Here is a 57,671-nt window from a genome sequence, read left to right as displayed (position 1 = left end):
CGAGGGTCAGACCCATGCCTACCCGCTGAGCGGCTGGGGATACCAGGAGGTCGGCGAGGTGGTGGAGGCGGCGCCCGATGTCGCCGATCCCCCTGTCGGCGCTCTCGTGTGGGGCATCTGGGGCCACCGTGCCGAGGCCGTCGTGCCGGCGGAGAAGCTGGTCGGCCACGTGCTGCCGCCCGGCGCCGACCCGCTGACCGGCGTCTTCGCCCGCGTGGGCGCCATCGCGCTCAACGCGGTGCACGCCGCCGACGTGCACCTGGGTGACCAGATCGCGATCTTCGGCCAGGGCGTCATCGGGCTGCTCGCCACTCGCCTGGCCGTGCTCAGCGGCGCCAGGGTGGTCGCCGCCGACGCCATTCCCGACCGGCTCGAGCTGGCCAGGACGTTCGGCGCGGCCGAGACGTTCGACATCGCCTCGGGCTCGGTCGCCGAGTTCATGCGCAAACGGGTCGATGGCGCCGACACCGTCATCGAGCTGAGCGGCAGCCACCTCGGGCTGCACGAGGCCATCAGGACCGTGCGCAAGGGCGGACGGGTGGTGGCCGCCGGGTTCTACCAGGGCGACGGCATCGGGCTGCGGCTCGGCGAGGAGTTCCACCACAACCAGGTCCAGCTCGTCGCCTCCCAGATCGGCGGGGTCGCCTCGTGGCTGGCGCACCGGTGGGACGTCGAGCGCCTGCAGCTCACGTTCATGGAGCTCGTGCACCGGGGCGAGGTCGACGTCACCGAGCTCATCAGCCACGTCGTGCCCGTCGATCGGGCCGCCGAGGCTTTCGACCTGATCGACAAGCATCAGTCCGAAGTGCTCCAGCTCGTCTTCCAATTCGAGGAGTGAACAGTGAAGCTCGCCGTACAGGAGCAGCTTCTGCCCGGCCGCACGCTGCAGGAGAAGTTCGCGTTCGCGGTTGACGCCGGGTTCGACGCCATCGAGCTGCGCGGTAAGGGGGATTTCCACTTCGCGGGCCGGCTCACCGAGCTCAAGCGGGCCCTGGCCGACGGCGTCGTCATGCCGACGGTCTGCGTGGACATGCCGCACTTCATCGGCGACTTCGACCCGGCCAAGCGCAAGGATGCCATCCAGCAGCTCCGCTCCCAGCTCACGGTGATCGCTGAGCTCGGCGGCATCGGCGTCATGACGCCGGCCTCGTGGGGGCAGTTCTCCCTGCGGCTGCCGCCGTTCGTGCCGCCGCGCAGTCCCGAGGAGGACCGCGAGGTGCTGGCCGAGGCGCTGGGCATCCTGGGCGAGCACGCACAGCGCAACGGCGTGCTGATCATGCTGGAGCCGCTCAACCGGTACGAGAACCACATGGTCAACACGCTGGCCGACGCGGTCTCCTACTGCGCCATGGACTCGATCAGGGTCGTCGGCGACACCTACCACATGAACATCGAGGAGGACGACCCCTGCCGCGCGCTGGCCGAGGCCGCCCCCTACCTCGCGCACATGCAGATCAGCGAGTCCAACAGGAACCAGCCGGGCACCGGTCACCTCGACTGGGGCGCGCAGCTGGCCACGCTCGACGCCTTCGGCTACGACGGCTACCTGGCGCTCGAATGCCGCCTGCGCGGCGAGCCGGAGATCGTCCTGCCGGAGACCGCGGCCTTCGTCAGGAAGTTCCTCTGATGCTGCGCGAGGCGATACGTGTCCTGGTGGCGAACTGGGACGGCAGCTACTCGGTTCCCTCCCGCCGGCTCTACCCCCATCAGTGGAGCTGGGACTCGGCCTTCATCGCGATCGGCCATGCCCACTGGGCCCCGAGAAGGGCCAGGTCGGAGCTACTGAGCCTGTTCGGCGCCCAGTGGCGTGACGGGCGGGTGCCGCACATCGTGTTCAACCCGAAGGTGCCCGACGGGGCCTACTTCCCGGGCCCCGACTTCTGGCAGACCCGCGCGCCGTCAGGGACCGCGACCTCCGGCATCATTCAGCCGCCGGTCCACGCGCTGGCCGCGTGGAAGACGCACCTGGCCGAGCCGGACCCGGCCTTCCTGCGCCGGATCTACCCGCGGCTGGTGGCCCAGCAGGACTTCCTCCGGGCGGCCAGGCGCTCGCCCGAGGGCCTGATCTCGATCGTGCATCCCTGGGAGTCGGGCATGGACAACAGCCCGGCCTGGGACCTGCCGCTCCAGGGTGTGCAGGACCGCCCCACCGGGTTCGTCCGCAGGGACATCGACACCGTCAGCGCCGAGGAGCGGCCGACCGACCGCGACTACGAGCGCTATGTCGCCCTCGCCAAGGCCTACCGCGACTCCGGCTACCGCCGGCCTGGTGCGTTCCACATCGAGGACCCGCTGTTCAACACCGCGTACGGCGTGGCCGAGCAGACGCTCGCCAAGATCGCCGAGGTGTGCGGCCTGGACCCCGAGCCGCACGAGCGCGAGGCGGAGGCCATCACCGCGGCCATGGTCGAGCACCTCTACGACGGCGAGCTCTTCCAGCCCCGCGACGTGAACGCCGGACACCTCATCCACTCGGCCAGCGCCGCCGGGCTGACGCCGCTCATGCTGTCCGGACTGCCGGGCGAGATCGCCGACACGCTGATCGCGACCGCGCTGGACCGGTTCGCCTTGAAGGACGGAGTGCTGCCCAGCTTCTCGCCGTCGGCGCCGGAGTTCGACTCGGTCCGCTACTGGCGGGGCCCGAGCTGGATCAACCTCTGCTGGCTGGTCTGGCAGGGGCTCAAGGACCGCCGTCCCGACCTGGCCGGCCCGCTCGCCGACGGCATGATCACCATGGTGGCGCGCTCCGGCTTCCGCGAGTACTTCGACCCGTTCACCCTGCGCGGCCACGGCTGCCACGACTTCAGCTGGTCAGCCGCCCTCCTCCTCGACGTCGTCGCAGAGCACGGCCTGGACGGTGTGGCGGCGGCCGGCGGCGAGATCGGTGAGGAACTGGGGAGCCTCGGGAAAGCCGACCACGTCAGTGATCAGGTGCCGGCGTAGCACTCCGCCGTGCCGCCTGAGCAGGTTGATCGTCTCGTGTGAGAGCCGCTCCCTGTCCCACGCGTGCGCTAGCCCGCGCGGCACCCTGCCGATCTGGGCGCAGCGCACCGTCAGCCCGTTGTGGTGGAACTCCTCGCCGAGCCGCACCTCCTGCGCGCCCTGCGTGTAGAAGGCCAGGTCGATCAGCGTGCCCTGCGGCCGCAGCAGCCGCAGGGCGAGCGCGAGGGCCCGGGGCTGGCCGCGGCACTGGAACACCACGTCGGCGCCCCGGTCGCCCGGACCGTGCCGCCAGCGGCGCTTCAGCGCCACAGCCGGGTCGTCGTCGGCGGCCATCACGTGCGAGCCGAGCGCCTCGGCGACCGCCAGCCTGGCCGGGGTCTCGTCCACGACCACGACCTCGGCCGCGTCGCAGGCCCTGGCGAAGCAGGCGGTCAGCAGGCCGACCACGCCCGCGCCCACGACCACCACCCGGCGGCCCCGTACGCCGTCGCCCAGGTGCCGCACGGCGGGGCCGTGCAGGTCGTGTGCCGCGTGCAGCAGGCCGTTGGCGCAGATCGGGCCCATGTGGGCGACGTAGATGCCGAGCAGCGGGTCGAGGTCGTCGGGCAGCTCGACGAACCTGTCCTCCATCGGATCCGCCACATAGTCCGTGCGGTGCCCGTAGCACATCGCCACCAGCGCGCCCTCGCTCACGGCCCGCGTACGGGTCTCCACCACCAGGCCGACCTGCATGTAACCGATGCCGCGCACCGGATACGCGACCGAGGGCGTGCCCTCCGTGAACAACCCGAGCGCGTGGTCCCAGGTGGAGGTCAGGGAGGGGTTCGTGCCCTTGACGAAGGTCAGCTCGGTCCCGGCCGACACGCCGCTGTGCGTGGTCGCCACCCTGAACCCGCCCTCGTGGATGCCGGACAGCTTCTCCTCGACCAGCGCCACCTCCCCGGGCGCCTCAATGCTGAGCACCTTACTCATCGAGCATCACCGGCCTCCGTTCCGCGGCGGACCGGGCGAGCGCCAGCGCCAGGCGATGGGTCCGCAGAGCCTCACGGTACGGCACGCGCACGTCCGCGTCCTTGCCCTGGACGGCGTCGATGAACTCCCTGTCCACCCGGGTTTTGGCCTGCCCGTCGTCCTCGATGACGCGCTGCCCGTCGACCAGCAGCCGCGTCTCGCTCAGCTCCAGCGCGATGCCGTCCGCGCAGACCTCCAGCCCCACCCGGTGCTTCTGGGTGAGCAGGCAGGAGGTGGCCAGCAGGCCGGCCGCGCCGCCGGCGAAGCGCATCACCGCGGCCGTGGCCCGGTCCACCTCGCCGTCATGGGTGTTGTCCTCGGGGACGGCATGCACCATCGCGACCTCGCCCACCAGAACTCGGGCCAGGTCCAGCACGTGGACGGCCTGCTCGATGATCTGGCCGCCGGACATGCTGCGGTTGAGCCACCAGGCGACCGGGGGGATCTTGTCGAGCCAGTGGCCGAGCGCGAGGCGTACGGGGCGGCCGTCCAGCAGGTCGTGGGCCTGTTCGACGATGCCGAGGTAGCGCCAGTGGTGGCCGACCGCGGACGGCAGGGATTTCCGCGCTATTTCGGACGCGATAAATTCTGCGGTTTCTAGATCTAGTGATAGCGGTTTTTCTACAAAGAGAGGGAGATCACACGACAAGACATCGCGTTCCGGGTTACCGTGCGCGAAAGGAGGAACACAGACATAGACCGCATCCAGACCGCCGGCACTGAGCAGGTCTGCATGGCCGCCATAGGCGGGGGAACCATGCTTGGAGGCCAGAGCCTCGGCCCTGTGGGGATCCGTGTCGGCGACTCCAGCGATCGTGACATCGGGGAATCCGGACAGGACGTCTGCATGGCGAGCGGCGACATTTCCGGCACCTATGATGCCGACGCGGGTCATTGGGGACACAACCTCGCATATGCCACATCTGGTCGCGACCAAACAAACATGTTCAAGGACGTATAGATCGGGCAGAGGTCGTGACCGCATGAGAACGGGGCTGACTGCATGGAAACAGATGTGCGAGCCTTGTCCAGGGTCCAGGAGTGGTACGGCCCCCACTCGAGCACCGCAGCCGAGTGGCCCGTAGACGCCTTAATGCTGGCCAAGGGAACCACCACGGTGAGCGTCGTCCTGCCTGCTCGCGACGAGGAGAGCACGGTCGGCGACATCGTCACTGTCATCCGCCGCGACCTCGTCGAGCGCACGCCGCTCGTGGACGAGATCCTCGTGGTCGACTCGAACTCCACGGACGCGACCGCCGAACGGGCCCGCGAGGCGGGCGCACGCGTGGTCGCGCAGAACGAGGTGCTCCCGCAGCTGCCCCGGCTGACGGGCAAGGGCGAAGCGCTGTGGAAAGGACTGGCCGAATCGAGCGGCGACCTCGTCGTGTTCGTGGACGCCGACCTGCGCAGCTTCGGCGCGCACTACATATCCGGCCTGGTGGGACCGCTGTTGGTGGACGCCGACACCCACTTCGTCAAGGCCACCTACGAGCGGCCGTACACCGGCGCGGACGGCATCGTCCAGCGGGGCGGCGGTGGCCGCGTCACCGAGCTGGTGGCCAGGCCGCTGATCAACATGTTCTGGCCGGAGCTCGCGGGATTCGGCCAGCCGCTCGGCGGAGAGTACGCCGCCCGGCGCGCGGTGCTCGAACAGGTGCCGTTCGTCACCGAGTACGGCGTGGAGCTGGGGCTCCTCGTCGACCTGCACGAGCTCATCGGGCTGGACGCGATGGCGCAGGTGGACCTGGGCCACCGTACGCACACCCACCAGTCGATGGCCGCGCTCGGCCGGATGGCCGGGCAGATCCTGCTCACCGCCTGGTCCCGGCTGGAACGTCAGGGCCGCGTGATGGCGTCGGAGCCCCCGGCGCACACGTTGCTGCAGTTCGGGCTCGACGGTGACGCCGACCTGGTGGACATGGCCGTGGCGGAGCGACCTCCGCTCGCCTCCCTCGTCCTGGAGGAGGATGTGGCATGAAAGTCCTGATCAACGCGGGGCCATGGCTCACGGTCCCGCCCCCTGGCTACGGCGGGATCGAGAACGTGGTGGCGACGCTGGTGCCCGCGCTGCGCGAGCGGGGCGTCCAGGTGGTGCTGGCCTCCGTGGGGACGAGCACGCTGGACGTGGACGAGCTGATCAGCGTCTACGACCAGGGGCAGTTCACGGAGCTGCAGAAGCCGTACAACCAGGTCATGGGCATTGCGCACGCGCACCAGGCGCGGCTGGTCGCCGAGCTGCGCGCCCGCGACGACATTGACCTCGTCCACGACCACCTGGAGGTGGTCGGGCCGGCGATCCTGGCCGCCCTGGGCGGGCCTCCCGTCCTCCACACCCTCCACTGGGACCTGCGTAAACATCCGGACTTCTACGGCGCGTTCCCGTCGTCGATCGCCGTCAACGGCGTCTCGGAGTCACAACTCGCCCGCGCCCCCGACGCCCTGCGCGCCGCCTCGCTCGGCGCGATCCACCTGGCCACCCCGCTCACCGACCGTGACGTACCGGCGGCGCGCGGGGAGCATTTCGTGGTGATGGGCCGGATCTGCCAGCTCAAGGGCCAGCATGTGGCGGCCAGGCTCTGCCAGAAGCTGGGTCTGCCGCTGGTGCTGGCCGGACCCGTCAGCGGCCGCAACACCCCGGCCGAGCTGGACGTCGTGGCGCAGAACCCGTACCACCCGCTGTACGGCCACCCGGACGTGCGCTACCACCTCGACCAGGTGTCCCGCTACCTCGACGAGGAGCTGGTCAGGTGGGTCGGCGCGGTGGGCGGCCCGGCCAGGGACTACCTGTACGCCTCGGCCCGTGCCGCGCTCTTCCCCATCCAGTGGGACGAGCCCGGCGGCACCGCCGTCGTCGAGGCGCTGGCCCTCGGGGTGCCGCCCATCGGGCTGCGCCGCGGCTGCCTTCCCGAGATCATCGACCACGGCCGCACCGGCTTCCTGGCCGACAGCGAGGAGGAGCTGGCCGAGTGGGTGCTGCGGGTGGACGAGCTGGATCCCGAGGAGTGCCGCGCCGAGGCCCGCCGCCGCTTCTCCCCGTCGGTCATGGCCGACCGTTACCTGGAGCTGTACGAGAGGGTCGTACGACCGTAATCTTCGGCATCGGTCCCCGCCGGATGAGATCGCGGGGACCGGGGCGAGACCAGCTCACGGAGGCCGGGCAGGCAGCGGCGGCTTACGGGAAGCTCCGGGGCAGGACGGTGACGGGGCAGGACGACGCCCGCAACATCTTCATGGCCAGCTCGCCGAGAAACACCCGGTGCGGCTGCGCGTCTTCGCTCGCCGCACAGACCAGCAACTCGCCGGGCACCCACTCGACGTCGGCCATCGCGGCGGCCACGTCGTGTCCCTCGGCCACCTCCGACTCCGCCTCGATCCCCGTGCTCTCCCAGGCCAGCCGCACGGCCAACGCGAGATCATCCCTGAGCTTGCCCTGATCCTCGGTACGCAGGTCGAAGGTGATCAGCCGGAGCGGCACGCCCAGCCGCAGCGCCGCCTGCGCCATCCGCTCGACCGCCGCGTCACACTGCGGCCGGTGCACGTAGGCCAGCGTGAGGCGGCTGGGCACGTCGGACGGCACGTACTGGTCGGGCGCCAGCATGACCGCCTCCGACGACCGGTGGAGCAGGTGGTCGGAGGTGGCGCCGATGGCGATGCGGCCGTGCTGCCCGCCGTCCGTCGAGCCGACCACGATCAGGTCGGCCCTGATCCGGCTGGCCAGCACGGACAGCCCGCGTCCGGTGCCTCTGCTCTCGTACGTGATGTACTCGGCCGGCGTCGGACCCAGCTCCTCGGCCGCGTGCGCCAGGTTGGCCTGCGCCTCGACCGCCAGCCCCGGGCTGCCCGGCGGGTAGATCGTCGCGACCGTGAGCTCGCCGCCCGTGACCCGCGCGATCGCGGCGCCAAGGGCCAGAGCCTCCCGTCCTCCCGCGTCGCTGGTATAGCCGACGATCACGTGCTCACCGATCACGACTGCCCTCTTACCCGCTCTGACCTGGGAATACGCCGTCTCGATCCGAACGTTGTAAACCATCGGAGGCGCAAAACAGTGAAGATCACTCTTGACATCCACTTCAACGGGGCCTTGGGCCCGATCACCCTTCGTGAAGCGGTTCAGCAGCTGCGTGAGCACGATCTGGCCTGCACGGTGGCTGCGGACGTCGTCGACAAGAAGGTCACCATTTTCGCCGACTGCGTGGCGCGCGGCTTCACGCCGCTCCGCAGCGAGATCATGGCGGCGTACTACGTGGCCGAGCGCGATGCCACTACAGAGGCGTTCGACCGCGGGCTCATCACCCAGACCGAGCTTGAGACTCAGCACGCCGCCCTGGCATACCAACTGCTCGCCTGACCTTCGTCACGCCGGGGGATCGGCCGCCTGCCGCCGTACGCCATGCGCGTGGACCCCTGCGAAGCGGTCCGTCGTCGCGATCAGCCGGTCCAGGATGCCTGGCTCGATGTAGGCGTGCCCGGCGTCGTGCACCACGTGGAACTCCGCTTCCGGCCACGCCTTCTGCAGATCCCACGCGGTCGCCATCGGCGTGCACGCGTCGTAACGGCCCTGCACGATCACGGCGGGAATGTGCCGGATCTTGTCGACCTCTCTGATGAGCTGATCGGGCGTGAACCAGCCGCCGTGGTGGAAGTAATGGTTTTCGATCCGGGCGAAGCAGACGGCCATCTTGTCCTCCCCGAACTCGGCGACCAGCTCTGGATCCGGCAGCAACGTGATCGTGCCCGCCTCCCACTGCGCCCACGCCTTGGCCGCCGCCAGCCTCGCGTCCGCGTCCTCCCCTTCCAGCCGCTTGCGGAACGCCGCCATCAGATCGCCCCGCTCGGCCTCCGGGATCGGCGCGACATAGTGCTCCCACAGGTCTGGGAACAGATGGCAGGCCCCCTCCTGGTAGAACCAGTGGAGCTCCTGCGGCCGCAAGGTGAAGATTCCCCGCAACACGAGCTCGGTCGTCCGGTCGGGATGTGCCTGCGCGTACGCCAGCGCCAGCGCGCTGCCCCACGACCCCCCGAACACCTGCCATCGCTCTATGCCCAGGTGCTCGCGCAGCCGCTCCATGTCCGCCACCAGGTGCCACGTGGTGTTGGCCGTGAGGTCGGTGGCCGGGTCACTGGCGTGTGGCAGACTCCGCCCACAGTTGCGCTGGTCGAACAGCACGATGCGGTAGAGCTCCGGATTCCACTGGCGACGGTGATTGGCGGTGCACCCGCCGCCCGGCCCTCCGTGGAGCATGACGGCGGGCTTGCCGTCGGGGTTGCCGCAGACCTCCCAGTAGATCTGGTTGCCATCGCCTACATCGAGCAGGCCGGAGTCGTACGGGTCGATGGGCGGATACAAGGTTTTCATGCCTCCCGATCCTGCCTCATGTGCGTGGGTGGCTCGCGATGCCTGAGGCCGTGGCAGCTGAGCTCTTCTATGCCGCCAGGACCTGTGCCGGGTCCGGGGAGTGGCAGTCGACGGAGGTCAGGGTGGCGTGGTGGGTGGCCTGGGTGGCGCAGAGCCAGTCGTTGAGCGAGCCGGTGAACCCGGACGGTGGGCCGACCTTGAGGCAGGTGATCTGGCCCGTGCCGGGGGCGGGGCCGACCTTCAGGCGGCGGATGCTGCCGGTGCGCCCCAGCTCGCCCGTGTCGGCGTCGTAGGGAGTCAGGTGCACGCCGAAGGGCAGGCCGGTCCCGTCTGGCTGGTCCGATGGCTGGATGCGGAGGAAATCGTCGAGGTGACGCTCGGTGGCGTGCGGGTGGGTGGTGACGTAGGCCAGGTGGTCCGTGACCAGGCGGTGGGCGACCGTGCGGAGGAGGTTGGTCGCGCACAGGTTGTGGGCGCAGGCCGCGCCGTCGAGGGTGATCTCGGGCAGGGCGAAGCGGCGCAGGCCTCGCGAGGTGACGCGCAGGCAGCCGCACACGGCCGTGTCGGCCGGGTCCCAGGGCGGGCACGTGGCGTCGTCGTGGACCTGGACGTCCCAGGCGAGCCAGTCGTCGCCGAGGTCGAACTCGGCCGGCTCGGTGGCGCATCTGCCGCAGGTGAGAAGGGTGGAGCCGAGCAAAGGGTCGATCAGGATGCCGTCGCATTCGCGGGCCAGGGACCGGGCGACTGCTCGTGCCGCCTGCACCTGGACGGGAAGCTTGTGTGGCGGCGCTGTAGCCGACACGACGATGTGCTGCTTCGTGCGGCGGAGGCGGCGTCTGTCGTCGTCGGTGAGTGCGGCTCCGGATGGTTTCCACGGGGTCGCATGGTGGGTCACGGTCAGGGATCGGCTGCCCATCGCGCTGACCACGGCCTTCTTATGCGGTCCTCCGACGCGCCAGGGCACGAACGAGCCGAGATCGAACGGCAGATGCTCCATGGCGATGACGAACAGGGATGTCAACGTGCGAGGCAACGGGAGAATGATCTTCATGAGTGGCCTCCGTGATCGTGATGGGATCCCGTCGGGTTGGTGAGGCACTCAGGATCGGAGATGGCGGCTGGGCCGGTGGGAGCGAATCGGATTCTGTGGACAACGGTGACAAGAAGTGCCGGCGCTGTGGAAAACTCGCCGTCCCGGTTGAAGGTGCTCACATGTGAGAGGTGCGCCCTCTTGGAGGTGTCCTGGTTTGAAGGTGCCCCGACCTGACGCATGAGGACCTTGTGACACTTCCTCCGGTGCCCCGCCTCGACGTCCACCAGTACCTGCCTGACCTCCCCGTACCTCTTGCCTACGACGGGCCTTGCCCTGGCGGCCAGGTAGGCGCGGCCTACGTGCGCTGGCCTGACGGCCACCGATCGGTGCTGACGCACGGTCCCGATGTGAGCCACCTGTTGACAGTGGCGCGGGCCACGGGCATCCCCGCGCCGAGGTACGAACTGGTCCAGCCTCCGGTGGTCGTCCAGGAGCTGCTCCCCGGCTCCCCGGCGTTCACCCCTACAGCGGCGATCGTGCAGTCCATGATTGAGATCAATCGGCGGTGCCGCGGCATCCTGGCCGGGCGTTCCGACATCCCAGGACTCCGGCTCCATCTACGCGAGGACGGGCCGGGCTTCTGTTTGCACGAATCGCTCCGCACCTACGACAGCCGGACACGACACCTGCTCGATCAAGTGGAGGAGATCGGCCGGGCCTTTCCTGACACTCTTGAGGGTGACGACCTCGTCCACACCGACTTCCACCCGGAGAACGTGCTGGTGGACGCGGCAGGAGCGGTCACGGGCGTGATCGACTGGGATGGCGCCACCCGCGGTCACGGGGACTTCGACCTATTCACGCTCCGCTTCGACCTGGCCCAACGCGCCCCTGACCTGCACGTGGACGTGCCCGACACGGTGGCCCTCCTCTGCTGGGCACACATGAGCCTGCGCATGGTGGATTGGGCCATCCGGCACTTCACCGCCGCTGAGGTGACCGCATGGCTGGACGTGGCACGCAGGCTCCGGCCGCGGTGACGGTCACGGAGACGCGGGACGGCAGATCGCCAGGGACTGGCCAGGAAGTCGTAGCCCGTCCTCGCCCGCTGAGACAGGCTCGTCCGAGGCCAGCAGCACTGTCCCGGCCGGCACCGGCACCGTCACCGATTCCTGCGCGAAGTTCACGCAGACCGCCAGCGCCCCCCGCCACATGATCAGCCACGTCCCGAGCGGATCCACCTCCACCCGCACCCGCTCCAGCCGCGGATCCGACAGTTCGGGAAGCGCCTTGCGCAGCGCGATCAGGTCGCGGTACCAGCACAGCAACGACCAGTGCGCCTCCTCCTTCACCTCGCTCCAGTCCAGCTTCGAGCGCAGGAACGTCTCCTCCTCGGACGGGTCGGGCGCCTCCCACACGTACCCGAACCCGTCGAACTCCCGCTCACGCCGCTCTCCCTCGCTCTCGCGCAGCGCGGGCTCCAGGTGGTCGGAGAAGAACAGGAACGGCGTGCGCGCCCCCCACTCTTCCCCCATGAACAACATCGGCGTGAACGGCGAGGTGAGCAGCAGCCCTGCCCCGAGCTTGAGCGCCGGGATCGGCAGCCGGTCCCCGGCCGGCCGGTTGCCGATCTGGTCGTGGTTCTGCAGGCAGGCCACCAGCCGGTGCCCGGGCACGCCCGCGAACGAACGACCGTGCGCGCGCCCACGGAAGCTCGAGTACGACCCATCGTGCAGCACGCCGCCCATCAGCGTCTTGGCCAGCGCGGGCAGGCCGGCGAAGTCCGCGTAGTAGCCGTGGCGCTCGCCGCTCACCGCGCAGTGGAGGGCATGGTGCACGTCGTCGTTCCACTGCGCGGTCATGCCCAGCCCGCCGGCCTCCAGAGGCCGCACCATGCGCGGGTCGTTGAGGTCGGACTCGGCGATCAGGGTCAGCGGGCGGCCGAGCGCGCAGGCCAGCGCGTCGACCTCCACCGCCAGCTCGGCCAGCAGGTGAGTGGCGCGCCGGTCGTGCAGCGCGTGCACGGCGTCCAGTCGCAGCCCGTCGATGTGGTAGTCGCGCAGCCACTGCACCGCGTTGCCGATGAAGTATCGCCGCACCTCGTCGGAGCCGGGCCCGTCCAGGTTGACGGCATCGCCCCAGTAGCTCCCCTTGAAGCCGGCGAAGTACGGCCCGAACGGGTGCAGGAAGTTCCCGGACGGCCCGAGGTGGTTGTAGACGACGTCCAGGATCACGCCGATCCCGGCCCGGTGGCAGGCGTCCACGAACGACTTGAGCCCGTCGGGTCCCCCATAGGTCTCGTTCACGGCGTACAAGTCCACGCCGTCGTACCCCCAGTTCCGCCCCCCTGGAACGGGCGCGACCGGCATGATCTCCACGAAGTCCACGCAGAGCTCGACGAGGTGCTCGAGCCGCTCGACGGCCGCCTGGAACGTCCCCTCGGTCGTGAACGTCCCGATGTGCAGCTCGTAGATCACGGCCCCGCGCAGGTCCCGTCCCTTCCATTCGTGGTCGGACCAGGTGAAGCGGGCGTGGTCGTACACGGCGCTCGGCCCGAAGACGCCGTCCGGCTGCCGCCGCGTCCGCGGATCGGGGTACGGGCCCTCGCCGTCCACCATGAAGGCGTACCTGGCGCCGTGCCCGGCCTCCTCCACCTCGGCCGACCACCATCCGTCCGCCCCGCGGGACATCGGGCGCCGGCCACCCAGGACGATCACTTCGACTGACGTGGCGTTCGGCGCCCAGACCTCAAAGATCATGTCTCTCCAGGAGTGAGACGGGGTATTGACCGAGCAGGTGAGCGAGCGGGATCCGGCCCGTATGGAGGCCGCCGGTGAGCAGGTCCCGCCATGTGCCCGCGGGCAACGTCAACGTCGTGCCGCCCCAGCCGGTCCTGGCCAGGCGCACCGGGAGCCGGGTGGCCAGGGCGACGGCCCGCGGGTGATGATCGTCCCCGCGGGCGAAGGCGATCACATGCTCCGCCGCCTCCCCCTCCGCGCGCATCGGCAGGTACGCCGCCGCGCCCCCGAGCCGCCGGCGCAGCCGCAGCGCCTGGGTGGTGACCAGGAGTTTGGCCGCGTCCCACGAGGTCTCGGGCTTGCGCGGGTACGTCACCGGCCGCCGGTTGTCCGGATCGACGAGTGAGAAGTCGGTCGTCTCGTTGCCCTGGTACACGTCGGGCACCCCGGGCATCATGAGCTGCACGAGCTTGGCGCCCAGCGAGTTGGACATCGCGAAGGGCTCGATCCGCTCGGTGAACTCCCCGATCGGCAGCCGGACGGCGGCCTCGGCGAACTCCCGCAAGCCCCGCTCATAGGACGGATCCGGATTTATCCAGGAAATGGCGGTCTTCGCCTCGCGGGCCGCCTTGAGCAGGTAGTCCGTGAACCGCTCGGCCGAGATGGGCCAGGCCGCCATGAGGTTCTGCCAGGCCAGATAGTCCAGGTGGGGATCGAACCGCACGGTCGCCGACCATTGCGCCACCGCCGCGGCCCACTCCTCCGGCAGCTCCGACAACACCGACAGCCGGGCCCGCACGTCCTCCGACCGCTTGGTGTCGTGGGTGGACAGCGTGGTCATCGTGTACGGCAGCAGCTCGGCGCAGTAGTCGTGGAAGTCCTCTACGGAAACCCCGAACGCGTCCGGCTCTCCGCCGACCTCGTTGAGGCAGGCCAGCGGATACCACCGATAGAGAGCCGTGTCCTCGACCCCTTTGGCCATGACCGGGCCGCACGACTGCTGGAAGCGCACGATGGACTCGGCGGAGCCGTACAGGACCTGGCGGACGAGCGGTTGCACGGCGGGGGAGCAGGCCTCGGCGGCCAGCTCGACGATCTCGACGGACTCGGGCGGCGCCGGCTCGCCCGGCACCACGTACGCGCGGTAGACCGGCATCGCGGCGAGCAGCTCCCGCACCGCGTCGGGAGCGCACCCGGTGGCCCTGGCCAGCCGGTTGACCTCGGCGCCGAAGAACAGCTCCAGGACCTCCCGCTTGGCCTGGGCCATCACCGGCCGGTAATCGGCGGGCTGCCCGGTCAGTTCGGTGAAGAGCCGGACGAGCGGCTCCTTGCCCGCCGGGTCGACGAAGAGGCCGTTGACCCGGTTGAGCACGTCGTAGCCGGTGGTGCCGTCGCAGGCCCAGTCGCCGGGCAGCAGCTCGGGACCGATGAGGATCTTCTCGACGACCGTCCAGGTCTCGCCTGCCCGGGCCCGCAGCCGGTCGAGGTAGCCGCGCGGGTCGGCGAGCCCGTCCGGGTGATCCACCCGCAGCCCGTCCACCAGCCCCTCGTCGAGCAGCCAGAAGATCACCTCATGCGTGGCGAACAACACGGCCGGGTCCTCCACCCGCAGCCCGATCAGCGTCGACACGTCGAAGAAGCGCCGGTAGCCGGGCCCTTCGCGCCAGTCGACCAGCCGGTAGTGCCCGGGATAGGGGAAGGTGTGCTCGTGGTAACGCAGCACGTCGCCATCGACCACAGGCGGCGTGTCGTCCCCGAGGACCGGCAGCGCCACCTTCCCGTCCACCCATTCGATGTCGAACCACTTCGCGTACGGCGAGTCCGGCCCGTTTTTTAAGACCGACCAGAACTGGGCGTTCATCGTGTTCATATGGTTCGGCACGATGTCCACCACCACGCCCAGGTCCTGGGCGGCCAGCTGCTGTGCCATCTCCCTGAATCCGCTCGCCCCGCCGAACTCGTCCCTGATCCTGGAGTGGTCGATGACGTCGTAGCCGTGCCGCGACTCGGGCGTGGACTGCAGGATCGGCGACAGGTAGACGTGGCTCACGCCGAGGTCGCGCAAGTAGCCGGCGATCTCGGCCACCTGGGCGAAGCCGAAGTCCGGGGTCAGCTGCACCCGGTAGGTGGAAACCGGCTTAGACACGGCGCAGCACCCGTACGCTGCGGCCGGGCACCGCGATCGCCTCGCCGCCGCGGCACATCCGCGCGTCGAGCATGATCGGCATGGCGGTGTCGATCTCCGTGTGCCACATCTCGCCATAGTCCTCGGGGATCGTGAACTTGATCGTGTCGTAGTGGGCGTTGAACAGCAGGAGGAACGAGTCGTCCCGGATCGGCCGGCCGCGCCGGTCCGGCTCGGTGATGGCCTCGCCGTTGAGGAAGACGGCCAGCGACTTGGCGTATCCGACGGTCCAGTCGCTGTCGGTCATCTCCTCACCGGAGGGGGTGAGCCAGGCGATGTCGTTCTGGCCACGGACCGGCTTGCCGTAGAAGAACCTCCTGCGGCGGAACACCGGATGTTTCTTCCGCAGCGCCGCCAGGCTCTGCGTGAACTCCAGCAGCAGCCAGTTTTCCCGCACGTCCGACCAGTCGACCCAGGTCAGCTCGTTGTTCTGGCAGTAGCCGTTGTTGTTGCCCCGCTGCGTGCGGCCCAGCTCGTCGCCGTGGGAGAGCATGGGCACGCCCTGGGACAGGAACAGCGTGGTGAGGAAGTTGCGTTTCTGCTGCTCGCGCAGCGATTCGATGGCGATGCCCGCCGGGCCCTCCTCGCCGCAGTTCCACGACCTGTTGTCGTCGGTGCCGTCGCGGTTGCCCTCCTTGTTGGCCTCGTTGTGCTTGTTGTTGTACGAGACCAGGTCCTGCAGGGTGAAGCCGTCGTGGCAGGTGACGAAGTTGATCGAGGCGGCGGGCCGGCGGCTGTCGTCCTGGTAGAGATCGCTCGAGCCGGTGAAGCGCGACCCGAACTCCGGCAGGGTGGCCGCCTGCCCGCGCCACAGGTCGCGGATGGTGTCGCGGTAGCGCCCGTTCCACTCGGTCCACCGGGACGGGAAGTTGCCGACCTGATAGCCGCCGGGGCCGACGTCCCACGGCTCGGCGATGAGCTTGACCTGCGACAACACGGGGTCCTGCTGCACCAGGTCGAAGAACGCGCTCAGCCGGTCCACCTCGTGCAGCTCCCTGGCCAGCGTCGAGGCCAGGTCGAAGCGGAACCCGTCCACGTGCATCTCGATGACCCAGTATCGCAGCGAGTCCATGATCATCTGCAGCACGTGCGGGGAGCGCATGAGCAGGCTGTTGCCCGTGCCGGTGGTGTCCACGTAGTACCGCTTGTCGTTGCTGACCAGCCGGTAGTAGTTGACGTTGTCGATCCCCCGGAAGCCCAGCGTCGGCCCCAGATGGTTGCCCTCGGCGGTGTGGTTGTAGACGACGTCCAGGATCACCTCGATGCCCGCCTCGTGTAGCCCCCTGACCATGGCCTTGAACTCCAGCACCTGCCCGCCGCGCTGCCCCTGGCTGGAGTAGCGGTTGTGCGGCGCGAAGAACCCGATCGAGTTGTAACCCCAGTAGTTGGACAGCCCGCGCTGCTCCAGGATGTGGTCGGTGACGAACTGGTGCACCGGCATGAGCTCCAGCGCCGTCACGCCCAGCTTGGTGAGGTGGTCGAGGATCTCGGGGTGGTGCAGGGCCGCGTACGTGCCGCGCAGATGCTTGGGGATCTTGGGATGGCTGATCGACAACCCGCGCACGTGGGCCTCGTAGATCACAGTGTCGTGGTACGGCCTGGCGGGCGGCCGGTCGTGGCCCCAGCCGAAGAACGGGTTGATCACGACCGAACGCGGCACGTACGGGGCCGAGTCCAGGTCGTTGCGCGTGTCGGGGTGGCCGAAGCGGTAGCCGTACACGGCCTCGTTCCAGGTCACCCCGCCCTCGATGGCCATGGCGTAGGGGTCGAGCAGCACCTTGGCCGGATTGCACCGCATCCCGCGCGCCGGATCGTACGGCCCGTGGACCCGGTAGCCATATCGCTGGCCAGGCCCGATGCCCGGCAGGTAGCCATGCCAGATGAAGCCGTCCACCTCACTGAGCGGCACCCTCGACTCCACGTTGTCCTCGTCGAACAGGCACAACTCGACCTGGTCCGCGACCTCGGTGTAGAGCGAGAAATTGGTGCCGGCCCCGTCATAGGTGGCTCCGAGCGGATAGGGGTCTCCCGGCCAGATCTCGATCATCGAGGCTCCCTTGCGGTCTCTCCCCATGTTCTGTCCCCCCGCTCAGCCGGACAACCCGGGCATTGCCGAACCTCCTTCTTCCTTCCCACGCTCACCAGGTCGTTACTCCAGCTGAGCGAGGGTGAGCCGGTCCTGCCGTCGTGGCAGGAGTTTGCGAGGCCGGTTCCCGGCAACGTGGCGCGTCATGAGCGGTTTCAAGCAGTTCTTACTTCGCGGCAACATCGTGGAGCTGGCGGTGGCCGTGATCGTCGGCGCCACGTGACTTCCTCAACCACGTGATCAGCTTCCTGCTCATCGCGGCCATCGTCTACTGGCTGATCGTGGCCCCGATGACCAAGCTGATCAGACTGTTCGATCGCGACAAGGCGGCCACGACCAAGCAGTGCCCCGAGTGCCTCAGCGACATCCCTGCCGAGGCCCGGCGCTGCGCCCACTGCACCTCCGAACTGGTGCCGGAGTCGGAAAAACCCAGGTAGTGACCTGCTTAACGGCCCCTGCGGCGCACGGTCGCGATGCGGGTTGGAGAAGATGGACCGATGAGCGTTGAGTTGATGGTCTGGGACGAGCCGGTGCCGATCAGCAGGGACCAGGCCCGCGCCGCCTATCTGGCGGTCAAGCGGACCGAGCCGGTGACCGGGGACGTGCCCGACGTCGCCAAGGAGCTGCCCGGCGAGGTCACGGTCTATCCGGGGCACGTGCTGGTGACGATGGATCTGGACACGATGGACGAGACGTCCGCGCAGGTGTTCACGATCGCGCGGGCGCACGGCCTGGTCTGCTACGACCCGCAACGCGACCTCGTGCACAACGTGGCGCCGCTGGGCGTCTACGACGGCATGCAACTGCACACCGGGGACGGGATGATCGTGCACGATCCCGACCTCGGCTTGGTGCACGACGTGCTGGCCACGTTGTCCCCGCAGAACCCGTTCGTGGCCCTGGTGAACTTCGGCCGCCACTTCCTGCAGGTCTCCCCGGGCTACGACCTGGAGTACAAAGAGGGCACGCTCATCCGCACGGAGGTGCCGGAGCTGGAGGAGGTGCGGCAGGCGTTCCAGGAGTACGCCACCGGCGAGCGCGGGTTCCTGGCCCGCCACGCGTGGTCGTCCTGAGCACTTCTGGCCACGGCGACACGACTACGATCGTCGCCATGAGTGATGAACCGAAGTTCCTGCGCCTCACGGTCGAGCTGACCGTCGAGGTGCTCGACATCGACGCGCTGCAGGCGGCGGCGCTGGCCGAGATCCGCCACCCCGACGCGGACCTCACCGAGGAGGAGCGTACGGAGCAGGCCGAGCTCGTCAACGCCGACGACACCGGCGCCTCGGCATTGCAGTGGCTGATCGAGCCGGACCACGTGCTGGCGCTGGTCGACCATATCGCCGAGATCGAGCCCCGCGAGGCCGTGCTCGGCGTGGAGCCGTCGGAGGGACCCAGCGAGGAAGAAGAAGAGCACGACCACGTGTGACCGACACAGCGGTGGCCACGGCGTTCGGAGGCGTCGTGGCTTTTCGCATGTCGCTCGCTAAGATCGAGACCTTCCAGCCGCACCCATAGCCGCAAGGGGCACACCGTGATCGTCGCATTCTCCATCACCCCGCTGGGCGTCGGCGAGGGCGTCGCCGAGCCCGTTGCCCGCGCCGTCAAGGTGGTCCGCTCCAGCGGCCTGCCCAACCGGACGGACGCGATGTTCACCACGATCGAGGGTGAGTGGGACGAGGTCATGGACGTCGTCAAGCGGGCCGTGGAGGCGGTGGCGGAGGTCGCTCCCAGGGTGAGCCTGGTGCTCAAGGCCGACATGCGGCAGGGGATCACGGACGGCATGACCTCCAAGGTCGAGTCCTTGGAACGCCACCTGTCGGAGTAGTCCTCCCGCCGACCATGCCGGGGGAGACCTCTCAGCCAACTCGAGATATATCTTGACTCTCTCCATCGACGCGACATATCGTGTGCTCGACCGCCAGACGCGATAGTACGCGTTCCCGAAGGGGGAGAGCAATGGAGCATGAGCGAGTGCCGGTCCTCGTGGTCGGCGGCGGGTATGGGGGGCTGAGCGCGGCGCTGCTCCTGGCCTGGCGCGACGTGCCGGTCATGCTGGTCGAACGGCACCCGAGCACATCGGTCCAGCCCAAGGCGTTCGGCGTCGGCCCGCGAGCCGTCGAGCTGCTGCGCCCCGTGCCCGGCGTCGAAGAAGCCCTGAGCGACATGTGGGCCGGCATCGGCGACAACATGCGCATCGCGATCGGCAAGAGCCTGGCCGACCCGGACCCGCACATGATCATGAGCGACGAGCGCGAGGAGCTGGCCTTCCTGGCCGGCATCACCCCCGCCGCGATGGTCGGCGCGCCCCAGGCCGAGGTCGAGCGCGTGCTCCGCCACAGGGCCGAGGAGCTCGGCGCCGACCTGCGTTTCTCCACCGAGTTGCGTTCGCTGGAGCAGGACGCGGCCGGGGTGACGGCGCTGATCCGCACCGCCGGTGAGGAGCGCCTGGTGCGGGCTGACTACGTCGTGGCCGCCGACGGCTACCGGAGCCCGCTGCGCCGGCTCCTGGGCGTGCCGGCCTCCGGCAAGGGGGAGCTGGGCCGGACGTGCTCGATCATGTTCGACGCCGACCTGTCCGGCCTGGTGCGCGACCGCGAGGTCACCTTGTGGTACCTGCAGAACGAGGTCTTCACCGGAGTGATCCTGACCGGCACCGGCGTGGGCGCGCACGTGCTCGGCGTCAACCTCGCGGAGGGCGAGAGCGAGGCCGACTTCCCCGACGAGCGCTGCGTCGAGCTGATCCGCATCGCCGCCGACCGGCCCGACCTGGACGTGCGCATCCTGGACAAGACGACCTTCGCCATGGCGCACGTGCTGGCCGACACCTACCGGGCCGGGCGGGTGTTCTTCGCGGGGGACGCGGCCCACACCATGCCGCCCACCGGCGGGCAGGGCGGCAGCACGGCGCTCCAGGACGGCTGTGACATCGCCTGGCGGCTCTGGCTGGTGCTCTCCGGGCAGGCCGGTCCCGGGTTCCTCGACACCTACGACGCCGAGCGCCGTCCCATCGGCACGCTGACGGCCGACGCCCAGCTCGCCAACCTCGGCGTACGCATGCCTCCCGCGGCCCGTGTCGGCTACCCCGAGCCCCTGGAGGACCCGATCGGCGCCCTCATCGGATACCGCTACCACTCCACGGCGATTCTGGACGAACCCGGCGACGACGGCTCGATCCTGGAGGATCCCCGCGTGCCGCACGGTCGTCCAGGCAGCCGCGCCCCGCACGTGGTGCTCGACTGGGAGGGTCAGCCCATCTCCACCATCGACCTGTTCGGCTCCGGCTTCGTCCTGCTGGCCGACAAAGAAGGGGGTCAGGCGTGGATCGACGCCGGACGCCTGATCAAGGAGCGATTGGGGGTGCAGCTCACGCGGCTGCTGATCGGCGACGAGCTGAAGGACGCGGAGGGCTGCTGGCGGGAGAGGTACGGCGTCAGCGGGGGCGGCGCCGTCCTGGTCCGGCCGGACGGATATGTGGCCTGGCGCTCCCCGGACGCCGACCCCGACCCGCTCGCCACGCTGGAGCGGGTCCTGCGGCGCGTACTCAGCCGCTGAGCTAAGGCAGCTTCCACTCCACAGGCGCCGCGCCCTGCTGGGCGAGCAGCTCATTGGCCCGGCTGAAAGGCCGCGAGCCGAAGAAGCCGCTGCGCGCCGACAACGGGGAGGGATGGGCGGACTCGATGCGCGGCACGTCGCCGAGCATCGGCGCGAGGTTACGCGCGTCGCGGCCCCACAGGATCGCCACCATCGGCTTGGCCCGCGCCACCAGCGCGCGGATGGCCTGCTCGGTGACCTGCTCCCAGCCCTTGCCCCGGTGCGAGGCCGGCTTGCCGGGCATCACGGTGAGCACCCTGTTGAGCAGCAGCACGCCCTGCTCCGCCCACGGCGTCAGGTCGCCGTTGGCGGGACGCGGCAGGCCGAGGTCGGTCTCCATCTCCTTGTAGATGTTGACCAGGCTGCCCGGCAGCGGCCGGACGTCCGCAGCCACCGAGAACGACAGCCCGACCGGGTGGCCGGGCGTCGGGTAGGGGTCCTGGCCCACGATCAGCACCTTGACCTCGTCGAAGGGCTGGTTGAACGCACGCAGGACGTTGGTCCCCGCGGGGAGGTATTGCCTGCCCTCAGCGATCTCCTTGCGCAGGAACTCGCCCATCAGGGAGATCTGCTCGGCGACGGGCTCAAGCGCTGTGGCCCATCCGGCTTCGACGACTTCGTTCAGTGGACGACCGGCCATGGCCGATGAGCTTATCTAGGTCTGGTACGGCTTGAGGCCGAAACGTCGCTCTCAAGCCGTACCAGAATGATCACAGCGCCGGCTTGCCGGGTTTGAAGAGCCAGGCCTCGAAGAGAGCGTCGAGCTGCTTGCCGGACACCCGCTCGGACAGGGCGATGAAGGCGGCCGTGTCGGCGTTGCCGTACTTGTAGTCGCTCGCCCACGCGCGCAGGATCGCGAAGAACGCCGCGTCACCGACCTCGCGCCGCAGCATGTGCAGGGTCATCGCGCCGCGGTCGTAGACGGGGTCGTGGAAGAGGTTCTCCGGGCCGCCCGGGTCGGCGGGCGGGCTCTGCCAGAAGTCGTCCTCGGCCGCCGTCGCGTAGGCCGCGTCGAACGAGGCCTGCACGGTACGGGTGCCGAGCTTGTCCACCCAGAGCCACTCCGCGTAGGTGGCGAAGCCCTCGTTGAGCCAGATGTCACGCCACAACGTCGGCGTCACCGAGTTGCCGAACCACTGGTGCGCCAGCTCGTGCGCGAGCAGCGACTCGCTGGGGACCCGCGGGTAGATGGGCCGCGTCTGGGTCTCCAGCGCGTAGCCGACCTCAGGGGCATGGTCGACGATCCCGCCGGTCGAGGAGAACGGGTACGGGCCGAAGACCGAGCTGAAGTAGTCGAGCACCGGCGGGTGCCGCTCGGGGAAGCCCTTCGCGTCGCCGGCCAGCTTGGGGTCCACGGCGGTGGTGACGCGGTAACCACCGATCCTGGCGTCGGCGAACTCGAACTTGCCGATCGACACCGTGGCCAGGTAGCTGGCCATCGGCTCATGGGAGTCCCACACCGACGTGGTGCGCTCGCCCTGCGACCACTTCGCCACCAGGTCCCCGTTGGCCACCGCCACCCGGGTGCTCGGTACGGTCACCGTGAACCGATAGGTCGCCTTGTCGGTCATGTGGTGGTTGCCTGGATACCAGGTCATGGCGCCCTGGGGCTCGTTGGCGTTGAAGACGCCGTCGCTCGTCTTGATCCACCCGTCCAGCGACCCGTCGGGGTCGATGACGTGCGTGGCCTTGCCGTCGTACCGGACGACGACGGAGAAGCCGCGGCCTGAAGGGAGGCTCCTGGCGGGCGTGACCACCAGCTCGGAGCCGCTCTGCGTGAAGGCGGCGGGCCGGCCGTCCACCGTCACCGACCGCACCGCCAGGGTGCTGACGAGATCCAGATTGAAACGGCTCAGCGCCTGTGTGGCCCGGGCGGTGATCCCGGCCACGCCGATGAGGCGTGCGGATGACGGGTCGTAGTCGAGCGAGAGGTCGTAATGGCCGGCGTCGTAGCCGCCGTTCCCCTGATCGGGGAAGTACGGGTCACCCGCACCCGGCGCGCCGGGTGCGCCGTCGTGCGCGAGGGCGGGGGAGAGGGGAAGGGAGATGAAGGCTGCTGCGGTGAGAGCGAGAAGACGCTTCATGACGATGCATCGGAACGACGAAAACGGACGTTACGGGCGCCCGCTGTGCAGGCGCCCGTAAGCCGTCACTTCACCGAGCCGGCCATCATGCCCTGGACGAAGTACCGCTGGAACGCGAAGAACATGATCAGCGGGATGATCAGCGACAGGAACGCGCCGGACGAGAGGATGTCAACGTTCGACCCGAACTGCCGCATCTGAGACTGCAGATATTTGGTCATCGGCTGGTTCTCGGTGTTGGCGAAGACCAACGCGATGAGCATGTCGTTCCACACCCACAGGAACTGGAAGATGCCCAGCGAGGCGATCGCGGGCTTGCCCAGCGGGAACACCACCGACGCGAAGATCTTCCACTCCGAGGCCCCGTCCATGCGTGCCGCCTCCAGCAGCGACGCCGGGATGCCGACGAAGAAGTTGCGGAGCAGGAAGATCGCGAACGGGAGCCCGAACGCCACGTGGAACAGCACCACGCCCGGGATCGAGCCGAAGATGCCGGCGTTTCCGTAGAGCGTGGCGACGGGGATCAGCGCGATCTGGATGGGCACGATGAGCAGGCCGACCACGACCAGGAAGGCCGCGTCCCGCCCGGGGAAGTCCATCCACGCGAACGCGTATCCCGCCATCGCCGCGATGCCGATCACCAGGACCGTGGTCGGCACCGTGATCAGCACGGTGTTCCAGAAGGACGCCGTGAAGCCGCTGCCCAGCAGGTTTTGGTAGTTCTGGATGGTCAGCTCGGCCGGCTTGGTGAAGACCGTCCACCAGCCCTCGGCGTTGTTGACCGGCGTGGTCCGCATGGAGACGACCAGCAGGCCGAGCGTCGGCACCAGCCAGAACAGGCCCAGCAGCACCATGATGATCTGGACGGCGCCGCTGCCGGTCCGATCCACGATCTTGCTCAGCACGCCCCTGCGCGGCGCACCCGTTTCCAGCCCCTGCGGGGCGGTAGCAGTCGCGCTCGTCATGTGTCTTCCCTCCTGAACCGGCGGATGTTCATGATCATGAAGGGAAGGACCAGAATCAGCAGGAGGATGGCGAGCGCGCTGCCCAGCCCCTGGTTGTTCCCGCCGCCGAACGACACGCGCCACATCTCCAGCGCGACCACGTTCGCCTGCGGCTGGACCGAGGCCGGCGCGATGATGAACACCAGGTCGAACACCTTCAGGGTATTGATGATCATCGTCACGAAGACGACGAGGAGCACCGGCGACAGCAGCGGCACGGTGATCTTGCGGAACACCTGCCACTCCGTGGCGCCGTCGATGCGGGCCGCTTCCAGCGCGTCCCGCGGGATCGCCGCCAGCCCCGCCGCGAGCAGGACCATGGCGAACCCGGCCCACACCCAGACGAACGCGCCGATGATCGCCGGCGTGATCAGCGTCGGGCCGAGCCAGGTCAGCCCGCCGTAGGACGCCTCGAAGTTCGACTGCGGCAGGCGGATCGTGTAGGAGCCCGCAGGCAGGTCCGCGAAGCGGAACGCGCCCTGGTCGTCGGTCGTGGAGGTCGCGACGACCTGGCCGTTCTGCACTGCCTCGACGGTCATGCCGGGCAGGCCCTTCTCACCGGTGTCCACCGCGCCGCTCTGGCCGCCGCCTCCTGGCGTGAAGTCGAACCAGACGATGCCCAAGATCCCGCTGCCGCTCGCCGATTCCGGGGCCGGCCGCGCGTTGGCCGGCATGACGGCCGGCTTGACGCCGACGATCGGGATCAGCACCTGCTGGCCCGCCTGGACGGGCTGCTTGGTGACGACCGCGCCGTTCTGGGCGGCGACCGGGGACTGGGCGCCCTCGCGCGGGCGGGCCTCCGGGTAGCCCTGCGAGGAGGAGAACGTATCGTGCACGGTCGTCAGCACCGCGTTGGCCAGGCCCTTGTCCGGGTTCTCCTCGTACACCAGGCGGAAGATCACGCCGGCCGCCATCAGCGAGACCGCCATCGGCATGAACACGATCAGCTTGAACGCCGTCGCCCATTTGATGCGCTCGGTCAGCACCGCGAAGATCAGGCCCAGCGTGGTGACCACGATCGGGGCGATGACCACCCAGATGAGGTTGTTGCGGATCGTGGTGAGCGTGCCGGAGTCGGTGAAGATCGTCGTGTAGTTGCCCAGGCCGACGAATCCGGTGCCGTTCGCGTCGAACAGGCTGCGGAAGATCGAGTAGACGATCGGGTAGACCACCCAGATCCCCAGCAGCAGCGCCGCTGGGAGGAGGAAGGCGATGGCGACCACCGGCGAGGGGCCGAGGCGTTGTTTCGTGCGGGGGGTTTCAGCCGGTCCGGTGGCGGCCCCGCCCGCGATCTCCGCGGGCGGGACCTTCGGGCCGTCCAACCGTTCGGTCACGGCCTTACCTCTTTACTTCCAGGCCTTCTTGGCCTCGGCTTCGAGCGCCTCCTGGGCGCCCTTGACGTCGGTCGGCTTGCGGACGAAGTCCTGCAGGACCTTCCACTCGCCCTTGCCATCGGTGCCGCCGAACGCGCTGGGCGCGAGGTCGGACATGTCGTAACGGACGGCGTCGCCGGCCGAGATGATCGTCTGCCCGAGCTGCTTGGTCAGCTCGTTCGGGTAGTTGTCGGGAGAGACGTTCTTGTTGGGCGACAGGTACCCGGGCAGCTTGGCCCAAATCTCGCCGCCCTCCTTGGAGGCCAGGAACTGCAGCAGTGCCATGGCGCCGGGCGAGTCCTTCATCGCCACCGCGACGTCGCCGCCGAGGATGACGGGAGTGGTGTCACCGGCCTTCGGGAACGGGAAGTACTTCGCCTCCTCGCCCACCTTGGCGCCGGACTGCTCGGCCTCGACGGCCACGAAGTCGGCCTCGATGACCATGGCGGACTTCTTGTTGCTGTAGACCTTGCTCACGCAGGTGGGGAAGTCGGTCTGCATCGTGCCGGAGGTCCCGTCGACCAGGAACTCCTGCTTGCCGACGATCTGCTGGATCTTCTCCAGCGCGGTCGTCACGGTCGGGTCGGTCCACGGGATCTCGTGCTTGGAGAGCTTGTCGTAGTTCTCCGGGCCCGCGGTGGACAGGTAGACGTTCTCGAAGAGGTCGGTCAGCGTCCAGCCGGAGGCGCCGCAGAGCGAGAACGGCGGCGTGCCCGAGTCGGCGATGGTCTGCGCGTTCTTGACGAGCTCGTCCCAGGTCGTCGCCGGCTGCACGCCGGCGTCGTCGAACGCCTGCGACCGGTACCAGACCAGCGACTTGTGCGCGGCCTTGATCAGCACGCCGTAGACCTGGCCGTCGACGGAGCCGAGCTCCTTCCAGTACGGCGTGTAGTTGGTGTCGATCTCCGCGGTGACGGCGTCGGTGAGCGGCTTGAGCGCCTTCTGCTCCACGTACTGCTGCACCAGACCCGGCTGCGGCAGAATGGCCACGTCCGGCGGGCTGCCGGCCTGGATGCGGGGGCCGAGGAAGGCGCCGGTGTCCTCACCGGTGGAGGCGTAGGTGACCTGGGCGCCGGTCTTGTCGGAGAACGCCTTGAGCACCTGCTCGAAGTTCTTCTGCTCGGCTCCGGTCCACTTGGCGGCGACCTCGAGCTTCACGCCCTCGAGGGTCTTAGCGCCGGCGGTCGCGGGCGCGGACCCCGTGGCGGTGGGCTGCGTCGTCGTCGGCGCGTTACCGCAGGCGGCGACGGCTAGCGCGAGCCCGGCCAGGATCGCTGCTGCACTGGCTTTTCGCATGGCTGCCTCACTGGGTTCTGATGATTTCTTCGAGTTCGGACTTCATGGAGACCGCGACGTCGTCGGCGGACTCGGGGGTGGGGGTGCTGAGGGCCTTGGCGACCGAGCTTGCGATCACCAGGCTCAGCTGGTTGTAGTTGGCGCTGACCGGCCGTGGCTTGGCGGCGAGGATGCTCTCCTTGAGCACCGGCAGGTACGGGAAGCGCTTGATCAGGTCGGGATCGTCGTAGAGCTCGGTCCACACGGGAGGGAAGGACCCCTCGGTGAGGACGCGGCGCTCGTTCTCCAGGCTCGTGAAGTAGCGGATGAACTCCTGGGCGGTCTGCTGGTGCTTGGAGAAGGCGCTGATGGCCAGGTTGGCGCCACCCAGCGTGCTGGAGCCGGGGCCGGTGAGCCCGGGCAGCCGGGTCACGCCCAGCTTGTCGCCCAGCGTCGCCTTGGCGGGACCGTAGGCGTGCGGCCAGTTGCGGGCGAAGGCCAGCTCGCCTTCCTGGAAGGCCAGGCGCGACTCCTCTTCTTTGAAGCTCAGCGACCGCTTGGGTATCCAGCCTTCGCGCAGGCCTTGGAGCAGGAAGTCGAGCGCGGTCTCGCCCTTGGCCGGGTCGAGGGTCACCTCCGTGCCATCGTGGCTGAGAATCTGCCCGCCGGCCGACTGCACCGCCTCGGAGAAGTTCACGGTGAGCCCTTCATAGGCCAAGAACTGCCCGGCATAGCCTCCTATATTGTGATTTTTCGTAATTTCACGTGACTGATCGCGTAGCTCGGCCCACGTCCGCGGCGGCTTCTTGACCAGGTCGGTCCGGTAGTAGAGCAGTCCCGCGTTGCTCGTGTACGGGACGGCCCAGAGCTTGTCCTTGTAGATCGCCGTCTCCACGACCGGCGGCAGGAACCTGTCGAGCGGGAACAACCCGCGCTCCAGGGGGATGATCCAGCCGTTCTCCGCGAACTCGGCGGTCCACACCACGTCGAGCCCCAGCACGTCGTAGCGGCTGCTCTGGGCCTGGAGGTTGGCCACCATCTGAGCGCGTTGCTCGTCGGCGGCCTCGGGCAGCTCCAGCAGCGTCACCTTCTCGGCCGGGTGGGCCTGGTTCCAGCGATCCAGCAAGGGTTGCAGGTAAGCCGTGGTGTCGCGGCCGGTGGCGAACGTGATGGGGCCGGTTCCGCCCGTACTCGTCTCGCCGCCGCCCTCCTCGCCCGCCGTCGCGCAGCCGCCGGCCGCCAGGATGACGGCCAGTATGAGCGAAAGCGAGCGCGGCACTCTGTTTCCTCCGTGTTCAGAGTGGTTACATACGTGTTAGGTAGATGCATTCATGTTATGCACACCTGTAATCTGAAGGTCAACGGATAACCGCGTAACGCATTCGTAACACAGCGGGAGGTGAGGCGTGCGGCTTCACCTGCTCGCGCTCCTGGCCAAGGAGCCGGCCCACGGCTATGAGCTCAAGCAGGCCCTTGAGCAGACCTTCGGCAGCGCCTATCCCTCGCCGAACATCGGGCAGATCTATGTGACGCTCGGCAGGCTGGAGAAGGACGGCCTGGTCAGGGCCGTGGACGTGGAGCAGTCCAACCGGCCCAACAAGAAGGTCTACTACCTGACCGCCAAGGGCCGCGACCTGCTCACCACCTGGGTGGACGAGCCCACCGAAGGGCCTAGGGTACGCGATGAGTTCTTCATGAAGCTCGTGCTCGCCCCGCTCACCGGCATCGCCGACCGGATGGCGCTGATCAACCGGCAGCGCCGCCACTATCTGGGACTCATGAGCGACCTCAACGACCTGCTGTCCCGCACGCCGCCGACGGACCGGGTGGCCATTCTGCTCATCGAGGGGGCCATGCTGCACCTGCAGGCCGACCTTGACTGGCTGGAGCGGTGCCAGGAGGATCTGGCATGAGCACGGTCCTGAAAACGGTCAATCTGGTCAAGATCTACCAGGATGGCGCGGTGCCCGTGCCTGCCGTGCGCGGGGTGGACCTGCAGGTGGAGCCGGGCGAGTTCGTCGCGATCATGGGGCCGTCCGGGTCGGGCAAGTCCACACTCGTCCACATGCTGGGCGGGCTCGACACCAGGACCAGCGGCGAGATCTGGCTCGACGGCAAGCGCGCCGACACGCTCTCGGAGAGCGCGTGGGCGGTGCTGCGGCGCAAGAAGATCGGCTTCGTCTTCCAGTTCTTCAACCTCGTCGCCAACATGACCGTGGGCGACAACGTCGAGCTGCCCGCGCTGCTGGCCGGTGCCTCGCCCAAGGTCGCCCGCGAGCGCAGGGAGAGCCTGCTGGCCGCGCTCAACCTCACCGACCGCGCCGACGCCGCGCCCGCGCAGCTGTCCGGTGGCGAGCAGCAGCGGGTGGCGCTGGCCAGGGCGCTGTCCAACCAGCCCAGCCTGCTGCTGGCCGACGAGCCGACCGGCAACCTCGACAGCCGCAACACGCGCGACGTGCTGCGCCTGCTCAGCGATGTGCACAAAGAGGGCCAGACGATCGTCATGGTCACCCACGACGCCCGCGTGGCGAGCCTGGCCGACCGGCTGGTTTCGCTGTTCGACGGGGAGATCGTCGACGACGGCCGCATCGCCCGCAGGCGCACCGGCACGGCCGGCGAGGTGATCGACCTCCGATGAGCCCACCCCGCCCCGCCGCCTTCGCACCCGTCCCTTCCCCACGCGCACCCGGGCCGGCGCGTGGCGGGCGGAGCGCGTCATGAGCGCCTCACTGGCGGGGAGCCGGTGGATCAGGGCCGACCTGCGGGCCAGGAAGGGCCAGGCGGTGCTGACCGTGCTCGCCGTGGCCGGGATCGTGGCCGCGCTGATCACCGCGGCGACCCTGCTCGAGGACGGCACGAACCCGTGGCGGAGCCTGTTCGCGCAGACCGACGGGGCCCACATCTGGCTTTACACCAAGGACAGCCCGCGGGTGGCCCTCAACGGCATCGACGGCGTGACACAGACCGCGGGCCCCTACCGGTCGGCGCCCGTGACCGTGGCGCAGGACGGCAAGAAGGAGCCGGCCGCGCTGCGCGCGATGCCCGCCACGCCGCCGCAGGTGGCGCACCCGCTGGTGGCCGAGGGCAAGTGGCTGGACGCCGCGCAGCCCGACGGGGTGGTCGTCGAGCGGTCGTTCGCGACCGCGCTGCGGCTCAGGGTCGGCGCGCCCTTCACGGTCATCGCGCTCAGCGGCGAGCGCCACACCCTCTACGTCCGTGGCATCGCCGACTCCGCCGAGCAGGGCTTCTACCCGCAGTGGACGCCCGGCCTGGCCTACGTGCTGCCCGCCATGCTCGACAGGGTCGAGCCCATGCTCGGCCGCAGCGAATGGGTCACCGGGCTGCGCCTGGCCGACCCCGACGCCACCCAGGTCGCCTCCCAGCGGGCGGTCGTCATGCTGGAGGACGAGCTGCAACGGGTCTACACCTGGCGCGAGGTCAGAGCCGCCATGGAGCTGGACAACCGGCTGCTCGGCACGCTGCTGGCGCTGTTCGGCGTGGTCGGGCTGGTGGCGGCCGCGCTCGCGCTGGCCAACGCGGCCGGCGGCCGGGTGCTCGGCCAGCTGCGCGACCTGGCCACGCTCAAGTCCATGGGCTTCACCAGGGGGCAGGTCGCGCTGCTGCTGCTGGTCGAGCACGGCGCGCTCGGCCTGCTCGGCGTCGCGCTCGGCGCGGTCGCAGGCTGGGGCGTGATGGCACTGGTCCTGGGCGCGACCTCGGTGGCGCCGGTGCCCGTGCTGGCCATCGTCGGCGGCACGGCGCTGGTGGTGCTGGCCGCCGTGGGCCTGCCCGCCTGGCGCGGCGGGCGCACGCCGCCGATCCCCGCCGCGCCGGCCGCGCCGCCGCGGGGCCACTTGTCCCGGCTGGCCAGGCTCGCCCTCCTCGTACGCCTGCCGCCCGCCCTCGTCCTCGGCACCAGGGACGCCTTCACCCGGCGGACACCGGCCTTCCTGACGGCGTTCGGGCTGGCCGTGCCGATGATGATGACCACGATCGGACTGGGCGTGTGGGCCACGCTGGACGACTTCGCCGACCATCCCGAGCAGGTGGGCCAGCACGCCTCTCTGTACGTCAGGGCGGGCAAGCTGGAGCCGGCCGACGCCAAGCGCATCGCCGAGCAGGACAGGGACGTGGCCGCGGTCTACCCGGGCACCGACGTCAACGCCCTGGCGCCGGGCGAGGCCCGCTCGGTCAGAGTGCGGGCCATCGGCAGCTCCACGACGCCCTACCCGTTCCCCGTGGTCGAAGGCCGCATGTACGGCCGCCAGGGGGAGGCCGTGGCCGGACAGGGGCTGCTCGACCTGCTGGGTGTCAAGATCGGCGACCGGGTGCGGCTGACCGTGGGCGGCACGCCGCTGATCGTCAGGATCGTCGGCAGGACCGTCGAGCCCGACCTGGACGGCGAAGTGCTCTCGGTGGGACTCGACAGCCTGGCGGCCAAGGACGCGGTGCCGCCCGAGTTCTACGCGCTCGCCCTGAAGCCCGGCGCCGACCAGGGCGAGGTGCGCGGCAGGTTGCTGGGCGAGTCGGCCGAGAGCCTGGACGTGCAGGCCGCGGTCAACCCGGCCGACCGGCTGTCGATCATCAGGGTGGTGATCGTGGCGCTGATCGCCGTGCTGACCTTGATCGGCCTGGCCAACCTGCTCACCGCCAGCGCCCTCGGCCTGCGCGACCACGCCTTCGACCTGGCCGTGCTGAAGGCCATGGGGCTGACGCCGCGTCAGGTCATGGCCACGCTGGTGATGGGCACGGGCCTGCTGGTCGTGCTCGGCGTAGGCGCGGGCGCCGCGGCGGGCATGTCCGTGGTGAAGGGACTGATCGACCTGCAGGGCCACACCAGCGGCGTGGGAGCGGGCATCGGCCGCGCGCCGTCGGCCCTGACACTGGCCGTCGCCGTCGTGGCGGCCGTGGGCACGGCCCTCGCGGTCGCGCTCATTCCTGCGCGCCGCGCGGCCCGTGCCCAGGTGCCGGTCACCTCGCGCTGACGGACGGGGCGACGGCCCCCATGACGGCCTCCGCGCGCTTGAGCGCGAACCAGTAGAAGCCGTGGCCGGGCAGCGTCAGCAGGTAGGGCAGCTCGCCGATCGGCGGGAACGGCACCCCGCCGCGCGCCTCCACCGGAATCAGGCCTTCGAATCTGCGCAGGTCCAGCTCCACCGGCTGCGGGAACTTCGACAGGTTGTTCACGCACAACATCACGTCGTCGCGGTCCTCGCGGACGTACGTGAGCACGGCCGGGGTCGACGACCACATTTCCGTGTACGCCCCGACCCCGAACACCGGGTGCCTGCGCCGGATCTCCAGCATCTTGCGGGTGAACTGGAGCAACGAGCCCTCATGCCGCTGCTGGGCCTCCACGTTGACCGCCTGGTAGCCGTAGATCGGGTCCATGACGGCCGGCAGGTAGAGCCGCCCGGGGTCGGCCGTGGAGAAGCCCGCGTTGCGGTCGGGGCTCCACTGCATCGGCGTGCGGACCGCGTCCCTGTCCTCCAGCCAGATGTTGTCGCCCATGCCGATCTCGTCGCCGTAGTAGATGATCGGCGAGCCCGGCAGCGACAGCAGCAGCGCGGTGAACAGCTCGATCCGGTCCCTGTCGTTGTCGAGCAGCGGGGCCAGGCGCCGGCGGATGCCTAGGTAGGCCCGCATGCGCGGGTCCTTGGCGTACTCGTTGTGCATGTAGTCGCGCTCTTCCTCGGTCACCGTCTCGAGCGTGAGCTCGTCGTGGTTGCGCAGGAAGATGCCCCACTGGGCGTGCTCCGGCAGCTTCGGCGTGCGCGACATGATCTCGGAGATCGGCTCGCGGGTCTCCTTCTTGACCGCCATGTAGATGCGCGGCATGAGCGGGAAGTGGAAGGCCATGTGGCACTCGTCGCCGCCCGTGGTGGGGTCGCCGAAATACTCCACGACGTCCTCGGGCCAGCCGTTGGCCTCGGCCAGCAGCACCCGGTCCGGGTAGAGCCGGTCCACCTCGGCGCGGATCTTCTTCAGGTAGGAGTGCGTCTCCGGCAGCCCGGAGCACGCGGTGCCCTCCCGCTCGAACAGGTAGGGAACCGCGTCCAGCCGGAACCCGTCGATGCCCAGGTCCAGCCAGAACCGCAGCACCTCCAGCATGGCCTCCTGCACAGCCGGGTTGTCGTAGTTCAGGTCCGGCTGGTGGTGGAAGAAACGGTGCCAGTAGTACTGCTTGCGCACGGGGTCGTAGGTCCAGTTGGACTCCTCGGCGCCGATGAAGATGATCGGCGCGTCGGGGTAGCCGCCGGGGTGGTCCGACCACACGTAGAAGTCGCCGTACGGACCCTCGGGGTCGTGCCGGGACGCCTGGAACCAGGGATGTCTGTCGCTGGTGTGGTTCATCACGAGGTCGGTGATGATCCGCAGGCCCCGCTCATGGGCCCTCTCGATCAGCTGGACGAAATCCCCAAGATCCCCGAAGTCCGGAAGGATCTTCATGTAGTCCGAGATGTCGTAGCCGCCGTCACGCAGCGGTGACTCGTACAGCGGCAGCAACCACAGGCAGTCGACACCCAGCCACTCGAGGTAGCCGAGCTTTTCGATCAGCCCGCGCAAATCTCCGGTGCCGTCGCCGTTGGAGTCCTTGAACCCCCGGACGAGAACCTCGTAGAACACCGCCCGCTTGTACCAGGCCGGGTCTTCCGAGACGAACGCCTCGGAGATCGGCTCCGGCATTGGGGATGCGTTGATCATATGTCGCTCACAGGAAGAGATGTGGGCAGGACGAAGTCACCGGTTGCCCCGGCGTTTTTGTCTGGTGACCGCGCCGCCTGGAGTCGTCATCCCTGCGAACTCCATGCCCTAGAACGGGACCGGATTTGTGATCCGGTGCCCCGTTTGTGCGGCGCTTACGGGCCGAACACTACCAGCCCGTTGGCTTTCCGGAACCCGCTTCTGCTGTGCGACGTTTAATACCCGCGAGATCCGTACGTAATCGCCCTGTTACCCACGGTTCATTCAGAACGGTGTCGTCAGATCCGTGAGGTCGTTCTCGAAGTCGCTCAGCCAGAGTCCGAAGAGTACCAATCCCCGCACCCAGAAGCGGTCATTCCAACCATTGAACCTGGTCAGCGCGTCGGGACCACCCGCGATCAGCTCGTGCAGCTCCTCCGACACCAGCCCGGGAACCCGGTTGACCACAGTCTCGAGCATGCTGTGCGCATAATTTCGGGCAGGCGCCGCGGTGGACCGCAACGGCACCCGCTGGAGCGGCTGCTTGACGACGTTCGTGGACGGCAGCGCGGCCACCCGCGGATGGGCCGCGTGCAGCACCTCACGGTAGAACCGGCCCTTGTTCTTGCGCGCCACCCCGACCGACAGCGCGGCGTCGAAGAAGTCCGGATGGATGAACGGCGCCGCGAACGACGCCTCGGGCCCGACCAGATTGACCGCGGAGCGCGCGATGCCCCGCACGGTCCTGGTGTGCAGCACCGACAGCGGCAGCTCGGCCCGGTGGCCGTGGAGCATGGAGGTGGCGGCCGCGAACTGCTCGCGCACGGCCTCCTCCATCCACTCCGCGGCCGCCTTGGACAGGAACGGCTGCGAGGGCGCGCCGAGCGACAACGAGCCCAGGACCGCCGCCGAGCGCTCCGCCTGGGTCCTGGCCTCCAGCGCGGCCCCGCTGACCATGAAGTTCTTCAGCAGCGGGCCGCCGGCCAGGCCGTCGACCAGGATCCGGCCCGCGCCGTGCACCTCCTTGGCGAAGGGTGCGTACCAGGCGTGGTGCGGCGTCAGGTATTCGAGCCTGCGGGCCACCTCCATCGCATCCCGCGGGTAGTCGGCGGCGTCCTGAGTGATCACCCGGTGCGGTATGCCGAGCTCCTTGGTGATCGCCCTGGCGAAGGCGATGTCGGTGTCGGTGCCGTCGTCCGGGCTCGTCGTCCAGGACTCGACGTCCGCGCCCCTGGCTTTGGCCACGCTCGCCAGCAGCCGGGAGTCGTAGCCGCCGCTGACCGGCACGAGCAGCTTGCGCCCGTCGTAGTCCTCGTAGACGCGATCCAGCAGCTCGACGATCTCGCGCGGGCTGATCCACGACTCGTACGGCTCCGTGCGCAGCCAGCGCGGCAGCCGCCGCTCGGTGGCCACCCGTCCGTGCTCCCACACCAGCGCGCTCGCCCCGGGCAGCCGCTTGACCTCGGTGTACGGGGTCGCCTCGCCCAGTGGGAACGTCACCTGGATGATCGAGGCCCAGGCCGCCCAGTCGATCGCGATCGGCACCAGGCTGAGCAGCGGCTGGATCAGCGACGAGAAGTAGACCGCGTCGCCCTGACGGACGTAGTAGACGTCCACCAGTCCGAGCGCGCCCGTGTGCAACGTGACCTTGTCGGCGTCGCCGATCAGGCCGGGGGTCTCGTACGTCTCCGCGACCGCGATCCACTCCTCGATCGCGGCCGGCCTGCGCTCGCCCCACGCGAACGCGTAGGAGTCGCCGACGCGGTGGTAGGGCGGCAGCGGCGTGGAGCTGAACAACGCCGCGTCGGGCGTCTGGAGCGCCGGGCGCACGCGCGGGCCGGCGGCGGTCAGCTTGCCGAGTATGGCGGTGTCGATCCGGCCGAGAGCGCCGCAGACATAGGGTCGCACGTTGAACTGCACCGGATCTCATCCCTTCGAGACGCTTCGCCAAAAGAGTATCCTTTGCCGGGCTGAGGGAGCGGAGGCATGGTTTGCGAGCGGAGCGAGCGCACAATCAGACGCAGCGAGCTGTCGCCGGGCCGACGAAGGAGGACCGGTGAGCACTGAGCTTGAGAGCACGCGTCGGGCGCTGCGGGATGCCATCGCCCAGGCCGAGCGCGCGGCCGAGCTGGCCAGGCTGCTGGACGCCGCCCAGGGCCGGTTGGCCGCGGCCGAGCGGAGCGTCGAGGAGGCCAAGGCGCTGGCCGAGCGGCTGAGCGAGACCGAGGAACGGCTCGCGGCCGAGCAGGCCGCCGCGGACAAGCTCCGCAAGGAGCTGGCCGAGCAGCGTTTCCAGGCCGAGGTGGCCAACTGGAAGCTGTCCTCGATCAAGGTCGCCCGCTGGAACCGCCTCGGCGACGCCATCAAGAGCGGCAAGAGCAACCCGGTGCGGCTCGCCAGGGGCCTCCGGGGCGCCGCCAAGCCGGTCAAGCGGCCCACCGCGCCCAAGCGCAAGCCGCCCGCGCCCCTCAAGCAGACCGAGGAGCGCCCGGGGGCCGCGTTCCAGGCCACGACCTCGACCAGGACGCTCGGGGGCGCCTCGTTCAAGCTCAAGCCGTTCCGGGTGCCGACCGGTCCCAACACGCGGCCGCACCTGACGGCCGCGGTGATCGCCGACCCGCACGCCGAGGCGCTGCTGCGCTACGAATGGCGCCAGACCACCGGCTTCACGCCGCGTGACTTCGCCCGGGTGCTCCCGCTCGAGGTGCCCCACCTGCTCGTCGTCGAGTCGGTCACGCAGGGGCCGTGGGCCCAGGAGATCATCGGCGAGCCGGGCGAGGGCATCAAGGCGCTGCTGACCTGGTGCGCCGAGCGCGGCATCCGCACCGTCTTCTGGCACACGCAGGGCGACGTGGGCGACTACGCCGCGACCGCCCAGCTGTTCGAGCACCGGTTCACGAACGACCTGGCGGTGGCCTGGCCGCGGCTGCAGTTCGGGATCCAGCCCAGGATCCACAACCCGCTGCCGCTGGCGGGCGGGCGGATCGACCGGGTGCTCACGCTCGACCAGCTGCTGCCCGGCCACCTGACCTACCCCGACGTGCTGACCTCCTACCGCTGGCCGGCCGCGGCTGACTGTCCGCCGGGGACCCCGCAGTGGCGGCTGGCCGAGATCGCCGCCTGCGGCACGTCCATCGGCACCGAGCCGGACTCGCGGCGGGCGCACGTGGCGTTGCGGCGGGCGTACCAGATGGGCACGATGACCGAGCGGATCGACGAGATGCTGGAGGCGATCGGCCTGCCCAGCGCCCGCGCCACGCTCAACACCTCCGTGCTGCTGCCGATCATGGATCCCTTCCTGATGGAGCACGGTCTCGCGCAGGTCGCCAAGCAGACGGGCGTGGCCCAGGTGATCGTCATCGGCCCGCCCGAGGCGGAGCTGCGCGCCCGCGACGTGCTGCCGGATCTGGACGTGATCTACCGCCGCCCGCATCCCTCGATGAGCGAGGGTGCGATGCTCAGCGCCGGGCTCGACCTGTGCGAGGCCGACCTGGTGGCGGTCATGGACCCGCGCGACGTGTACGGGCCGCACTACCTGTCCGACCTGCGCCGGGCCTTCCTGTTCAGCAGCGCGGACATCGTCGGCAAGGGCGCCTTCTACGCCCACCTGCGCAAGCCGCAGGCCACGCTGCTCAAGCAGCCCGACGCCGAATACGCCTACCTCCCGGAGATCGCCGGCGCGACCCTCCTGGCCCGCCGCAACGCGCTGCGCGAGCTGGGGTTCGCCGACCTGACGGACGACTGGGACGAGGTCCTGATGCGGCAGTGCCGTACGGACGGGATCAAGGTGTTCTCCGCCGACAGGTTCGGCTACGTCCGGGTGCGCGACGAGGACCGCTGGCTCCTGGGCGCCGCCCACCTGGTCGAATACGGCTCCGCCGAGCCGCACGCGCTCATCTAGAGTCGTCGGTGTGACCGTACGGGAGCTGGCCGGCGCGCTGGGGGAGCCGCCCGTGCCCGACGGTTCGTGGGAGCGGGAGGCGGTCTACCTCTCCGCCGCGGCCCTGCGGCGGCGGGCGCCCGCGGAGGCGCTCGCCGAACGGGTGCGAGCGGTGCCCGGGGTCGCGGACGTGGAGGTGCGGGGCAACGGGTTCCTGCGGATCACCGTCGCGGTGCCCGGCGAGCTGCTGGAGTCGATGGAGCCCGTCGAGATCCCCGAGCCGGCGTGGCCGGACTTTCCGCGCACCTGGGACAACCCGGGGTTCGTGGTGCGGTACGCGCATGTGCGGGCCCGCGCCGTGCGGCGGTGGGCCAGGGAGCTCGGGGTGCCGGAGGCCGGGTTCCGGCCCGAGGCGCTCGACGACCCGTACGATCGACAGGTGTTGCGGGTGCTGGCCGAGCTGCCCGGACGGGTGGTCAGCAGGGATCCGGGGTGGGAGACCTACCTGGTGCGGTTGGCGCTGGCCTTCCACGACGCTCACGAGCACGCGCCCGCCGTGCCCCGCGGGGACGAGCCGGTCACGGCGGTGCACACGGCGCGGGTGCGGCTGGCGGAGGCCGTCGGGGGAGTGGTGATGGGCCCGGACCGGCTATGACGTTTTGCAAAATATCCGGCTAAACGGCGAAAAATCGTAAAAATCTCCTCTATCACCCCTTGATCGCGTCTCGATACGTGGGCAGCGGGTCATGGCGTAGGTGCGGTTCCGATAGCCTCGATCGGGTGAGCCGATTCGTCCATCCCGCCGGGGACCGGCATGCCGAGATGCTGCCCCACGAGCGCCCGCCGCAGGCGCCCGCCGACCTCAACCGGATCGACCCCGCGATCTGGCCGCGAACGTCGACCCGGACCGATGGCACGCTCACGGTCGGCGGAGTGGACGTCCGCGACCTGGCCCGCGACCACGGCACCCCGCTCTACGTCCTCGACGAGGACGACGTGCGCTCGCGCATGCGCGACTACGCCACGGCGTTCGCCGGCTCGGAGGTGCATTACGCCGGCAAGGCGTTCCTGTGCAAGGAGATCGTGCGCTGGCTGGACGACGAGGGCCTCGGGCTCGACGTGGCCAGCGGCGGCGAGCTGGCGGTGGCCCTCAGCGTCGGCTTCCCGCCCGAGCGGATCACCATGCACGGCAACAACAAGTCCGTCGCCGAGCTGTCCAGGGCGCTGGAGGCCGGGGTCGGGCACATCGTGGTCGACTCTTTCGACGAGATCGCCAGGCTCGGCTACCTCGCCGAGCAGCAGAGCAAGCGCCCCAAGGTGATGATCCGGGTGACCACCGGAGTCGAGGCGCACACGCACGAGTTCATCGCGACGGCGCACGACGACCAGAAGTTCGGCCTGTCGCTCAACGCCGGGACCGCGGCGGAGGCCGTGCACCGCATCCTCGCGCTCCCGCAGCTCGAGCTCGTCGGTCTGCACTCGCACATCGGGTCCCAGATCGTCGACACGGGCGGGTTCGAGGTGGCCGCGCGGCGGCTGGCCGCGCTGCTCGTGCAGATCAAGGACGAGCACGGCGTGGTCCTGCCCGAGCTGGACCTCGGCGGCGGCTACGGCATCGCCTACGTCGAAGGCGACGAGGCGCCCGACATCAAGGAGCTCGCCGACGGGCTGCGCGAGATCGTCAGCAAGGTGTGCGTGGAGGCGGGCCTGCCCGTGCCCCGGCTGACCGTCGAGCCCGGCCGCGGCATCGTCGGCCCAGGCGGCATCACGCTCTACGAGGTCGGCACCGTCAAGGACGTCGAAGGGCTGCGCACCTATGTCAGCGTCGACGGCGGCATGAGCGACAACGTCCGCACCGCGCTCTACGGCGCCGAATACACCGCCGTGCTGGCCAGCCGTGAGAGCACTGCCGAGCCCATGCTCAGCCGCCTCGTCGGCAAGCACTGCGAGAGCGGCGACATCATCGTGCGCGACTGCCACTTCCCCGCCGACCTCGCGCCGGGCGACCTGATCGCCGTGGCCGCGACCGGCGCCTACTGCCGATCGCTGGCCAGCAACTACAACTACCTGCTCAAGCCCGCCGTGGTGGCCGTCTCCGGCGGCGCCGCGCGGGTGATCGTGCAGGGTGAGACCGAGGACGACCTTCTGAGGGGGCAGCTGTGAAACCGCTGAAAGTGGCTCTGCTGGGCTGCGGCGTCGTCGGCTCGCAGGTGATCAGGCTCATGCACGAGCAGGCCGGCGACCTGGCGGCACGCGTCGGGGCGCCGCTGGAGCTGGCCGGGGTCGCCGTGCGCCGCCTCGGCCGCAAACGCGACGTGGACGTGGACCCGGCGCTGTTCACCACCGACGCCGAGGCGCTGGTCGCCCGCGACGACGTGGACATCGTCGTCGAGGTCATCGGGGGCATCGAACCCGCCCGCTCGCTGATCGTCTCCGCCCTGTCCAAGGGCAAGTCCGTGGTGACCGCCAACAAGGCCCTGCTGGCCGAGGACGGCACCACTCTGCACGAGGCCGCCAGGAAGGGCAACGGCGACCTCTACTTCGAGGCCAGCGTCGCCGGGGCCATCCCGCTGCTGCGGCCGCTGCGCGAGTCCCTCGCCGGCGACCACGTCAAGCGGGTGCTGGGCATCGTCAACGGCACCACCAACTACATCCTCGACAAGATGGACTCCACGGGCGCGTCGTTCACCGACGCCCTGGAGGAGGCGCAGACCCTCGGCTACGCCGAGGCCGACCCGACGGCCGACGTCGAGGGCTTCGACGCCGCCGCCAAGGCCGCCATCCTCGCCGGTCTCGCCTTCCACAGCCGCGTGCCGGCCGCCGATGTGCACCGGGAGGGCATCACCGAGATCACCGCCACCGACGTGGCCTCGGCCAAGGCCATGGGCTACGTCATCAAGCTGCTGGCCATCTGCGCCCGCTCCGACGACGGCCGCTCGTTCGGGGTGCGGGTGCACCCGGCCATGATTCCCCGGACGCATCCGCTGGCCGGGGTGCGGGAGGCGTACAACGCGGTCTTCGTGGAGGCGGAGTCGGCGGGTCAGCTGATGTTCTACGGCAAGGGCGCCGGCGGCGCTCCCACGGCCTCCGCCGTGCTCGGCGACATCGTGGCCGTCGGCCGCAACCGCCTGGCCGGCACCCGCGGGCCCGAGGAGTCGACGTACGCGGACCTGGCCGTGCACCCCATGGGCGAGACCGTCACGCGCTGCCACGTGGCGCTCGATGTGGCCGACAAGCCCGGTGTGCTGGCGCGCGTGGCGGAGTTGTTCGCCAAGCACGACGTGTCGATCCAGACCGTGCGTCAGGAGGGGCACGGTGACGACGCCCAGCTGGTCATCGTCACCCACCGCGCCACCGACGCGGCGCTGTCGGCGACGATGGAGGGGCTGCGGGAGCTGGACATCGTCCGCGCCGTCGCCAGCGTGATGCGCGTAGAGGGCGACGACTAGACATCGGCGAAACGGAGGCCCTGCGAAGCGATCCGCTATCAGGCGTCCGGGAAGGCCAGGTTGCGGACGCGGCGGACGGCTCGTTTGAGCACGGTGCGGTTCTGTTCGCGGGCCAGACGGACCGCCTCGCGGCGCCAGGCCTCGGCTTTCTCGCGCCAGCGGGCCGCGTCCCTACCGTTCTTGCCTGTTTCCCGCTTCAGCTGCCCGATCTCGACGCGGAGGGCGGCCACCCGCTTGCGGTAGAGGGCGATCTCCTTCTCGTGCGCGGCCGTGAGCTTGGCCACCGGAGAGAGCGGCTTCCTGCGCGGCGGATAGACGGCCGGGCGGCGTTTGAAGCCCCAGGTCTCGCCGTCCACCCATTCCACGCCGAACAGGGCGTCGATCAGGTCGTCCTCGTCGTCGTCCCCGGTGACCACCAGGGCGGCCCTCGACAGGGCGGCCGTGCGGTCCAGACGGGCCACGGTCACACCCTCCGCGGTCTCCTCCAGGGCGATGTAGAGCCTGCCCGAGTCGTGCTCCTCCATGTACGCGACCAGGCGCTCCAGCGTGTCCTCCGACGCCACCCAGCCAGCGGGCAGCTGGAGGCGGAACGGGGCGCCGGTGAGGGCCGGGGACGCCGCCAGGCTGACGCGCGGGTCGTGCTCGAAGGTGGCGTGGATGAGGCGCAGGTCGAGGTCCGGGTCCTGGAGCGGGGAGCGGCGGTCCCCGGTCAGGGATTGCCACGGCCCGATGATCGTGACCCCCACGTCGGGGATCGAGGACGCCAGCAGGGCGTCGACGGTGGCCCGGACGTCCTCGTACGAGCCTGACGGCACCGTGGCGTCCACATACTGCACCCGCCACTGCCGGCCGGAGTCCGTGCGCAGGTAGCGGCGGTAGGGGACGCGGTCGGCGACGTACGGGTCGTTGTAGCGCTTCAGCGCCGCGAAGTCGCGCATCGCCGTGGGCAGGCCGATATGCCAGGCCCTGGACTCCGGGTCGGGGACGAAGACCGCGCCCGCCTGGGTGAGGCGGTAGCCGAGCTCCGTGTCCTCCGCCAGGACGAGCGCCGTGTCCATGCCGCCGATCGAGCGCAGCAGCGCCGCCGGGTACGACACCGTTGCCCCCACGTGGATGCGGGTCGCCAGCGAGCTGGGCGCGCTACGGAGGCTGTCGTAATCGTGAATGATCTTCTCGGCCCAGTCGTGCCGGTGGGCGGACAGCGGGAAGAGGGCGTCCTCCGCGCCGGACTCCACGGCCGCGCGTACCTGCTCGGGCGAGGGGAGCGCGCCGGGCGCGGTGAAGTCGATCCAGCCGAGCGCCACCACGTACGGGGCCAGGTGGTGCCAGCGGAGCTGAGCCTCCACGTGTCGGCGGTGCGGCACCATGTCGGCGTCCAGGACGAACACCACCTCGCCGGTCGCGGCGTCCAGGCCAGCCTGCACGGCCCACGCCCGGCCCCAGCCGCCCGGCGGGCTGGAGATCAGCTTCGTTTTCGCCGGGGTGAGGTCGGGGAGGCGGAGCGGGGTGGCGCTGCCGTCGTCCACGACGATGACGTCGAGGAGATGCTCGGGGTAACTCTGGGCCGCGAGGGCGGCCAGGGTCAGGTCCAGGGTCTCCTGGCGGTCGTGGGCGGGGATGACGACCGTCACGGTCAGTGCCGGCTCCCACGCGCCCAGGGCGGGAGGGGCGAGCACGCCGAAGTCGTTGTGGGGGATCCGAGGAATCATGGGCGCAGGCTCCCGTCCAGCTCCATGAGGGCGTTCGGGCGGAAGCCGCGCCACTGCCGCCTGTTGCGCTGCAGGAACGTGCCGATCGGCTCCTGCCACGTGTGATTGGCCGCCGGGCCCCTGCGCAAGATGTAACCCAGCCCATGGGTCCGGTAGATCTGGCCGCCGGCCGCCTGCAGCGCCTCCTGAAACTGGGTGTCCACCGAGCGCCGCAACGGCCGGAACCCGCCCACCGCCTGGAACGCCGAGCGCTCCACCAGAATCGTGCCGCCGGCGATGAAGCTGGTGATCTGCTCGGTGATCTGCTTGCGGTGCACGGTGACGTCGATGGAGGACAAGTAGACGAACTCCGGCACCGTGCCGACCACCTGCGCGCCCGAGTACGAGTGCGCCAGCAGCAGATCGGACAGGAAGTCGGGGCCGTACCAGTCGTCGTCGTCCATCTTCAGCAGGAACGAGCCCGACGCCCTCGCGGCCGCCTCGTTCAGCACCTTTCCGAACACTGCCTGGTGGTCGGCCTCGTACACGGTGAGCGGGCCCTCGTACGCCGCGATCGCGGGCGCCACATCCGGATGGCCCTTCGGCACCCCGTGCAGGGCCAGGATCACCTCGAGCTGCACGTCACGCTGGCGGGAGATCTGGTCGAGGGCGAAGGCGACCATGTCGGTACGGCGGGTCGCCAGCAGCACCGACGTGAGCGGGGGAGCGGGGGCGGGCGCGCCGAGCTGCTCCCACCTGGCGGCCACCCCGTGGGTACGCAGGGCCGCCCGGCGCAGGCGGATGCTGTGCTCCTCCCTCCGGAGCTCGTCGGTGAGGTCCGGGCAGCGCCCGATGAGCTCGATGACCTCCTTGCCGAGTGCGCCGGCCCAGCGCGGCACCGTGGCCGCCACCAGGGGCACGCCGGCGGCGGACAGTCCGGCCAGCACGCGTACGGCGGTCAGCGGGCCGCTGTGCGCGTGCCGCCAGTCCACCTCGACGCCGCGGATCTGGCGCAGCCTGGCCACGTCCGCGTCGGTGACGCCGCCGGACTCGGCGAACGACGTCACGACCTTCCCATCCAGCACCACGGACCACCGGCCGTCCCGCTCGGCCAGGGACGCCATGCCCCGGGAGGGGGTCGTCACGAAACCCATGGGGTTGACCAGGCGCTCGTCCACCGGGGGGATCATCGAGGGCTCGCCGAGCACGTCGGGATCGGCCAGCGGCGAATCGGCCATTCCGGGGCGGCCGAGGCGCTCCCAGCTGGCCGCCTGAATCGTCGGCCGCTCGATGGGCGTCTCATCCCCCGCCCACTCGACCAGCCCAGCCTCCTCCACCCACGCGTCCGCGCCTCGGCCCCGCCCGTCGGTGTCCGCGCCCCGACGCTGGCCGTCAGTGTCCGCGCCTCGGGCCTGGCCGTCGGTGTCCGGGCCTCGGCCGTGGCCGTGCGTGTCCGTGCCGCAGGCGTGGCCGTGCGTGTCGGTGCTGCCGGCGTGGCTGTGCGTGTCCCTGCTGCCAGCGTGGCCGTGGGTGTCTCTGCTGCGGGCGTGGCCGTGCGTGTCAGCGCCGCGGGCGTGCCCGTTCGGGCTGGGGTCTTCGGCGTGCTGGACAGGGGCAGAGTCCTCAGCCGATCGGGCCGATTCCACCTGCTCGGCCCCTCCGGCCCCGACCGTGCCGTCGGCCGGCGTGGTCGCCACGTTGGGCTGGGCGGCGCCGCTGGTGCCCGCGGCCGGTGCGACGGCGTCGGCCTCTGTGGGGGCCGCCTGGCAGGCTGGGGCGGTGGCGCCCCTCCCAGGGGCGTGCGTCCCGTCGGCGCGTCCGGCCGACGGGAGCGGGGTGGAACGGTGGCCGGGGCCGCCGATCGTGCGCAGGACCATGTCGCTGCCCGGCGCGCCGACCCGCCCGGGGACGGGCCCCGTGATCTCGGTAGGCGTCGCGTTCGGGTCGCCCGGCCGCCAGTCGGCCGCCCCGACGCCCGCGATCGCGGCCGCGGGCGCGGTGATCACGTCCAGCCGGTGCCCGGCGAACGCCCGCGCCGTGGCCGCCACGGTACGACCGGAAGGCGTGGGCGCAGAGAAACGGGCGTCCACCACCCAGACGCGGTTCTTGGGCTGGTACACCCGTAGATCGGTCAGCGACCGCCACCGGTGCGCCGGCGTCGGCGTCGGCACGGGCGCCGGATGGGAGGCAGGCGTGTCGAGCACCGCCACCACCACCCGCTCGGCCTGCGGCAGCAGCTTGTGCAGTGTGGCGATGCGCCGCAGGTCGGCCGGCGTCTTGGCCAGCACGAGGACCTCCCGCACCGGCTCGGGCACAACGGCCGGCTCCAGCAGATCACGATCGAGATCGACGACCACACTCCGGCCGCCCTCCAAGGACCCGCTGGCCGCGCCAGACCCGCCTGCCGCGCTAGAGCGGCCCGCCGCGACGGAGCCGTCGGCCGCGGCGGCGTAGATCGGGTCGACGTCGTCGATCCCGGCGAAGAACACGCGAGCCCCACGCAACTCCGCCAGCAACTCGGGGATCATCCGGCGCTCCGCAGGTGCCTGATCAGCGAGCTCAACGGCCCTCGCCCACCGCTTTCGGCAGGCTGGGGCGTGGCGGCCGCCGACAGCCGCTCGACCTCGGCCTTCAGCCGCGCCACCTCACCCTGCAGCGCCTTGATCTCCCCCTGTCGCCGGCTCGCCAGCGTCCGCCACTTGGCCGCGTCTCCGGTCAGCGGCTCGGCCTCTTCCGCGGTCGCGAAGTCGTACTCGCTCCCGCTGACCCACTCGGACCCGTACATCTCGTCCACCAGGTCATCGGGCCGGCCGTCGAAGAGGGCGGCTCGGGAGAAGGCGGCCGTGCGCTCCAGCCGGGCGGCGACGACGCCGTGCTGACCTTCCGTCAGCGCCACGCTCACGAGCCCGAGCAGGTCCTTGTCGGCGTGCCGTACCAGCTTGGCCAGCGTGTCGGCGCCCAGCACCCATCCGGTCGGGAGATGCAGCAGGAAGGGGGAGGGGGCGGCGGAGCTGGGTACGCTCTCCGCGAACACGACGCGCGGCTCGTGCGCGTACAAATTGTGCAGAAGACGCAGGTCGAGCAGGGGGTCGTCGAGGTTGGCCCGGCGTTCGCCGGTCAGCTTGCCCCAAGGCCCGACGAGTGTGACGGCGGCGTCCGTCAGGGTCCCGGCGAGTGCCGAGTCCACGCTCGCCCGCGTCTGCTCGTACGTCGTGGCCGTCACGACCACCCGCAGGTACGGCACGAGCCAGTGCCGGCGCGGGTGGTTACGCAGCCAGCGGAGATCGGGGATCAAATCGCCCAGGTACGACCAGTTGTGCCGGTGTACCTCCTTCTCCCGCAACATCACGGTGGAGGGCCCGACATGCCACGCCCTGGCCTCGGCGTCGGGGATGAACACGGCCCCAGCCTGCGCCAGCCGGTAGCCCAGCTCGGTGTCCTCGGCCATGTTCAGCCCGGTGTCCACGCCTCCGGCCGCGCGCAGCAGGTCGGCGCGCACGGAGCTGGACGCGCCCGTGTGCTGCAGGTACGCGCTGGATCCGGCGTCCTTGAGCCGCCGCGTCGACTCGAGCGTCTTCCTCGTGTACGCGGACTGGACGCCCTCCTCGCCCGGAGTCTCCACGAACCGCGTATCGCCGATCACCACCGCGTAGTCGATGAGGTGGTGCCAGCGCATGTGCGCCTCGAGATGGTCCTCGGCCAGCAACATGTCCGAGTCCAGCCAGTGGATCACCGCCCCGGCGGCCGCGAGCTGCCCGGTCTGCCGGGCCGCGCCGCGCCCCCACCCCTCGGACACCCGGACGACCCGCGCTCCCGGCACGTCCAGCGGAGGTTCGCTACCGTCGTCGGCGACGACGACCTCGACGAGCTCGGCCGGGTACGTCTGCCGCGCCAGCGCCTCGACCATGCGGCTCAGCGGCTCCGCGCAGTTGTAGGCGGGGATGACCACGGAGACGGTCAGCGAGGGCTGCCACACCCCGATCGCGGGCGGCCGCAGCACGCCGTAGTCGTTGTGCCTGACCCGGCTCGTCATACGGCGACGTCCTTGGCCAGCGCGCGGACCTCTTCGCGTAGTTCCTCCAGCTCACGCGCCCGCACCATGGCGTTGACCCGGTCCTCGCCGAGCGAGGCCAGGATCGCGCCGAGGTCGTCGGCACGCCGTGCCGCCGAATCCTCCACGGCCCGCACCAGCAGGTCCAGCCTGGTGTCGAGGTTCTTGAGGGCGGTGGTGGTGCGGGCCAGCTCGGTCTCGTACTTCTTGATCCGCAGGTCGATGCGGTGGGCCTTGCCGTCGACCCGGCGCACGATGAGCACCAGGAACGCGAGGGCCACCAGCGCGACCAGGAACGCGGCCGCGGCCGCCGCCGCGCCCAGCGAGATCAGGTCGGCGAGGACGAGGACGACGAGCACACCGGCGACCAGGGCCGAGAGGAGTGCGCCGGTCGCTGCCAGTCGGCGGGGCGAAAGCATCCGCGCATACCTTTCGTAGATCACGCCTTTGTCGGCGCGCACCTCAGGACATCCGAGGCGTCACGGACATGTCGGGATTATTGACACCTTAATAAACATCGGCCACTACCGTGCCATAAGTTCCTGGAGGAAGACTGAGAATCATCGGCCCCCAGACCTGCGACGGCTGTCCTGCCGAATGTGCCCTCTGCGTCTACTGGTCAGTAAAACCGGCGTAAGGTAGGCGCCGACCGATCCCCGTGGAGGAGCACCCATCGATGTCCGTCACCCCTTGCGGGTTCGCGCGTACGCCGGAGAAGGGGCTGGCCCGCCTGCACTGGTCGGACGACGGCTGGGCGGTCGACGGCACGCCGCCCGACGTGCCCGCCCTACGTGCGCTGCGCGGACTGGAGATCGAGTGGCCTGAGGCCGAGGTGCCGGAACTCGCGCTGGACGGCCTGCTGCGCCTGGCCGCCGCGGGCATCCCGCTGACGGCCGACCGTGCCGTCCCCTGGGTGCCCGATGATCTCGCCGACCTCCTCACCGACCGGGCCTGGCTCGACCACGCCCCCGACGGCTCCATGCGGTGCCTGGCCGACCTGCGGCGCGAGGAGCACAGCGTCCTCCTGCGCCGCTTAGCCCACCCCACCCCGGCGCCCGAGATCAGCATCGTCATGTCGACCAAACGACCTGGCCTGGTCGGCGCGGCACTGGCGCAAATGGAGCGGCAGCGCGGCGTCGCGGCCGAGGTGCTGCTGGGGCTGCATGGGGTGGCATTCGAGCAGGTGCGCGAGGCGGTCGAGAGGTGCGCGCTGCCGGTGAAATGGGTGGAGGCGGAGGCCTCCGTGCCGTTCGGCGAGGTGCTCAACCGGGCGGCGGCCCTGGCGAGCGGCGACTACCTGGTCAAGTGGGACGACGACGACTGGTACGGCCCCCGGCACCTCGCCGATCTCCTGATGGCCCTGACCTACGCGGGGGCCGACGTGGTGGGCACGACGGCCGAGTTCTTCTACCTCGAACCGCTGCGGACCACGATCAGGCGGACGACGTTCGCCAGCGGAGCGAGCTATCCGAGCGAGGTATGGTCCGATCACGTGGCCGGAGGCACGATCATGGTGCCTTTGGCAAAATTTCGGGAAATTGGCGGATTTCCGGGGATTTCTCGGGCTGTCGATCTCGAGTTCCTGAAGGCGGCTCAACGGGTGGGAACGCGTATTTACCGCACCCACGGACTGGGTTACGTCCTGCGAAGAGGGCTCAGCGACGAGCACACGTGGCGGTTACCGCTGGCCCACTTCCTCAAGGTGGCCGCCAACCAGTGGCGCGGCTTCCGCCCGAGCCTGCTGATGGAAGCCGCGTGACCCCGCTCAGGGAGGTTCGATGAGCACGCCCGGCGAGCTCGAGGTCCAGGCCGCCGGGAGCCGCCCGGGACGTGGACGCCTTGCCCGGGTGCGCGGCAACGACTACCGCGTGCTCCAGCCCCCGGACGGCTTCATCCCTGAGCTCACGGTCAGCGTGATCATTCCGGCCTACGGCGGGCAGGACAAGCTCGACCTGGTGCTGGCCGGGCTGGCCAGGCAGACCTACCCGGCCGAGCTCACCCAGGTCATCGTCGTCGACAACGGCAGCACGCCGCCGCTGCGCCTGGCGGAGGTCCGTCCCGCCCGCACCCGGTTGATCGTCTGCGCGGAGCCGGGCAGGGCCGCCGCCCGCAACGCCGGCCTGGCGGAGGCGACGGGGGATGTGATCCACTGGCTCGACTCCGACGTGGTGCTCACGCCCGGCGCGATCGAGGCGCACATGCGCTGGCACCACGCGGCACCGTACGTGGTCGTCACCGGCTACATCAGGTTCACCTCCGCCGAGGTGCCCGCTCGGCTGCCCGACGATCTGGAGAAGCACTTCGAGCCCGCCGAGCCGCACGCCTGGATCGTCGACCTCGTCGAGCGCACGAACGGGCTCACCGACAACCCGCAGCGCCCGTTCAGCCTGCATGTGGGCGGCGCGACCTCGGTCAACGCCCGGCTGGTCGCGGCGGCGGGGCCGATGGACGAGGAGCTGATCCTCGGCCAGGACACCGAGATGGGCTACCGGCTGAGTCAGGCGGGTGCGGTCTTCGTACCGGAGCCGTCGGCCCGCGCCTACCACCTCGGGCCGACGATGCGGATGCGCGACAAGCAGCCGATCGACCGGGTGAGCCACGCCTTGGTGGCCGACCGCATCCCGGCCTACCGCTGGCTGCGGGGGCATCCCGGCCGGCAGTGGAAGGTCCCGTACGTCACGGTCGTGGTGGACGGCACGGCAGGCTACGACTCGGTACGGGCGACGGTGGACGCCCTGCTCGCCGGCACCACGCCTGACATTTCCGTACTCCTCCTCGGCCCTTGGGACGATCTCCAGCACGAGCGCCGCGCCCCGCTCCGCGACCCCGACCTCGACCTGGTGCTGGTCCGCGGCCACTACCGGCACGAGGGCCGGGTACGCCTGTCCGCCGCCGAGGACGTCGACCCCGCCGTGCCTTTCGTGCTGCGGCTGCCGGCCGGCTGGATCCCCGGCGAGGACAGTCTGGCGCGCCTGCTCGACCTCGCCCGCGACGAAGGCCTCGGCCTGGTGAACGTGCTGCTCGACGAGTCGTCCCAAGGCGTCGTCGCGGTCCGCCTGGAACGTCTGTCCGCCTTCGCCAGGGCCCGCATCGTGGCCGAGCCGGGGGAGGACCTGGACGACGTGGTGGACGCGGTGTCCGGCGTGGCCTGGGTCGAGGCCGAGACGTACGGGTTCACCACCGAGGCGGCCTCGCCGCTCGGGCGGCGGAGCGCGTACCGGGCCCGGGTGGAGGCTCAGGCCGACGCCGCCCGGCTGGCCGCGGAGGCCGCCCGGCTGGCCAAAGAGGCCGAGCGGCTGCGCGAGCAGGTGGCCAAGTGGAGGGAGGAAGCCGGGCGCTGGCGCAAGACGGCCGTGGAGCTTCGCCGCGAGGTCGGCGCACTGCGCCGCCAGCTCTCCGCCGTCACCCGCACCCAGAAAAGCCTGCGCGGCCTGGTCTCCACGATGAAACGCACCTTGGGCAGACGCCTTCGCACCTGACCCGCCGGTGGGCGTGGGGGGGGGTCAGTTGGGGCGGAGGGCTGACTTCAGGCGGCGCAGGAGGGTCTTTTCCGCCGGTTCCGCGGACACCGCCATCGGGGCCGGGATGGTGACCGGGTCCGGCTGCTTGGGCGCGGGCCAGTAGCGGTCCGGGGGCTCATGGCGCACCCCATGGGTGGTGTCGATGACGGCGTCCAGATCGGCGCCAGGGCCGGCGAGCAACAGGGCGCGGCCCAACGCCGACGTACGCTCCAGACGCGCGGTCCGCCCCTCGGGGAGATCCACGATCAGGACGCCCGCGAGATCCTTCTGGACCGACTCGATCATGCGCTCCAGCGTCGCCTTGTGCAGCGGCACCTCCACCGGCCCGCGATAGCGGAACGGCGTCGGCGCAGGCGTGGGGGCGGCCTCGTCGATCAGGCGGATGCGTTCGTCGTGCGCGAACAGGTCACGCATCAGCCGCAGCTCGAAGCATGGATCCGACAACACCGACCGCCGCCCGGACTCCAGCCGCGACCAGGGCCCCACCAGCGTCACCACGACGTCCTGGAGCTTGCCGTCCAGCGCCGCCGCCACCGCCTGCCGCACCACGGACTCGGAGGTGTCGGTGACGTCGAGCACGATCTCCACGTACGGCACCAGCCACCGCCGCCCCCGATCCTTGCGCAGGTCCCTGCGCAGCGGGATCCGGTGCGCCAGATACGGCTCCACGGCCCGGACGGCCCGCTCCCGGTCACGGTGCTGCGCGGGCAGCCCCAGGTGCACGGCCTGCGCGTCCAGGTCGGGTACGAACACGACGCCGTGCATGGCCAGCCGGTAGGCGAACTCGGTGTCCCCGCCCCGCAGCACGGTCGGGTCGAGCCCGCCCACGGCGTGGAAGACCTCCCGGGGAAGCGCGAGCGTGGGCCCCGTGCACACGTGGTACGGATTGCGGCTCTTGCGCAGCCCGTCAGTCTTGGCGATCGTCGCCTCGGTGGAGCTGGGCGCGGCCCCGTCCAGGTCGAACAGCTCTCCCAGGTGTCCTGCCTGGAAGACCTCCTCCGGCGTGACCGGCGGCATCTCCACGAACCTCTTCATACCGATCGAGACCAGGTAGTCCGTCACGTGGTGCCAGCGGGCCAGGGCCTCGATGTGCTCGCGGCAGGCCACCATGTCGGAGTCGAGCCGCTGGATGATCTCGCCGTCGGCGGCGTTGGCGCCGGTGTTGACGGCGCTGGAGATGCCCCAGCCGTCCCGTACGGGAACGATGCGGGTGTTGACCGGCCGGATTTCGGGCAGCCGAATAGGTGGCCGGCTGCCGTCGTCGACGACGAGGACCTCCATCAGGTGGTCCGGGTACGTCTGCGCCGCCAGCGCGGCCAGCACCAGGTCGAGCTTGTCCTGCCCGCCGTGCGCGGGTATCACCACGCTCACGGAAAGGGCGGGCGACCAGGCGCCGAGCGGCGGCGTTGCCAGCGGTGAATAGTCGTTCTGCCTCAGAGCAGGACGCGCGTTCATGATGGTGACCCCCTGGGCTAGCACCTTATCGGGAGATACTGAGAATGTCCTGAATAGTGGCCCTGTCTAACCGGTACGTCCGACCGGTGGACGCGGATCCGTGCCGGCCGCCGGCACCCCGTACACTCGGTGCCCAACACCGCAGGTAGGGAGTCATCAATGAGCAGGTCGTGGCGTGGCCTCATCGAGGAATACCGCGAACGTCTTCCCGTCACGCCGAAGACGCCTGTCATCACGCTGCTTGAGGGCGGCACGCCGCTGGTGCCCGCGCACCGCGTGTCGGCGCTGACGGGGTGCGACGTCTACCTGAAGGTCGAGGGGGCCAACCCGACCGGCAGCTTCAAGGACCGTGGCATGACCATGGCCATCAGCAAAGCGGTCGAAGAGGGAGCCAAGGCGGTCATCTGCGCCTCGACCGGCAACACGTCGGCCTCGGCCGCGGCCTATGCCGTTCGCGCAGGGCTGACGTGCGCCGTTCTGGTGCCCCGGGGGAAGATCGCCATGGGCAAGCTGGCCCAGGCGCTCGTGCACGGCGCCACGCTGCTGCAGGTCGAGGGGTCGTTCGATGACTGCCTGGAGATGACCCGCAAGTTGTCCTCGAGCTATCCGATCGCGCTGGTCAACTCGGTCAACCCGTTCCGGCTGCAGGGACAGAAGACGGCCGCGTTCGAGATCGTGGACACCTTGGGCGACGCCCCTGACATCCACTGCATCCCCGTGGGCAACGCGGGCAACATCTCCGCCTACTGGATGGGCTACCAGGAATATTTCGCCGACGGCGTGGCGACCAAGCGGCCGCGCATGTTCGGGTTCCAGGCCAGCGGTGCGGCGCCGATCGTCGAGGGCGCGCCGGTGTTGCACCCGCACACGATCGCCACCGCGATCCGCATCGGCAACCCGGCGTCCTGGGGGCTCGCCACGGCGGCCCGCGACGAGTCCGGCGGGGCGATCCAGTCGGTGACCGACCGGCAGATCGCGGCGGCGTACAAGCTGCTCGCGCAGGAGGAGGGCGTGTTCGTGGAGCTGGCCTCGGCGGCCAGCGTCGCGGGCCTCCTGCAGGCGCACGCGCAGGGGCTGGTCGAGCCGGGGCAGCGCATCGTGTGCACGGTCACCGGCAACGGGCTCAAGGACCCGGACTGGGCCATCTCGGGGGCGCCGGCACCGGTGGTCATCCCCATCGACGTCCACGCCGCCGCGGCGGCGCTCAACCTCGCCTGACGGGGCTGACAGGGAGATGCGTGAATGAGGACCGTTGACATCCGCGTGCCCGCGACCTCGGCGAACCTGGGCCCGGGATTCGACGCGCTCGGCCTGGCGCTGAGCCTGTACGACGAGATCGAGGCGGCACTCACCGACGAGCCCGGCGTGCACGTCGCCGTGGAGGGCGAGGGCGCGGGGGAGGTCGATCTCGGCGAGGGGCACCTGATCGTCAAGACGATGCGCGAGACGTTCGCCCGCATGGGGGTCGCGCAGCCGGAGGGCATCCGCCTGCGCTGCCGCAACAGCATCCCGCACGCCCGGGGACTGGGCTCGTCCTCCGCGGCCGTCTGCGCCGGGATCCTGGCCGCCCGCGCGCTGTCCGGGGCCGAATTTCCCGACGACGAGGTGTTCGCGCTGGCCACCGAGATCGAGGGGCACCCGGACAACGTGGCGCCGTGCCTGGCCGGCGGATTGACCGTGGCATGGTTTGACCACACCGGGTCACCACGTATGGTGAAACTAACTCCCGACGAGCTGATCCGCCCTGTCGCCCTGATTCCGTCGGCGCGGCTGGCCACGGAGACCGCGCGGGGGTTGCTGCCGAAGGACGTGCCCCACAAGGACGCCTCCTTCAACGCCGGCAGGGCCGCGTTGCTGATAGCCGCGCTGACCCAGCGTCCGGAGCGAGGGCTCTTGCTCGCCGCCACAGAAGATCGACTCCATCAGCATTACCGCGCGCCTGCGATGCAGGCGAGCGCCGATCTGGTAGAACGTCTCCGTGCAGTGGGCGTGCCCGCGGTCGTTTCGGGAGCGGGTCCCACGGTTCTTGCGTTTTCGACATCGGATACGCAGGATTTGATCGCGCCAGAAGTGGGTAATGACTGGCACATCCAGCTAATGGACGTCGACCCGGTTGGTGCGAACGTTCAGTTCCCCGAGACACGCTGATGCCTCTTTAGACCTTCAGGGAATAGCCGTGTGCGCTGGTGATGTTAGGCTGGTAGCCGCACCAGATGCCCCCTTGGTGGGTGCGTGCTTGTCAGCCACACATCGCTGCATCTCGCTTCACGTCGCGAGGCGTGGGCGGCGCGGCTGTCTCCCCGAAATCAATAGCCTCCGGTTGGCCCACACCCGGTTGGCCTTGAACGAGGCGGCGACGACGGGGATCTGCGCGTTCGATTCACATCGACATCTGGTTGGCGACAGCAATCTGGGGGGTGTCAGCCACGCGCCACGGCCCATTGGCGGCGTGGACCAGCCCCTCCCCAAGAGTGGCGGCCGTCTCCAGCGACAGCCGAAGATCGCAAAGTGCACCCCGACCCGGTCTGTCCCGCCGGATCGCAAGCACCTCCGGGACGCCCGGCAGAACAAAACCGGCGCCCGACCCCTGGGAAGGACCTTTTAGTTGAGCGACACCACCGAACTCCTCTCCGACGCATCAGGCGCAGAGCCGGCGTCCGGCGACACCCCCACTCGCGCTCCGGCCAAGCCGCGTGCGCGTCGCTCCGGCACCGGCCTGTCCGCCAAGGTGCTGCCCGAGCTGCAGAAAATAGCGGCGGAGCTGGGCATCAGCGGGACCGGGCGCATGCGGAAGAGCCAGCTCATCGCGGCCATCCAGGAGAAGCAGGGTGGCGGCGCAGGAGAAGGCACGCCGGCTCCCGCGGCCGCCGCCGAGGCGCCTGCGGCCACGCCGGAGGCGGCCCCGGCCGCCGAGCGGCCCACCCGTGCGCGCAGGGAACGTTCCCGCGCCAAGACCGCCGAAGAGCCCGCCCCGCAGCCCGTTGTGGCCGCGCCGGAGCCCGTGGCCGCGGCGCCCGAACCTGTCGTCGCACCGGCCGAGCCGGTCGTGGAGCAGCAGCCCCAGGCCGTTGAGGCCGCGCAGGGCGAAGGTCGCGGCGAGCGTGGCGAGAGCCGCAGGGAGCGCCGTACCCGCGGCGAGCGTCGTGAGCGCGGCGAGCGTTCCGGCAGCGACCGCGGTGAGGGCGGTCGTGCGGAGAACATCGGCCGCGGCGACCAGCGCGTCGCCGACGCGGGTGGCCGTGGCGACCAGCGCGGTGACCAGCGTGGCGACCTGCGCAGTGACCAGCGTGGTGACCAGCGCAGTGACCAGCGTGGCGACCAGCGCAGTGACCAGCGCAGTGACCAGCGCAGTGACCAGCGTGGCGACCAGCGTGGCGACCAGCGCGGTGGCGGCGACGAGGACGAGCGCGGCGGGCGCGGTCGCAGGGGCCGCTTCAGGGAGCGCAACCGCGGCCGAGGCCGTGACCGCTTCGAGAGCGGCGAGCCCGTCGTCAGCGACGACGACGTGCTCATCCCGATCGCCGGCATACTGGACATCCTCGACAACTACGCGTTCGTCAGGACCAGCGGCTACCTGCCGGGCAGTAACGACGTTTACGTCTCGCTCGCCCAGATCCGCCGCAACGGCCTGCGCAAGGGCGACGTCATCACCGGCGCCGTCCGGCAGCCCCGCGACGGCGAGCGGCGCGAGAAGTTCAACGCCCTGGTCCGCCTTGACACCGTCAACGGCATGGACCCGGAGCAGGCCCGCAACCGGCCGGACTTCAACAAGCTGACGCCGCTCTACCCGCAGGAACGCCTGCGCCTGGAGACCGAGCACAACATCCTGACCACGCGGATCATCGACCTCGTGTCGCCGATCGGCAAGGGCCAGCGTGGCCTCATCGTCTCGCCGCCCAAGGCCGGTAAGACGATGGTGCTGCAGGCCATCGCCAACGCGATCACCCGCAACAACCCCGAGTGCCACCTGATGGTCGTGCTCGTGGACGAGCGGCCTGAAGAGGTCACCGACATGCAGCGGTCGGTCAAGGGCGAGGTCATCCACTCGACCTTCGACCGTCCCGCCGAAGACCACACCACGGTCGCCGAGCTCGCCATCGAGCGGGCCAAGCGCCTGGTGGAGCTGGGCCACGACGTGGTCGTCCTGCTCGACTCGATCACCCGCCTCGGCCGCGCCTACAACCTGGCGGCCCCGGCGTCCGGTCGCATCCTGTCGGGTGGTGTCGACTCCACGGCGCTCTACCCGCCCAAGCGCTTCTTCGGCGCCGCCCGCAACATCGAAAACGGCGGCTCGCTGACGATCCTCGCCACGGCCCTGGTCGAGACCGGGTCCAAGATGGACGAGGTCATCTTCGAGGAGTTCAAGGGCACCGGCAACATGGAGCTCAAGCTCAACCGGTCCCTGGCTGACAAGCGGATCTTCCCGGCGGTGGACGTGGACGCGTCCGGCACCCGTAAGGAAGAGATCCTCATGGTCAGGGAAGAGCTCCAGGTCGTCTGGAAGCTGCGGCGCGTGCTGCACGCGCTGGACATGCAGCAGGCTCTTGAGCTGCTCCTGGAGCGGATGAAGGACACCAAGTCCAACGCGGAGTTCCTCCTCCAGGTCCAGAAGACCACGGTGGGCAACGACCGCGACTAGCGGCTCCTGTAGGAAAAGGGGCGGCAGGGGTTCTCCCTGCCGCCCCTTTTTCCTTGATACGGAGCGGGCGGACGGGTATGGGGCGCTGGTGTGGCGATGGTGGGGGTAGCCCTACCTCGGGCCGGACGGCAGCCACATTCACGCGCGCCGCTCCGGCGGGCAGGCTTGGGGCATGCGATCGGTGGCGTTGAAAGACCGCGTGCCGTTCGGGCCGAAAGGCCCGCTGGGGGTCCTGGTCGATCCGATGACGTGGCGTGCGGCACCGTACTTGCTGGTCAGCGTGGCGTTCGGGCTCGGCTGGTTCATCGTGTTATCGCTGGCGGTGCCGACCTCGCTCTCGCTCACGGTCCTCTGGGTCGGCGTGCCCCTCACGATGGCGACCATGCTGATGTGGCGCGGCGGGGCGATGCTGGAGCGCAGGATACTGGGGGCGGCGCTGGGGGTCAGGATTCCGGACCCGTACCGGAGCCGTCCCGAGCGGGGGCTGGGCGCGCACATCCGCTGGCTGGTGACGGATCCGGCGACCTGGAAGGACCTGGGCTATCTGCTGATGCTGCTGCCGCTCGGGCTGGTGGAGGCGGTGGCGTCGGCAGCGTTGTGGATCGCCACGGGCGGTTTGCTGCTCGCGCCCTTCATCCTGGCGATCGATGAGGCGATGGGGGAGGGCGAATACTTCATCGAGGAATGGACGGCCGCCTGGGTGGCCACGTTCTTCGGCGTCGTGCTGCTCGTGCTGACCGCGTACCTCGTGCGGGGGATGGCCTGGCTGCACGGGACCCTCGCCGTGGTGCTGCTCGGCGGCAGCGAGGAGGAGCGGCTGCGGGCCAGCCGTGCCCGGGGCATCGACGCGGCCGAGACGGAGCGGCGCAGGATCGAGCGCGATCTGCACGACGGCGCGCAGCAGCGGCTGCTGTCCGTCGCGGTGGACCTGGGACGGGCACAGGCCAAGTTCGACGCCGAGCCCGAGGAGGCCAGGATGCTCATCGCGCAGGCGCACGCGGGCACCAAGGCCGCCATCGCCGAGCTGCGCAACCTGGCCAGGGGCATCCATCCGGCCATCCTGAGCGACCGCGGGCTGGACGCGGCCCTGTCCGGGCTGGCCGCGCGAGCGCCCATTCGCGTGGACGTGTCGGTCGAGCTGGAGGAGCGGCCGCCGGCCGCGGTGGAGAGCATCGCCTACTTCATCGTCGCGGAGTCACTGGCCAACATGGCCAAGCACGCGGCCGCGACGGAGGCGTCGGTGTCGGTGTTCAGGGACCGTCGCGGCGTGATCGTCGACGTGTGGGACAACGGGGTCGGCGGCGCCGTCGTCACCCCCGGCGGCGGGCTGTCGGGACTGGCCGACCGGGCGGCCACCATCGACGGCGTGCTCGTGGTGCACAGCCCCATCGGCGGGCCCACGATCGTGCGTGCGGAGCTGCCCTGCGAGTGGTAGTCATGTGGCCATGCGTGTGGTCATCGCCGAGGATTCCGTACTGCTGCGGGAAGGGCTGGCCCGGTTGCTCGCCGACGGCGGCATCGAGACCGTGGCGAGCGTCTCCGACGGGCCCGCGCTGGAGGCGGCGGTGCTGGAGCACGACCCCGACCTGGCGATCGTCGACGTGCGCATGCCGCCCACGCAC

Annotated in this window: 47 protein-coding genes and 1 pseudogene (2 of these 48 cut by a window edge); 27 read left to right on the top strand and 21 right to left on the bottom strand. The window is 70.0% G+C overall.

Features of this window, described 5'->3' with window-relative positions; all coding sequences use genetic code 11:
- From Q9G87_RS22745 to Q9G87_RS60720, 3 genes and pseudogenes are all read left to right on the top strand, one after another.
- Window positions 1-838, top strand: partial view of a zinc-binding dehydrogenase gene (locus Q9G87_RS22745; RefSeq protein WP_305918439.1) — the 3' portion only. It extends 191 nt beyond the left edge of the window; the window shows 838 of its 1,029 coding nt (coding positions 192-1,029); its start codon lies off the left edge, out of view; the stop codon is at window positions 836-838.
- Window positions 839-841: 3 nt separating this feature from the next.
- Window positions 842-1,627, top strand: a complete 786-nt coding sequence (locus tag Q9G87_RS22740) for a sugar phosphate isomerase/epimerase family protein (protein ID WP_305918438.1) — start codon at window positions 842-844, stop codon at window positions 1,625-1,627.
- Window positions 1,558-2,802: pseudogene (locus Q9G87_RS60720) on the top strand (MGH1-like glycoside hydrolase domain-containing protein); the annotation flags it as partial. The gene Q9G87_RS22740 and the pseudogene Q9G87_RS60720, both read left to right, overlap by 70 nt.
- 9 nt (window positions 2,803-2,811) lie before the next feature.
- Here Q9G87_RS60720 and Q9G87_RS22735 read toward each other — a convergent pair.
- Both Q9G87_RS22735 and Q9G87_RS22730 read right to left on the bottom strand, forming a co-directional pair.
- On the bottom strand, window positions 2,812-3,915 hold the full coding sequence (locus Q9G87_RS22735) for a zinc-binding dehydrogenase (protein ID WP_305918437.1): 1,104 nt from the start codon (window positions 3,913-3,915) through the stop codon (window positions 2,812-2,814).
- Window positions 3,908-4,849 (bottom strand): Gfo/Idh/MocA family protein, encoded by a 942-nt coding sequence (locus Q9G87_RS22730; RefSeq protein ID WP_305918436.1) that lies wholly within the window; start codon window positions 4,847-4,849, stop codon window positions 3,908-3,910. Before Q9G87_RS22730 ends, Q9G87_RS22735 begins: the two co-directional genes overlap by 8 nt.
- 129 nt (window positions 4,850-4,978) lie before the next feature.
- Here Q9G87_RS22730 and Q9G87_RS22725 point away from each other — a divergent pair, with 129 nt between their 5' ends.
- On the top strand, window positions 4,979-5,932 hold the full coding sequence (locus Q9G87_RS22725) for a glucosyl-3-phosphoglycerate synthase (protein WP_305918435.1): 954 nt from the start codon (window positions 4,979-4,981) through the stop codon (window positions 5,930-5,932).
- Window positions 5,929-7,044, top strand: a complete 1,116-nt coding sequence (locus tag Q9G87_RS22720) for a glycosyltransferase (protein ID WP_305918434.1) — start codon at window positions 5,929-5,931, stop codon at window positions 7,042-7,044. The genes Q9G87_RS22725 and Q9G87_RS22720 overlap by 4 nt, the downstream gene beginning before the upstream one ends.
- A gap of 82 nt (window positions 7,045-7,126) precedes the next feature.
- On the opposite strand, the gene Q9G87_RS22715 is transcribed toward Q9G87_RS22720, so the two are convergent.
- Window positions 7,127-7,921: a universal stress protein gene (locus Q9G87_RS22715; protein WP_305918433.1), complete on the bottom strand. Its 795-nt coding sequence runs from the start codon at window positions 7,919-7,921 to the stop codon at window positions 7,127-7,129.
- 78 nt (window positions 7,922-7,999) lie between these two features.
- Between Q9G87_RS22715 and Q9G87_RS22710 the strand changes: the two genes are divergently transcribed.
- Complete coding sequence (locus Q9G87_RS22710) at window positions 8,000-8,302, top strand: hypothetical protein (RefSeq protein WP_305918432.1); 303 nt, start codon at window positions 8,000-8,002, stop codon at window positions 8,300-8,302.
- 6 nt (window positions 8,303-8,308) lie between these two features.
- Here the strand turns inward: Q9G87_RS22710 and pip are convergent, their stop codons facing one another.
- On the bottom strand, window positions 8,309-9,310 hold the full coding sequence (gene pip / locus Q9G87_RS22705) for a prolyl aminopeptidase (protein ID WP_305918431.1): 1,002 nt from the start codon (window positions 9,308-9,310) through the stop codon (window positions 8,309-8,311).
- A 67-nt stretch (window positions 9,311-9,377) separates the two neighbouring features.
- Window positions 9,378-10,361 (bottom strand): hypothetical protein, encoded by a 984-nt coding sequence (locus Q9G87_RS22700; RefSeq protein ID WP_305918430.1) that lies wholly within the window; start codon window positions 10,359-10,361, stop codon window positions 9,378-9,380.
- Between the two features lie 389 nt (window positions 10,362-10,750).
- On the opposite strand from Q9G87_RS22700, the gene Q9G87_RS22695 reads away from it, so the two are divergent.
- Window positions 10,751-11,383, top strand: a complete 633-nt coding sequence (locus tag Q9G87_RS22695) for a phosphotransferase family protein (protein ID WP_305918429.1) — start codon at window positions 10,751-10,753, stop codon at window positions 11,381-11,383.
- Window positions 11,384-11,386: 3 nt separating this feature from the next.
- Here the strand turns inward: Q9G87_RS22695 and treZ are convergent, their stop codons facing one another.
- From treZ to glgX, 3 genes are read right to left on the bottom strand one after another with little or no spacing between them, the layout of a single operon-like run.
- On the bottom strand, window positions 11,387-13,102 hold the full coding sequence (gene treZ / locus Q9G87_RS22690; RefSeq protein WP_305918428.1) for a malto-oligosyltrehalose trehalohydrolase: 1,716 nt from the start codon (window positions 13,100-13,102) through the stop codon (window positions 11,387-11,389).
- Complete coding sequence (gene treY, locus Q9G87_RS22685; RefSeq protein ID WP_305918427.1) at window positions 13,092-15,227, bottom strand: malto-oligosyltrehalose synthase; 2,136 nt, start codon at window positions 15,225-15,227, stop codon at window positions 13,092-13,094. Before treY ends, treZ begins: the two co-directional genes overlap by 11 nt.
- Window positions 15,220-17,313, bottom strand: coding sequence for a glycogen debranching protein GlgX (gene glgX / locus Q9G87_RS22680; RefSeq protein ID WP_305918426.1), 2,094 nt, complete (start codon window positions 17,311-17,313; stop codon window positions 15,220-15,222). Before glgX ends, treY begins: the two co-directional genes overlap by 8 nt.
- Window positions 17,314-17,497: 184 nt before the next feature.
- On the opposite strand from glgX, the gene Q9G87_RS60715 reads away from it, so the two are divergent.
- The 6 genes from Q9G87_RS60715 (at window position 17,498) to Q9G87_RS22655 (ending at window position 20,907) form a co-directional block, all read left to right on the top strand.
- The gene (locus Q9G87_RS60715; protein WP_371825809.1) at window positions 17,498-17,575 is read left to right on the top strand and encodes an MscL family protein; all 78 of its coding nucleotides are present in this window, start codon (window positions 17,498-17,500) and stop codon (window positions 17,573-17,575) included.
- A 13-nt stretch (window positions 17,576-17,588) separates the two neighbouring features.
- The gene (locus tag Q9G87_RS22675) at window positions 17,589-17,789 is read left to right on the top strand and encodes a hypothetical protein (protein WP_371825808.1); all 201 of its coding nucleotides are present in this window, start codon (window positions 17,589-17,591) and stop codon (window positions 17,787-17,789) included.
- A 60-nt stretch (window positions 17,790-17,849) separates the two neighbouring features.
- Window positions 17,850-18,425: a hypothetical protein gene (locus Q9G87_RS22670; RefSeq protein WP_305918425.1), complete on the top strand. Its 576-nt coding sequence runs from the start codon at window positions 17,850-17,852 to the stop codon at window positions 18,423-18,425.
- A gap of 38 nt (window positions 18,426-18,463) precedes the next feature.
- Window positions 18,464-18,781, top strand: coding sequence for a hypothetical protein (locus tag Q9G87_RS22665; protein WP_305918424.1), 318 nt, complete (start codon window positions 18,464-18,466; stop codon window positions 18,779-18,781).
- A 105-nt stretch (window positions 18,782-18,886) separates the two neighbouring features.
- On the top strand, window positions 18,887-19,180 hold the full coding sequence (locus Q9G87_RS22660) for an MTH1187 family thiamine-binding protein (RefSeq protein ID WP_305918423.1): 294 nt from the start codon (window positions 18,887-18,889) through the stop codon (window positions 19,178-19,180).
- A 131-nt stretch (window positions 19,181-19,311) separates the two neighbouring features.
- Entirely contained in the window at window positions 19,312-20,907 is a 1,596-nt protein-coding gene (locus tag Q9G87_RS22655; protein WP_305918422.1) for an FAD-dependent monooxygenase, read from the top strand.
- 1 nt (window position 20,908) lies between these two features.
- On the opposite strand, the gene Q9G87_RS22650 is transcribed toward Q9G87_RS22655, so the two are convergent.
- From Q9G87_RS22650 to Q9G87_RS22625, 6 genes are all read right to left on the bottom strand, one after another.
- On the bottom strand, window positions 20,909-21,586 hold the full coding sequence (locus Q9G87_RS22650; RefSeq protein ID WP_305918421.1) for a uracil-DNA glycosylase: 678 nt from the start codon (window positions 21,584-21,586) through the stop codon (window positions 20,909-20,911).
- A 70-nt stretch (window positions 21,587-21,656) separates the two neighbouring features.
- A complete protein-coding gene (locus tag Q9G87_RS22645; RefSeq protein WP_305918420.1) occupies window positions 21,657-23,030 on the bottom strand; it encodes a M1 family metallopeptidase in 1,374 nt (457 codons plus the stop codon).
- A 65-nt stretch (window positions 23,031-23,095) separates the two neighbouring features.
- Window positions 23,096-23,995: a carbohydrate ABC transporter permease gene (locus tag Q9G87_RS22640; RefSeq protein WP_305918419.1), complete on the bottom strand. Its 900-nt coding sequence runs from the start codon at window positions 23,993-23,995 to the stop codon at window positions 23,096-23,098.
- Window positions 23,992-25,368, bottom strand: a complete 1,377-nt coding sequence (locus Q9G87_RS22635; protein WP_305918418.1) for an ABC transporter permease — start codon at window positions 25,366-25,368, stop codon at window positions 23,992-23,994. Before Q9G87_RS22635 ends, Q9G87_RS22640 begins: the two co-directional genes overlap by 4 nt.
- A gap of 12 nt (window positions 25,369-25,380) precedes the next feature.
- Window positions 25,381-26,703 (bottom strand): ABC transporter substrate-binding protein, encoded by a 1,323-nt coding sequence (locus Q9G87_RS22630; RefSeq protein ID WP_305918417.1) that lies wholly within the window; start codon window positions 26,701-26,703, stop codon window positions 25,381-25,383.
- Window positions 26,704-26,710: 7 nt separating this feature from the next.
- Window positions 26,711-27,961, bottom strand: coding sequence for an ABC transporter substrate-binding protein (locus Q9G87_RS22625; RefSeq protein WP_305918416.1), 1,251 nt, complete (start codon window positions 27,959-27,961; stop codon window positions 26,711-26,713).
- 127 nt (window positions 27,962-28,088) lie between these two features.
- On the opposite strand from Q9G87_RS22625, the gene Q9G87_RS22620 reads away from it, so the two are divergent.
- The 3 genes from Q9G87_RS22620 (at window position 28,089) to Q9G87_RS22610 (ending at window position 31,667) form a co-directional block, all read left to right on the top strand.
- Complete coding sequence (locus Q9G87_RS22620; RefSeq protein ID WP_305918415.1) at window positions 28,089-28,595, top strand: PadR family transcriptional regulator; 507 nt, start codon at window positions 28,089-28,091, stop codon at window positions 28,593-28,595.
- The gene (locus Q9G87_RS22615) at window positions 28,592-29,320 is read left to right on the top strand and encodes an ABC transporter ATP-binding protein (protein WP_305918414.1); all 729 of its coding nucleotides are present in this window, start codon (window positions 28,592-28,594) and stop codon (window positions 29,318-29,320) included. Before Q9G87_RS22620 ends, Q9G87_RS22615 begins: the two co-directional genes overlap by 4 nt.
- Window positions 29,321-29,399: 79 nt before the next feature.
- Window positions 29,400-31,667, top strand: a complete 2,268-nt coding sequence (locus Q9G87_RS22610) for an ABC transporter permease (RefSeq protein WP_305918413.1) — start codon at window positions 29,400-29,402, stop codon at window positions 31,665-31,667.
- Here the strand turns inward: Q9G87_RS22610 and treS are convergent.
- Window positions 31,654-33,369 (bottom strand): maltose alpha-D-glucosyltransferase, encoded by a 1,716-nt coding sequence (gene treS, locus Q9G87_RS22605; RefSeq protein ID WP_305918412.1) that lies wholly within the window; start codon window positions 33,367-33,369, stop codon window positions 31,654-31,656. The genes Q9G87_RS22610 and treS overlap by 14 nt on opposite strands.
- A 282-nt stretch (window positions 33,370-33,651) precedes the next feature.
- A complete protein-coding gene (locus Q9G87_RS22600) occupies window positions 33,652-35,286 on the bottom strand; it encodes an asparagine synthetase B family protein (RefSeq protein WP_305918411.1) in 1,635 nt (544 codons plus the stop codon).
- Window positions 35,287-35,422: 136 nt separating this feature from the next.
- Here Q9G87_RS22600 and Q9G87_RS22595 point away from each other — a divergent pair, with 136 nt between their 5' ends.
- From Q9G87_RS22595 to Q9G87_RS22580, 4 genes are all read left to right on the top strand, one after another.
- Complete coding sequence (locus Q9G87_RS22595) at window positions 35,423-37,267, top strand: hypothetical protein (RefSeq protein ID WP_305918410.1); 1,845 nt, start codon at window positions 35,423-35,425, stop codon at window positions 37,265-37,267.
- A gap of 10 nt (window positions 37,268-37,277) precedes the next feature.
- Window positions 37,278-37,901 carry an anticodon-binding protein gene (locus Q9G87_RS22590; protein ID WP_305918409.1) on the top strand — a complete coding sequence of 208 codons (624 nt, stop codon included), beginning with the start codon at window positions 37,278-37,280 and terminating at the stop codon, window positions 37,899-37,901.
- A gap of 125 nt (window positions 37,902-38,026) precedes the next feature.
- Window positions 38,027-39,409 (top strand): diaminopimelate decarboxylase, encoded by a 1,383-nt coding sequence (lysA, locus tag Q9G87_RS22585; RefSeq protein WP_305918408.1) that lies wholly within the window; start codon window positions 38,027-38,029, stop codon window positions 39,407-39,409.
- Complete coding sequence (locus tag Q9G87_RS22580) at window positions 39,406-40,695, top strand: homoserine dehydrogenase (protein WP_305918407.1); 1,290 nt, start codon at window positions 39,406-39,408, stop codon at window positions 40,693-40,695. Before lysA ends, Q9G87_RS22580 begins: the two co-directional genes overlap by 4 nt.
- Before the next feature lie 38 nt (window positions 40,696-40,733).
- Here the strand turns inward: Q9G87_RS22580 and Q9G87_RS22575 are convergent, their stop codons facing one another.
- Genes Q9G87_RS22575 through Q9G87_RS22560 form a run of 4 tightly spaced genes read right to left on the bottom strand, consistent with a single transcriptional unit; the run spans window position 40,734 to window position 46,853 of the window.
- Window positions 40,734-42,404, bottom strand: coding sequence for a glycosyltransferase (locus tag Q9G87_RS22575; protein WP_305918406.1), 1,671 nt, complete (start codon window positions 42,402-42,404; stop codon window positions 40,734-40,736).
- Window positions 42,401-44,911, bottom strand: a complete 2,511-nt coding sequence (locus Q9G87_RS22570) for a glycosyltransferase (RefSeq protein WP_305918405.1) — start codon at window positions 44,909-44,911, stop codon at window positions 42,401-42,403. The genes Q9G87_RS22575 and Q9G87_RS22570 overlap by 4 nt, the downstream gene beginning before the upstream one ends.
- Window positions 44,908-46,416, bottom strand: a complete 1,509-nt coding sequence (locus Q9G87_RS22565) for a glycosyltransferase (RefSeq protein WP_305918404.1) — start codon at window positions 46,414-46,416, stop codon at window positions 44,908-44,910. Before Q9G87_RS22565 ends, Q9G87_RS22570 begins: the two co-directional genes overlap by 4 nt.
- Window positions 46,413-46,853, bottom strand: a complete 441-nt coding sequence (locus Q9G87_RS22560) for a hypothetical protein (RefSeq protein WP_305918403.1) — start codon at window positions 46,851-46,853, stop codon at window positions 46,413-46,415. Before Q9G87_RS22560 ends, Q9G87_RS22565 begins: the two co-directional genes overlap by 4 nt.
- Before the next feature lie 257 nt (window positions 46,854-47,110).
- Here Q9G87_RS22560 and Q9G87_RS22555 point away from each other — a divergent pair, with 257 nt between their 5' ends.
- Window positions 47,111-48,193, top strand: a complete 1,083-nt coding sequence (locus Q9G87_RS22555; protein WP_305918402.1) for a glycosyltransferase family 2 protein — start codon at window positions 47,111-47,113, stop codon at window positions 48,191-48,193.
- A gap of 19 nt (window positions 48,194-48,212) precedes the next feature.
- Entirely contained in the window at window positions 48,213-49,913 is a 1,701-nt protein-coding gene (locus Q9G87_RS22550) for a glycosyltransferase family 2 protein (protein WP_305918401.1), read from the top strand.
- 24 nt (window positions 49,914-49,937) lie between these two features.
- On the opposite strand, the gene Q9G87_RS22545 is transcribed toward Q9G87_RS22550, so the two are convergent.
- Window positions 49,938-51,410: a glycosyltransferase family 2 protein gene (locus tag Q9G87_RS22545; protein ID WP_305918400.1), complete on the bottom strand. Its 1,473-nt coding sequence runs from the start codon at window positions 51,408-51,410 to the stop codon at window positions 49,938-49,940.
- Window positions 51,411-51,569: 159 nt separating this feature from the next.
- Between Q9G87_RS22545 and thrC the strand changes: the two genes are divergently transcribed.
- From thrC to Q9G87_RS22520, 5 genes are all read left to right on the top strand, one after another.
- Complete coding sequence (gene thrC, locus Q9G87_RS22540) at window positions 51,570-52,628, top strand: threonine synthase (protein ID WP_305918399.1); 1,059 nt, start codon at window positions 51,570-51,572, stop codon at window positions 52,626-52,628.
- Window positions 52,629-52,652: 24 nt separating this feature from the next.
- A complete protein-coding gene (gene thrB, locus Q9G87_RS22535) occupies window positions 52,653-53,558 on the top strand; it encodes a homoserine kinase (protein WP_305918398.1) in 906 nt (301 codons plus the stop codon).
- Between the two features lie 457 nt (window positions 53,559-54,015).
- Entirely contained in the window at window positions 54,016-56,049 is a 2,034-nt protein-coding gene (rho, locus tag Q9G87_RS22530; protein WP_305918397.1) for a transcription termination factor Rho, read from the top strand.
- 172 nt (window positions 56,050-56,221) lie between these two features.
- Entirely contained in the window at window positions 56,222-57,484 is a 1,263-nt protein-coding gene (locus tag Q9G87_RS22525) for a sensor histidine kinase (protein ID WP_305918396.1), read from the top strand.
- 10 nt (window positions 57,485-57,494) lie between these two features.
- Window positions 57,495-57,671 carry the 5' end (the start) of a response regulator gene (locus Q9G87_RS22520; RefSeq protein ID WP_305918395.1) on the top strand. The gene runs 459 nt beyond the window's last position, so 177 of the gene's 636 nt are visible here — the first part of the coding sequence; its start codon is at window positions 57,495-57,497; the stop codon falls past the right edge of the window.

Source organism: Nonomuraea turcica, from assembly GCF_030718205.1.
Classification (GTDB): domain Bacteria; phylum Actinomycetota; class Actinomycetes; order Streptosporangiales; family Streptosporangiaceae; genus Nonomuraea.
This window is presented reverse-complemented; position numbering and strand designations above follow the sequence as displayed.

Coding starts and splice junctions, on each gene's coding strand:
- Q9G87_RS22735 (WP_305918437.1), bottom strand. CDS start 3,915: ATGAGTAAGGTGCTCAGCATTGAGGCGCCCGGGGAGGTGGCGCTGGTC.
- Q9G87_RS22730 (WP_305918436.1), bottom strand. CDS start 4,849: ATGACCCGCGTCGGCATCATAGGTGCCGGAAATGTCGCCGCTCGCCAT.
- Q9G87_RS22720 (WP_305918434.1), top strand. CDS start 5,929: ATGAAAGTCCTGATCAACGCGGGGCCATGGCTCACGGTCCCGCCCCCT.
- pip (WP_305918431.1), bottom strand. CDS start 9,310: ATGAAAACCTTGTATCCGCCCATCGACCCGTACGACTCCGGCCTGCTC.
- Q9G87_RS22700 (WP_305918430.1), bottom strand. CDS start 10,361: ATGAAGATCATTCTCCCGTTGCCTCGCACGTTGACATCCCTGTTCGTC.
- treZ (WP_305918428.1), bottom strand. CDS start 13,102: ATGATCTTTGAGGTCTGGGCGCCGAACGCCACGTCAGTCGAAGTGATC.
- glgX (WP_305918426.1), bottom strand. CDS start 17,313: ATGATCGAGATCTGGCCGGGAGACCCCTATCCGCTCGGAGCCACCTAT.
- Q9G87_RS60715 (WP_371825809.1), top strand. CDS start 17,498: ATGAGCGGTTTCAAGCAGTTCTTACTTCGCGGCAACATCGTGGAGCTG.
- Q9G87_RS22670 (WP_305918425.1), top strand. CDS start 17,850: ATGAGCGTTGAGTTGATGGTCTGGGACGAGCCGGTGCCGATCAGCAGG.
- Q9G87_RS22665 (WP_305918424.1), top strand. CDS start 18,464: ATGAGTGATGAACCGAAGTTCCTGCGCCTCACGGTCGAGCTGACCGTC.
- Q9G87_RS22655 (WP_305918422.1), top strand. CDS start 19,312: ATGGAGCATGAGCGAGTGCCGGTCCTCGTGGTCGGCGGCGGGTATGGG.
- Q9G87_RS22650 (WP_305918421.1), bottom strand. CDS start 21,586: ATGGCCGGTCGTCCACTGAACGAAGTCGTCGAAGCCGGATGGGCCACA.
- Q9G87_RS22645 (WP_305918420.1), bottom strand. CDS start 23,030: ATGAAGCGTCTTCTCGCTCTCACCGCAGCAGCCTTCATCTCCCTTCCC.
- Q9G87_RS22640 (WP_305918419.1), bottom strand. CDS start 23,995: ATGACGAGCGCGACTGCTACCGCCCCGCAGGGGCTGGAAACGGGTGCG.
- Q9G87_RS22630 (WP_305918417.1), bottom strand. CDS start 26,703: ATGCGAAAAGCCAGTGCAGCAGCGATCCTGGCCGGGCTCGCGCTAGCC.
- Q9G87_RS22615 (WP_305918414.1), top strand. CDS start 28,592: ATGAGCACGGTCCTGAAAACGGTCAATCTGGTCAAGATCTACCAGGAT.
- Q9G87_RS22610 (WP_305918413.1), top strand. CDS start 29,400: ATGAGCGCCTCACTGGCGGGGAGCCGGTGGATCAGGGCCGACCTGCGG.
- treS (WP_305918412.1), bottom strand. CDS start 33,369: ATGCCGGAGCCGATCTCCGAGGCGTTCGTCTCGGAAGACCCGGCCTGG.
- Q9G87_RS22575 (WP_305918406.1), bottom strand. CDS start 42,404: ATGATTCCTCGGATCCCCCACAACGACTTCGGCGTGCTCGCCCCTCCC.
- Q9G87_RS22570 (WP_305918405.1), bottom strand. CDS start 44,911: ATGATCCCCGAGTTGCTGGCGGAGTTGCGTGGGGCTCGCGTGTTCTTC.
- Q9G87_RS22565 (WP_305918404.1), bottom strand. CDS start 46,416: ATGACGAGCCGGGTCAGGCACAACGACTACGGCGTGCTGCGGCCGCCC.
- Q9G87_RS22560 (WP_305918403.1), bottom strand. CDS start 46,853: ATGCTTTCGCCCCGCCGACTGGCAGCGACCGGCGCACTCCTCTCGGCC.
- Q9G87_RS22555 (WP_305918402.1), top strand. CDS start 47,111: ATGTCCGTCACCCCTTGCGGGTTCGCGCGTACGCCGGAGAAGGGGCTG.
- Q9G87_RS22550 (WP_305918401.1), top strand. CDS start 48,213: ATGAGCACGCCCGGCGAGCTCGAGGTCCAGGCCGCCGGGAGCCGCCCG.
- Q9G87_RS22545 (WP_305918400.1), bottom strand. CDS start 51,410: ATGAACGCGCGTCCTGCTCTGAGGCAGAACGACTATTCACCGCTGGCA.
- thrC (WP_305918399.1), top strand. CDS start 51,570: ATGAGCAGGTCGTGGCGTGGCCTCATCGAGGAATACCGCGAACGTCTT.
- thrB (WP_305918398.1), top strand. CDS start 52,653: ATGAGGACCGTTGACATCCGCGTGCCCGCGACCTCGGCGAACCTGGGC.
- Q9G87_RS22525 (WP_305918396.1), top strand. CDS start 56,222: ATGCGATCGGTGGCGTTGAAAGACCGCGTGCCGTTCGGGCCGAAAGGC.